Source organism: Paenibacillus sp. FSL k6-2145, from assembly GCF_037976585.1.
Taxonomy (GTDB): Bacteria; Bacillota; Bacilli; order Paenibacillales; family Paenibacillaceae; genus Paenibacillus.
Genome location: NZ_CP150267.1, coordinates 3,979,106 through 4,036,776, shown reverse-complemented (window position 1 = coordinate 4,036,776; position 57,671 = coordinate 3,979,106). Strand labels below are relative to the sequence as shown.

Sequence of the window (57,671 nt, the reverse complement as noted above, 5' to 3'; positions counted from 1 at the left end):
AGAATGGCCAGATATGTCGTTGGATATACGTTCTTGAAAAAGGCTTCTCCAAGCAAAGGAATGTCTTTCAAGAATGGCACATCAAACTTGCTGAAGCCTTGAACCAACGGTGAATCACCAGAACCTTCAAACAACAGTTTAACCAAGTACAACGTACTTCCTGCTGCCAAAAAGTTAATGACGATACCACTGATAATCTGGTCTGCCTTAAATGTGATAGACGCAACGGCATGAATCAGCGATACCAGTACGCCCAATACAATCGCAAGCAAAACCCCCATCCAGGCCGAAGTCGTTCCACCCATGCCCGCTTCTTGAGCATAATGCGCCCCGATTCCAGCTGCAAAGGCACCAAAGACCATAAAACCTTCAAGTCCAAGGTTTGTTACACCTGATTTTTCCGAGAAGATTCCGCCGAGTGATGCAAAAATCAATGCCGTAGCAAAGACAAGCGTCGTATTGATAATTTGCCCAATTGTCAACAAGTCCATCTACAACACCTTCTCTTTCTTACGCTTCGAATAGAACGGTTTGAGTATCCAGCGCACGATGCCTTGTGCCGCAATAAAGAAGATAATCGAACCGATCACAATCCGAATAATCTCAGGCGGAACATCCGCAGCAAAACTCATACCTGCAGATCCGTACGTGAGGGTACCAAACAACACTGCACCCAACAACACACCAAACGGATGATTCAAACCAATTAGCGCAACAGCTATTCCGTCAAAGCCTGTACCTGGTGAACCCGACATTACGGTCTGGTAATGGAACACACCAAGAACCTGGAAGGCACCACCAAGACCGGCAAGCATACCACTGATAAACATCGCTTTTACGATATTCCGGTTAACATGCATACCTGCATATTCAGCCGCATTAGGGTTGTAGCCTACCGCGCGGATTTCAAAACCTTGTTTTGTTTTCCACATATAGATATAAAAGAGCACAGCCATCACAAGGGCAATCAACGTCCCCATGTGTACACGGGAGTTGCCCATCAGTTCAGATAACCATGTGAGACTAATCGAAGCCGATTCGCTGATATCCACGGAGCGATTCTCGCCCTTCAACAGCAAGAATTGGCGTACGATAAGGTTGGCCAGATACAGACCAATCCAGTTCAACATGATACTACTGATAACTTCATTGACCCCACGTGCCGCTTTCAGATAACCAGCAATAGCTGCCCAGAGACCACCAAACAGTGCACCAGCAATCAAAGCCAGTGGCGCATGAAGGTAGATCGGCAAACCTGCAAATTTAACACCAACAAATGTCGCAGCTGTCATTCCGACGAGAAATTGACCTTCTCCCCCGATGTTAAACAGCCCTGCACGTGATGCAAATGCAAATGCAAGTCCAGTCATAATTAATGGTGTCATTTCCCGTACTGCTTCACCAAAGTTGTACATGTCTCCAAATACCTTGGTGAACAATGCACCATAGGCTTCGATTGGATTGTAGCCACCAATCAGCATGACAACTCCACCGAGAATAAGACCCATAATAATAGCTACTACAGGCAAAATAAATGAATCTCGCGTAAACCATTTCAATACGTTATTCATGCGCAGTACCTCTCTTTTGAGTGCTGCCCGCCATCATCAAGCCGAGCTCCCTATCATTGGTTTCTTCCGGCAGCACCTCGCCAACGATCTGGCCTTCATAAATGACAGCAATTCGGTCAGATACATTGATAATCTCATCAAGCTCAAATGAAATCAGCAGAACAGCCTTACCTTGATCACGCTGTGCAATCAGTTGCTTTTGCACGAACTCAATAGCCCCTACGTCCAAACCACGCGTTGGCTGTGCAGCGATAAGCAGTTCAGGGTTTTTATCTACCTCACGGGCGATAATGGCCTTTTGCTGGTTTCCTCCGGACAAGGAACGAGCTTTGGTCTCGATGCTTGGTGTACGCACGTCAAATGCCTCAACAAGCCGCTTAGCCTGCTTTTTGATCGCATCGAAGTTAAGGAACCCTTTACGGGTGTATGGTGCTTTATAATACGATTCCAGAACGATATTTTCACTCACTGAAAAATCAAGTACAAGTCCGTGTTTATGTCGATCTTCCGGAATGTGGGCTACACCCGACTCCGAGATATGGCGCGGAGAATGATTGGACAGCTCCTTGCCCTCCAAAAGAATCGAACCACTCTCGACTTTGCGAAGTCCGGTAAGGGCTTCAATCAGTTCACTTTGACCGTTACCATCCACGCCTGCGATTCCGACAATCTCTCCTGCACGTACGTTCAGGTTAAGTTGGTTCAGAACCGAAATACCTTCTTTATTCTTGGCCGTTAATTTACTGACTTCGAGCACATTAGCTCCAGGTGTAGCCGGTTTTTTGTCCACTTTGAATGTGACATTCCGCCCCACCATTTTCTCTGCCAGCTCATTCGGATTTGTTTCCGAAGTTTTGACCGAATCAATCACTTTACCCCGACGGATAATCGTTACCGTATCGGAGATTTCCATGATTTCTTTCAGTTTGTGCGTGATCAAAATAATGGACTTTCCTTCAGCTACAAGCTTCTTCATGATGATCATCAGTTCTTTGATCTCTTGAGGAGTCAATACAGCTGTAGGCTCGTCAAAAATCAGAATGTCTGCACCGCGATACAACGTTTTAACAATCTCTACACGTTGCTGCATTCCGACAGAAATATCATGAATTTTGGCATGAGGATTCACCTTAAGTCCATACTGTTCGGAAAGACGCTGAACTTCAGCAGCTGCTTTTTTATAGTTAATATTGAGACCCTTCGTTGGTTCAGATCCCAAAATAATGTTCTCTGTTACCGTGAACGGCTGTACAAGTTTAAAATGCTGATGCACCATGCCTATGCCAAGATCGATCGCTCGGTTAGGGCTGTCGATGATGACAGGCTTGCCATTCACTTCAATGGAACCTTCATCTGGCTGATAGAGACCAAATACAATATTCATCAACGTTGACTTACCAGCGCCGTTTTCGCCCAGTAGCGCATGGATCTCGCCTTTACGAAGCTGAAGGCTGATGGCGTCGTTGGCAACAATGCCTGGGAAACGCTTCGTAATTTGTTTTAACTCAACGACGGGGGTTGCTGCACCCATGTAATCACCCTTATAACTGATATAGTGTGGTTCCGCAAACGTAAAAAAAAACGTCTATCGACGTACTTTCAAAGAAGACAGACCGCGCTTAGCTGAAGTTTTTCTTGCGATAATCGAATGGTTCAGCTCATTAAGAACATATCAATTCCATTATCTTAAGAAAAGCTCCTACCGGAGCGTTGGTGCACAGTGACCTTGTACAATTGTTATGATGACTTGATCAAATGTTCCTGTTTTTGCAATCATAAGGCCGGTCAAGACCGGCCCCAATGATTATTCATTTGCGACTAAGATAAAATTCACTCCGTAGGAACTTTGATTTCGCCGCTGATGATTTTTTCTTTGTACTCTTCCACTTTTGCAAGTGTATCAGCAGATACATTGGCAGTAGAGGTATCAGCAATACCTACGCCGTTTTCTTTCAAAGTCAGGTTCTCGGAACCGCCAGCAAATGTACCATCAACTACTTCTTTGTTAACGCGCTTAACTGCTTCGTCAACTTTTTTGATCATGGAAGTCAAAGTGATCTCATCACCAAACTCAAGAGATTGGTCTTTGTCTACACCGATAACCCATACATCTTGACCTTGCTTCTTACGAGCACTTGCTTCGTTAAACACACCGTTACCTGTTGCGCCAGAAGCGTGGAAGATAATATCTACGCCTTCATTGTAAAGTGTTGCTGCTGCTGCTTTACCCAAGTCAGGTTTATCAAATGCACCTGTGTAGTTAGAAATGAATTGAGCATCAGGGTTAACTGCTTTAACACCTTCTCTGAATCCTACTTCAAACTTTTTGATCAGTGGGCTTTCCATACCGCCTACAAAACCAATTTTGTTGGATTTTGTTGTCAGACCAGCTACAACACCAACCAGGTAAGATCCTTCTTCTTCAGCAAATGTTACGGATTTAACGTTAGGAGCATCAACAACACTGTCGATGATCGCGAGTTTAGCATCAGGGTTTTGCTCAGCTACAGTTTTGATTGCATCAGCCAATTGGAAACCGATACCCCAAGTCAGATCATATCCACCTTTAACGAATTCGTTCAGGTTAGGAATGTACTCTTCATCGGATTTACTTTGCAGGTATTTAACAGCAGTACCTGTTTCTGTTTCAGTCGCTTGCAAAGCTTCCCAAGCGGATTGGTTAAAGGATTTGTCATTAACTCCACCTACGTCAGTAACCATACCGATTTTGAGATCGGATTTCGCTTCAGTGGATGTGCCACCTGTATCTCCTCCGGCATTTGTTTCTTCTTTCGGTTTGCTACCGCAACCTGCGAGCATAACCGATACCGCCAGCAACATTACCAAAGACAAGCTGAGCATCTTTTTCATTTCTCTTTTTCCCCCTTAATGATATATCCCTCATTCCAATCCAGCCTAAAATTGAACGGTTAACAGATAGCAGGAATGACTTTTATGCAGAATGTATGGTTTCTTCGACATTAAAAGCGCATTCTCACCCTTGTAGCATCCTATCATCTGTCGAAAAACCGAACATTATGACATGGAGAGAAAAATCTAGGACTAGCCTACTAGAGGTGATTATACAATCAACCAGTGTTAAAATCCAGATGTTTCATCACCAAATATCACATATTTTTGTTCTTTTTTTATTGAAAACGCTTAATAATTTAGCGTTTTAACACACTAACGTTACAACGATGTGATGTTATATAACAAAAACATATCGCGAACTTTAGTGATGAGTGGGATTTACCTGTTTTTATTTGTATTATTTCACCGTTCGTATTTTATGTATTCCCATGGGCCTTTATTCACCAGTTATCTGGTTTCATTGTTCCCTTCCAGACTTCAGCCTATTCGCTCTATTCATTCAGAGATTCAGCTTCGAATTTCTTCCAAGCCGTAAAAAAAGCCGCCATATAGGTACGGCGGCTTGTATCATACAATTTAAGCGTTGATTTTGCCTTTAGCTACAGTAGCCAAAGAGTTGAACGCATTGATGTCGTTAACGGCCAGATCAGCCAACATTTTGCGGTTCATGTCTACTCCAGCAAGTTTCAAACCATGGATCAGTTTGTTGTAAGACAAACCATTCATACGTGCTGCAGCATTGATACGAACGATCCACAGTCTGCGGAAGTTACGTTTCGTGTTGCGACGGTCACGGTATGCGTATACCAGGGATTTCATTACTTGCTCGTTAGCTGTTTTAAAAATACGGTGTTTGGAACCGAAATAACCTCTTGCCAGTTTCAAAACCTTTTTATGACGACGACGTACTACAAAACCGCCTTTTACTCTTGCCATATTAAAGAACCTCCCAAATAAATATAAATGTATCCGTGGTATGTGTACGGCCGTAGCCGATCCCCCATACGGAATCTACTAATTAGAATTAGCCTTTCAAGTTAGCCAAACCTTGTTTCAAACGTCTAACATCCCCGGCAGCCATAACTGGGTTACCGTTCAGAACGCGCTTAGCACGTTTGGATTTGTGGGAAAGCAAGTGGTTTTTGTGAGCTTTGTAACGAAGGACCTTACCGGAACCGGTAATTTTGAAGCGTCCTTTCAAACTGCTGTGTGTTTTCATTTTAGGCATTTTGTGTTTCCTCCTCCAATGTTATCAGGCTTTAGGAGCCAAGATCATGATCATACTGCGGCCTTCTAATTTTGGTTGACGTTCAACAGTACAAAGTTCTGCAACTTCTACCTTAACGCGCTCCAAAATCCGTTGACCAATCGCGGCATGTGCAATTTCACGTCCGCGATAACGAACAGAACATTTCACTTTGTCGCCTTCGTTCAAAAACTTAACTACATTACGAAGCTTCGTTTGATAATCGTGCTCCTCAATATTGGAACGGAACCATACTTCTTTAATATCAACAATTTTCTGGTTCTTACGGGCTTCTTTATCTTTCTTTTGTTGCTCATAGCGGAATTTGCCATAGTCCATAATACGACACACCGGCGGTTTAGCCTGTGGTGCCACATTGACCAGATCCAAATTCAGGTCAATCGCCATTTGCAGTGCTTCGCGAATGGGCGTAATCCCAATTTGTTCTCCTTCAGCTCCGACAAGGCGTACTTCCTTCGCCCGAATCTCATCATTAATCATGTGATCTTTACTAATAATCGTCCACCTCCAGGTCATTTTGAATATCCAGTTAAACAAAAATAAAAGGGATGCCGGTCAAGCTACCGACATCCCTGTAATCAACACAATTCTTCATGAGTATACACTTCATAAATTATTGGGATCGTTGACCAGCCAACATGTTTGTTGATCAGGTGAGAAGTCGGACTTCTGCTTGTGATTCCATTTCTATTCGTTTTAAGGCACTTGAATACTATATCACCCACAAAACACATTGTCAACATTCTTCACAACTTTTTTTGTGAATTATACATTTGTTATATCAGATGTCAACAAAGTATCGCATGCATGTTCCTTACCCTTGTTTGCTCTGCACCTCATCCAACCGTACAACACGTGTATGTTGAGTGTGGCTCCACTGTTTGTTGTTCTGCGTAAAGAAAGCGTAGAACGTAATCGGGTACCAAGACAGCAGGTAGATCGGGAACAAAATCAGATATAGATAAACTTTGGCAAAGGTAACCTTCTCCAGCGCCATGGACAACAGGAACGTCAGGATGTTCAAACCAATAGCCACGAACCCAACCCATAACGGGAAGTATCCATAAATATTAGCAATGTGCGGACCACTGAATATAGCCATATCTACCCACATCACAGCCGTCATCAGGAACGTAAGCAATACCACATAGACATTGGCTCCATAGATAGCAAGGTCAAATTTCACCAGGCTTCTTTCCTTAATGGACTGCCATAGCAACGGGAAGAAGTATCTACGCGCAACTGTAAAGTGACCTTGCATCCAGCGCAGACGTTGTCTCGCTGAAGCTTTGAATGTTAATGGCTTCTCATCAAATACTTTGGCGTCATAGTTGAAAACAGGATACACATTACGTTGCACACTGCGCATCGTAAACTCCAGATCCTCAACCAGACTTGTTGCACCCCAACCAATTTCCTTCAACAGGTTGGTCTCAAAGCACATTCCGGTTCCTCCGAGGAAATTCGCCATATTCAAGTTATGACGAGACAACTGCCACAGACGGTTGATGTACCAGTAAGAAACACCGTAAGCTGCAGTAATCCAGGAATCCTCCGGATTTTTCGTATCAATGTATCCTTGGATAACACGCGAACCATTGTTCAAGTCATCATTCATCTCAAGCAAGAAGTTACGGTCAACCAGGTTATCCGCGTCAAACATAACAACTGCGTCATACTGACGTGGCAATTTCCACAAGTACTTAAGCATCCATTCGATGGCGTACCCTTTCCCTCTTAAATCGGCATTGGTACGTACACAGGCGTTTAATCCATGCTCTCTGACAATTTGAGCCGTTCCATCCGTACAGTTGTCACAGATGACAAACACATCGTACAGATCTTCCGGATAATCAAGTTGTTTCAAGTTCTCCATCAAGGCACCAATGACTTGTTCCTCATTGTGTGCTGCGACGAGTACAGCGAATGATTTTGTCGCCGGATAATGTTTCTTTTTCTTTTTCTTAATCAGACCGAACAGCGAAAACGTGAATTGGTACACGGCTAGCAGTGCCAGAATGACCTGCATCGTGACGAATATAGCGTCCAACATCGTTCTCTGTTACCCCCTTTTTTTCAAAACCCAGTTTACTCAAGCATTTCTCTTCCTGATTCTGCAATTTATTTTTTTTTGATCTGCAGAATATGACCCTGTTCTTTTGTGTACTACGTGAATATATCAGGCAATGTTTCAAAGCTTGGTTGCTATCAGTTGGCTGCTTTATCGATTCTGTATCCTTTTCAGTCATTTGTCAAAACCCCAATTCCACTTTCTGAAGCAGAAATGTGATCTTTAAACGCTGAATAGACACTTCGTGATACCACAACCTCGCATTCATGCCTGTTATATCTTATTTTCAGCCGTTTACTTGATTTTTATTTCTAAAGTCCCTGCTTTTTTCATCAGCATGTTATTCTTCGTCAGAGGCTCTATAACAAATAACGCAAACAGACCTCAAAAAGTTTGAAACAGAACTCACATTTTTTTACCTCATTTCAGCCATGTTGAATCATTGTATCTTTTTTGGCTGACTCAAGTCAAAAAGTTAAGATGGGTATATATCCACTCTTTAACATGAATTTAACGTTCTTTACATGGGTTCTTCTTGAAAAGGACAACATTTAAAAATATGATAAACATATACCTGAAATAACCTCAAGTTCATGAAAAACGGTTATATACTAATCAGGACGAAACCGGATGCAGAAAATCACCGGAAATAATGCCGCCATTACGGGCGGCCTGACTGGCAGGAGGCCAATATGAGCCGTTTATTCTTAAAGTTTCAAGATTATGATCGAAATGTTTTTATGTGGATCAACGGCCGACTTCATAATCGTTTTATGAATTTTTGGCTGTATTATTTCACCCATCTGGGTGGAGCAACTTCTTCTATTGCAATATCACTGTTAATCTGGCTGCTTGCTCCAGCTCCTTGGAGCACAACAGGACTCCAGGCATGTATCGCTCTTGCGGTCAGCCACATCCCTGTAGCCATCGCGAAAAAATTGTATCCCCGCATTCGACCTTATCTGGCATTGCCGGATACAATTACGTTCCGTAATCCCCTGACGGATCACTCGTTTCCTTCAGGGCACACAACTGCCATTTTTTCGGTCACGGTTCCCTTTATGACCACTGATCCGATCTTATTGCTAATATTGTTGCCTGTGGCCCTTATTGTCGGATTCTCTCGAATTTATCTGGGATTACACTATCCTTCCGATGTTCTGGCGGGTGCCACAATAGGTACTTTAGTCGCACTTGCAACAGTTGCATTCTGGTCTTAAAGCCGATATGTTAGACTCAGAAAAACCTAGCAGGAACAGGTGAAGCAAGCGTGGAGAAAAAAAGAGTATTACTATTATCTGAAGGCTTTGGTACGGGTCATACTCAAGCCGCTTATGCACTGTCCAGCAATTTGCGAAAGCTCTCGCCAGACGTGCAGACAAAAGTGCTTGAACTGGGAAGTTTCTTAAATCCCAAGGTTGCACCTCTGATTATAACAGCATACAAAAAAACGGTTACCAACCAACCCAAACTTGTCGGATACGTATACAGACACCAATATAAAAAATCATTGAACAGGCTGACGACACTGGCGCTGCATAAACTGTTCTATACACATACACGCAGCGTTGTGCGCCAGTTACGTCCCGATGCGATCGTCTGTACACATCCGATTCCAAGTGCTGTCATATCCAGACTGAAACGTCTGGGTGTACAGGTTCCCCTATGCACAGTCATCACCGACTATGATGCACATGGGACGTGGATTAACCGTGAAGTAGACCTTTATCTGGTTTCTTCAGATGAGGTTAAGTCCAAACTAATGCTACGCGGCGTACCTACAGACAACATTCGAGTCACGGGCATTCCGGTGCATCCAAATTTCTGGGAGCATCCCGGGCGAGAAGAGATTCGAAGCAGATTCAACCTCAAGAACATGCCTACTGTACTGGTGATGGGTGGCGGCTGGGGAATGCTCAGCGACAAGCTGGTCCATCCGCTGCTGACACGCTGGCATGAAGATATTCAGATCATTTTTTGTCTGGGTCGCAATGATAAAGCACGGATCAGCATGGAACAGAACCCCATGTATCGCAAAGAAAACATTCATATTATGGGGTACACCAACGAAGTAGACAAATTGATGGAAGTATCCGACCTGCTGATCACCAAACCTGGGGGAATGACATGCAGCGAAGGTTTGGCCAAAGGAATTCCAATGTTGTTCCACAACCCTATACCTGGTCAGGAAGAAGAAAACGTCCATTATTTTACGGCAAGAGGGTTGGGAGAACCCATAACTTCGCTCGACGTAGTGGTCAAATGGATGAACAAGCTGTTGCATCACTACCCGGATGTTGTACGTAAACGCAAACGTCATCTGGCGGAAATCGCCAAGGTTCATCCGATGCAGAGCGCTCAAAGTATTATCGATCTGCTGGAGGACGTTCGTCCTTCATCCGCAGAAGAGGCCCGTTTATGAATTTATCCAAATAAGGTGCTGCTTCCCGCATTCTTCGTCAATCATGCCTCTAACCAACGGCTTCAAACAAGCCTGCAACCACATTGAAAAGGTGCCTTCGGATTTGAAGGCACCTTTTCTTTATGAAGGAAAGTACAAACTATTGAATGCCTGTTGACTTCAAGTACTCCTGCCACTGCTTGGTGTATTCTGCCTGAATTTTTTCCAATCCTGCTTGTTTAGCCTTCTCCATAAATGTGTTCAATCCAGCTTCTACGTCTGCCACCAAACCTACATTAAGCGGATACAAATATTGCTTTTCCACTTGCTCCAATGCAGCCTTCTCGGCTTGGTACGGAGTCCAATCTTCAGCAAATCCTGTAAAGATATCCGGCTTTTTGATTTTGTCGAGATCTTCAAACATGCTCAGGACATCATCAAAGGTTTTATCATAGAGCATGAATTCCGGATTACGCCAAGCCCAGCCATTCATGCCCTCACGCGGGAAGCCGTTTGTTTGTGCATCTCCCACCATTTTGTAGTATCCATTATCTACCTCGAAGTTTTTGCCTTCAACGCCGTATTCAGTCAACCAGTTATATCGTTTGTCTGTAACCAGTTTCTCATAAAATGCCAAGGCTTTTTCCGGGTTTTTACTGCTACGCGGAATCGCAAATCCGTTGTGGATCGGGTGAACCGGTTGTGCAAACCCTTTTGCATTTGGGTAAGGGAAATAAGCCAGTTTCCAATCTGGATGCGTAGACTGCACCTTGATTACATCTGCATTAAATTTGTTAGGGTTTTCCCCGGACAGAACAACAGCTGCTTTTCCATTTTGCAACAACGAGTTGGATGTATCTTTTACATTCAGTACGTTTTTCGGGAAAAATCCTTTGTCCATCCAACGTTTGTATGTTTTCAAGTCTTCCAGGTGTTGCGCGGATCCCCAATAGGACGTCACGCTTGATGGTGTGTCATACATAATATCCAGTCCATATGGAAGTTGACCTGCTGTATTAACCAGCTTGGATGTCAATTGACGAATACCATGGGTATGGTTGGCATTGCTATCCGCAATCGGTATCATATTGGGTTCGTTGGCTTTGATGCCCTCCAGATACGCTTCGAGCGTCTCCAAGGATTCCGGTTTCGGAAGATTGTATTTCTCGCGCAAGTCCTCACGGTACGCAATTCCCTCGGTTACATACTCAATCCAAGTTGATGGAACAGTATAGATTTTGTCATTGATTTTGACCGCATTCCACATGTCATCAGGTACATGAGCTTTCAGGGCTGGCGCTGCTGTAGGCAGCATTTCATCCAGTGGCAGGAACGCGCCCTTCTTGGCATAGGACTGGTAGAATGTCCAATCCGCTGTGAAGATCAGATCGATCGGCTGTCCGGAAGACAGCAGCAGTTTATATTTTTGATCCCAGTCGGTCCATGAGGTGTAGTTGAATTTCACATTGACGTTCAGATCAGCCTCAGCCAACTTATTGATCTCGGATTCAATAACAGGCAGATCTTTTGGAGCATCCCCAAGCATGTAAAATTGAAGCGTGACTTTCTCGCCTTTGTTCCCGGATGTTCCTCCCTGCCCGCTTCCTTGCGTCGATCCCCCCGAACCGTTATTACATGCGGCAAGCACCCCGGCGAACAACATCAGGGCAAGTACCAGAGACAGGTGCCGAATTGTTTTGTTACGCATACGCATCCTCCCTTTTTGTGGTGAACCTTTATATGTTAGCGCAGACTCGCCATGTTTCAGACCGGAAATGATGTCAATGGCCTTCACAGCGTGTTCACGTTCTAACCTTTCACTGCACCAATGGTGAGTCCTTTGACAAAATAACGTTGTACAAACGGATACAGGAACAAAATCGGTCCCGTTACAACGATAGCCATCGCCATCTTGGTTGATTCAGTAGGCACATCCTGACTGAGCGTGATCCCTGTGCCAATTGCCATCTGGTCAATGAATGTAATCGTGTTCATCGTGTTGTAGAGATAAAATTGCAGTTGGTACATATCCGGGTTGTTAATGAAGAGGGATGAGGTAAACCAGTCATTCCAGTACCCCAGTGCCAGAAACAGACCTACGGTGGCGATACCAGGCATCGCCAGTTTCAACACAATGCTGAAATAGATGCGGAAGTCATTCGCTCCATCAATTTTGGCGGACTCAATCAATTCATCCGGCACTGCCGAGCGAATGAAGTTTTTCATCAGGATAATCAGGAATGGCGTCATCAACCCCGGGAAAATAAGTACGGTGTACGTATCTGTGAGATTGAAGTAGTTCGCCAGCATAATGTACCAAGGCACAAGTCCCCCACCAAACAGGGTTGTGAAGTAGATAAAAAACGAGAACGTGTTCCGATATTTAAAATCCTTACGCTGGAGCACAAATCCGGCCATCGTGATGAGGAACAGCCCTAGCGTAGTCCCCACCACCGTTGTAAAAACCGTTACCCCATAAGCCTTAAGTACCTGAGTCGGGAATTTGAACACCATTTTGTAACCTTCCAGGGAAAAGTCCGTTGGAAAGAGGTGATAACCATCCCTCACAATGGACTCGTTGCTGCTGAATGAACCGGATAGAATCAGCAGAAAAGGTAGCAAGCACATGATTGATAAAATGATGATGAAGCTGTAGGAAATCAGTTGAAACATAAAAGTGAATTCCGAATCTCTGAGACGAGTATTCGTACGCGTGTGAGTATTCATTGGCGTGTTCATGATCGTTCTCCCTCCTGCCCTGCGGGCGTTCTAGAACAAGGCGTAGTCCTCATTTACTTTGCGAATAATATAGTTGACAGTCATGATCAAAATGAATCCGAATAACGACTGATACAAACCAGCTGCCGTTGCCATCCCGATATCAAACGTTACTTTCAGTGAACGATACACATACGTATCAATAATATCTGTAGCGTTGTACAGCACCCCGTTGTTACCTATCAGTTGATAGAACAGATCAAACTGCCCCTTCATAATGCTGCCGAGCGAGAACAACAACAATATGACAAAGGTTGGCTTCAGCATCGGTACCGTAATGTACCAGATCCGCTGAAATATATTGGCCCCGTCGATTCGGGCAGCTTCATAATACTCGTCACTGATACCCGTTATGGCGGCCAGATAAATGACCATGCTGTATCCAAGATTTTTCCACAGATAAAAGATGATGATCAGGAACACCCAGATCCAGGGTGTGTTATAAATGTCGACCGGGCCTGCCTCAAAACGTTTGAGCACCGTGTTCACAAAACCCGACTCGTAGTTAAACATGTTGTAAGCGATTACACTTAATAGTACAAATGAGATGAAATACGGCAAGAACATGACGGATTGCGTGATTTTTTTGAATAACCTGCCCCGGATTTCGCTAAGCATGATCGCACAGAAGATCGCCAGACCGTTTCCTAATATAATGAAGGCGAGATTGTAACCCACGGTATTGGTTGTGAGCTTCAACAGCATTCCGGATTGCCATAGGAACTTAAAGTTCTCCAGACCGACAAATGGACTACCAAATAATCCGCCTTCAAAATCATACCGGGTGAACGCATAATAGATGCCGACCATCGGAAAATACGAGTTAATCAGAAAAAAGATCAGCGTGGGCAACAGCATCAGAAACATGATTTTGTTTTTGTTCAATTCTTTGAGCATGGCTCGATCCCTCCCGAATTTCTTGCGGTGCTGCGTGGTGGAGCTCTCTTTTTATTGTAGATGCTCTCTTCACTCACGAATACTGAAGCTTCCCATCAGAAAATGAACGATTCTGCGAAATGAACTATGAACAAAATGAACGAACCATGAAATGAACAGACATCCACACACATCCGTTCACAAATGTTGATATCGTGCATAGGCTACACCTAGTGAACAATCCAGCGAAAGTTGAACTTTATGTAGAGAAACAGGCAAAATGGCCTGTCCAACATTGATGTAAACGCATACATAATATATAATTCAAGTTACTCTTGCTCTTCTGCTCATCCATATATGAAGCCTCACTTATGTATATGAAATTCTATGCTGCTCACCCAAAACAGGAGGTTCGAGGGGGAAGAAGAATGCGTAAACGTTCAGAGGACAGTCAGAAGGTCTTCACACGGATTCTGATCGGCATTATTATCAGTACCGTCGCTACCTTACTTGTGGCTTCTACTATTTTGTACGTCAACTATAATCGGATTGCTCTTCGCCAGGTGTATCGTACAGATATGAACAGTCTTACACAAACCAGCCGTGAAGTGGCGAAAATGACCGAGACTGCGAAATCATTGTCATATCAGATCTATCAGGACTACACCATCTCTTCATTACTGCTTTATTCCAAACCAAATATCTATGAGATCACATCGGCGATGGAGCAGCTAGACAACTACCGTATGTCCCTTCCCTTTATCGAATCCATCTATGTATATAACTCCAAAAGTAATGAATTCTTCATCAGTTCCAACGTGCGCAATGGGCAGCAGTCCATCTCGGAGATCGATGATCAGGGGATTACAAGCATCCTCCAACGCTTCCATGACTATAAACCTTTTGTGCCCATCCCGCGTACATATCAGGTCGGGTCTACCGAAGCAACAGAGGTTAACAGCTACACCTATCTCTGTTATGACACGATTAATGATAACGCGAAGCTAAACTATGCTGTCATCGTTAATATCAAGGATGATTGGCTCAGTCCGAATATGAATGCTGTGGATCAACCAGGCAAAACCTTTATCGTGAATGAGAATGGAGACCTTTTATCTGACTTTGGCGACCGTGCATTGATGAAAAATCTCTCCAGTGAAGCTTTTATGAAGCCAATTATGCAGGATACGGAGCAGTCAGCTTACTTTACCGAGAAGGTCGACGGAGAAAAATCTCTCATCACCTATACCGCTCCCGATGACTTGGGTTGGCGTTATGTGAGAATAACACCTTATGATCTGATTACCTCAGATATACGGAGTATGCGCACACATACCGTTCTGTTTTGTGTTGGACTTCTCCTGGCAGGGTTACTGCTCTCTTACCTTGTGTCCCGAAAACTATATCACCCTATTGATAAGGTGCTTGTTCGTTTACGTGTGATGGAAGCAGAGCGACGTGGCAGTCTTCATTTGTTACGGCAGGATTTTCTGCGGGGGGCGCTGCAGGGCCGTGAAACAGTAACTGGAGGTATGCTGGAAGAACGAATGAAGTTCTATGGTTCCTCTATTGACGTTCAGCGTACATCCAGGCTGGTATTGCTACGTATTGACCATTTTACCGAATTCTGCGAAACGTACCGTGATGAGACCCAGCTTGTAAAATACGCCATGATGAACATATGCACTGAGACAGCCGATCTCCACTACAACGCAGAAGCTGTGGACATGGGTGGTGATCTGATCACACTCATCTTCAATGAAAAGGCGGAAAGCCATGAACTTGAGCAACCTGCTCATAACCGGATCGAAGAGCTGCTACGAATAATGCAGGCAGCTGTAATGACCCATTTGAGATGCTCCATCTCCTGTACGATCGGCACGGAAGAAGATTCATTGGAAGACAGTATTGCATCCTACACCAGATCAGCCGAAGCCTCACTGCATCGTTTGTTCATGGGACCAAGCTGTCTGATCTATACCGCTGACATCATGGCTTATCACGCCAAGGAGTACGCATTTCCAGCAGGTAAGGAAAGACAACTTGTCGATCACTTAATGACAGGTAAGACACGAGAAGCAAAACAAGTCTATGCAGATATCGTCGGCGAAACAGCGGCATATCCGTTTACCGTCTTCCAGCTAGCCTTATCCCATCTGACGATGACACTGAACCATGTACGAAATACCCTCAAGAAGAATAATCAACTCACGCTTGATTCAGTCTCGGATGGTCTAATGCTGCCTATCAAAGACGCGGAAGACATCAGTGAAGTACATGAACACTTCTATCGGATGTTTGATGAGCTTGGTTCCAAAGTTGAGGAGAAACGTACACTGAAGCACGAAGAGTTGATTCGTAAAATCAATGGCATTATTGAGCGGGACTATGCGGACCCCAATCTATGTCTAACTTCTATCGCAGATGAGTTGGGCATGTCGCCCATTTATGTGAGCAGGCTCTACAAACAGCTCACCCTGAAAGGGCTCACGGACGTGATTAACGAAACCCGCATAGCCAAGGCCCAGCATCTGCTGGTGGAGACAGAAAACTCCGTTGCCGATATTGCCGAGAGAACCGGATTCACCAACAGTTCATACTTCTATCGCATGTTCAAAAAGTTCAACGGTGTTACACCAAACGATTATCGCCGCAAAGAGTTTCATTCAGAGAACTTTTGAAATCATCCCTGACTTGAGTTTATGGAGTATTGCACATCGATTGTTAATGCAAAAAAAGAGCGACCTATGAGAATGAATCATTCACCTCATGTGTCGCTCTTCTTTAATGAGTTTAAGTTAGATTTCGATTTATTCCTGTTCCTGATCTTCGCCAGACTCATCAGAAGCTTCACGAACTTTATACTTGTCCAGACGTGTCTGCTGATACTCACGCAAGGCCTCTTCACCCACAATCACTTCAACCCGGTGAATGTTCATACCTTTACCCATGAATTTCTGCTCGTACTCCGTCATCACATGTTCTTCATTCAAACCATCACGATGCAGATTCAAAGAAATATTGGTCATTTGCAGGCCGAAGTCGGCAATGGCATTGAGTGAGAAATCAAACAGCGTCTCCGAATCGGTTTTGAAATGAATCTGACCTTTGGGATTAAGCAATTCCGTGTATTTCTTCAGGAAGCGCGGGTGCGTCAACCGACGACGTGCATGCTTTGCTTTTGGCCAAGGGTCACTGAAGTTCAAATAAATGCGCTCCAGTTCTTCCGGTTCAAAAACTTCTTCGATCTGTTCGATATTTGCCAGCGCAAGCTTCAGGTTAGGGGGTGTCTCCACATCAGCCTGACTCCACGCATTACGAGCTTTCTCACTGGCACGACGCACCAGTTCATCATACATATCAATACCGATGAAATTAAATTCCGGATATTTATAACTCATTTGGCTGATAAATTGACCTTTACCCATACCAAATTCCACGAAGATCGGGTGATCATTGCCAAACAGTTCAGACCATTTTCCTTTATGTTGCTTGGGGTCCAGTACAACAAGATCAACTTGTTGCTCCAGATTTTCTCTTATCCCTTTTCTGCCACGTAAACGCATTTTATTCCTCCGTTTGTCCCATACTTGTCTCAGACTTATTTTGCCGAAGAACTGGCAAATTGTAAAGAGCAATGAAAAGGGAATCTTCGGATCTGCCACTTTGGGCAAATCTCAAAGATTCCCTCTTCGATTTATTTGGAATTGGGGTCCAACTACTTTAGTAGTTCATAGTCTACCTTATCTTGGTGTGAAAAATCAAATGTCTTTTCGAAAGCATCGCGAACTTTTTGTCTTGCAGCCGCTTTCACTTTCGGATTTCCATTAAAACGAACACCTGTTAAAGCCAGTGCTTCTTCTGCTGTCAATTCAACAGACACATGATTCAATTCATTGTTTTTAACTTGGGAATTCATTCATATCACCTCACGGTATAGTATGGTCCATGACGTCAATCTTGATTCAAATGCTATGATGAATAATACCCACTAGATGGTGTCTGACGCTGATTTAAATATAACATAAGGTGTAAACTATAGCAAGGAGAAAACCTTGATTTTACGGCCTATTTTTGCGTTTCGATTCCCTTTTTTTTTAGTTTTTTGATACAATGATAAAAGTTCATGAAGACACCTATAATCGCTATCAATCGTCTATGACGGAAATCGCATAGCGCTTCTTCTTTTGTTCACGTATGATTACTGTAATTCGACAGCCAAAGGAGTACCCTGAAGATGAATGCACCTGCATTACAGTCCCCTCTGTTGTGGGGAGATAAACGATTCCATACCTGGAATTATGAGATGCGCGATCAATTTAACAATAAGGTTTTCAAAGTGATGCTGGATGCTGGATTCACCTGTCCCAACCGCGACGGTTCCATTGCCAAAGGTGGTTGCACCTTCTGCAGTGCGCGTGGATCAGGCGATTTTGCTGGCAACAGACGTGAAGATCTGGTCACCCAGTTTAATACAATTCGAGATAAACAGCACCTCAAGTGGCCTACAGCGCAATATATTGGCTACTTCCAAGCCTATACGAACACATATGCTCCGGTTGAGGAGCTGCGCGAATATTTTGAAGAGATTCTGGAGCAACCCGGTGTTGTTGGTTTATCCATCGCCACTCGCCCGGATTGTTTGCCAGATGACGTTGTTGATTATTTGGCTGAACTGAACGAGCGCACCTACCTGTGGGTTGAGATGGGGCTTCAAACCATCCATGATTCCACATCAACATTGATTAATCGCGCGCACGACACGAAGTGTTACGAAGAAGCCGTTGAGAAACTGCGCAAACGGAATATACGAGTGTGTACACATATCATATATGGTCTGCCTCAAGAGACACATGAGATGATGCTGGACACTGGACGGGCAGTTGCCAATATGGATGTACAGGGAATCAAGATTCACCTGCTGCATCTGATGCGCAAAACGCCGATGGTGAAGCAATACGAAGCTGGTCTTTTACGTTTTCTGGATCAGGACGAGTATATCAAGCTGATCGTAGATACACTGGAGATGCTTCCACCGGAAATGATCGTACACCGCCTTACAGGCGACGCACCGCGTGATCTGCTGATTGGACCGATGTGGTCCATGAACAAATGGGAAGTTTTGAACTCCATTGATCGTGAGCTGCGAGAGCGGGATTCATGGCAAGGTAAGTATTGGAGGCGAGCATAGATGGGCTTTCTTTCGGTTCTCAGCTGTGCACATCAGTGGATTGCTTCCCGTCTGCAGCCAGGTGATTTAGCCATAGATGCAACGGTTGGTACAGGAGCAGACACACTATTTTTGGCACAACAAGTAGGCAGGCGTGGTCAAGTCATTGGATTCGATATTCAAAGTGAAGCCCTCACGCTGGCACAGGCCCGGATTCGAAAACAAAACGACGAAGCCAAGCTTGGCTCCATCTCCATGCTTCAACTCAGCCATGATCGAATGGCAGAAGCGGTGCCTGAGTCATGGCTTGGTGCGGTTGGTGCAGTAATGTTCAATCTGGGGTACCTGCCTTCAGAAAGTGCAGATTCCTCCATCATCACCGAGACAGACAGCACGATCGCTGCACTTGAGGCTGCACTCGCTTTATTACGCCCTCGCGGCATCATTACGGTTGTGCTCTACCCCGGTCATGACGGAGGGGAACAGGAAGCAGCAGCCGTATTGGAATGGTCCTCTGCCCTGCCGGTGGAACAGGCACAGGTTGTGATGTATCGCCAATTGCAGCGAGAAACTTCTCCTTTTCTGATCGGAATCGAGAAAAAATAATTTCCTTTGTTCACCAAATACAATAAACTAGACACAATCGCAAAGCGAGCTATTAACGGCTTCTTCTTCCTGCGATCTGTGTTCTAAATCTACATATGCAAACGTATTCACTTGTTTGTTCATGGCGATTACACGCCCATGACTGATTAAAGCGATCCACCATTTCATATACTAGAGGAGAGATTACTGATGTCTACGCCATATCCATTACAATTCCAACCTGAATTCAAAGAACGTGTGTGGGGCGGTCGTGCGCTGGAGCAATTCGGCCTTACGCCCCCTGAAGGACATATCGGAGAAGGATGGATGATTGCGGATCATCCAAACGGTACAACCAAGGTATTAAATGGAGCACTTGCTGGCAAGGGTCTGGATGAAGTTCGTGAACAACTGGGCACCGAATGGCTTGGAACCAAAGGCGTTTCCGAAAAAGGCGGCCGTTTCCCCCTTCTGATTAAGCTGCTTGACTGCAACGATGACCTGTCCGTTCAGGTCCATCCAACAGACGAGTATGAGGCACTTCCTCCTGGCGAGCTTGGCAAAACAGAAATGTGGTATGTACTCGACGCAAAACCGGGCGCACATATCATCTATGGCTTGAATGAAGGCGTTGATCGGGCAACATTAAAAGAAGCATTGGAAAACGGCACGGTGATGGATACCCTTCGTCAGGTACCTGTTGAAGCTGGTGATACGTTCTTTATCCCTGCCGGAACAGTACATGCGCTCTGTGCAGGTGTCGTTGTTGCTGAGATTCAGCAAAACTCGGATACGACGTACCGGATATACGATTACAATCGTCCAGGGCTGGATGGAAAACCACGCGAGTTGCATGTTGAAGACTCCTTAAATGTCACCGCCTATGAGGGCGCAGGTGCCTCAACGATGAAAACAAATAACGCTACTCCTGGTGAATGGCTCAAGCTTGCGGAATGCCCTTATTTTGTGGTGGAAAAAGGGATTGTGACTGAACGGTGGGAACTCTCCACCAATCCTGACAGCTTCACGATTCTCGTTGTCTGTGAAGGAGAAGGAACTTTGGAGTGGGCACATGCTGAATCAGACAGTATTGAATTGAAAGCTGGACAATGTTATCTCTTGCCAGCCAATCTGGGTTCTTATACATTAGATGGAAATACCACTGTTCTTCGCTCTTATCTGCCATAAATCAAGCTTATATGTAACCTGTGAAGGAGGAATTACACGAGATGCAGGAATCTACCTTTGCCTTGGTCGCTAGTGAAGGTACCCGTATTCATGTGTACCGCTGGCTTCCCGATCCGGAATGCAACGTTAAAGGTGTAGTGCAAATTGCACATGGCATGGGCGAGACGGCAGCCCGATACGCAGAATTTGCCGGCATTCTTACCCAAAATGGCTATGCGGTTTATGCCAATGACCATCGGGGTCATGGCAAAACTGTGGAGAATGCCAAGTTGCTTGGTAATGCTGGTATCGATGCCTTCCGCTGGATGGCGAGTGATATGATTAATCTGGGCGAAGTAGCCGCCAAGGAGAATCCTGGGGTGCCTCTGTTTCTAATGGGACATAGCATGGGCTCATTCTTGGTACAACATCTCATGTACGCTGGTCATGAGCAGTACCATGCCTTTATTTTATCCGGGACAAACGGCAGACGTGGTCTGCTCCGGTTTGGAGAGAAGCTCGCCTTTTTGCAATGCGGCATTCAGGGGGCTACTCATCCCAGCATGTTGCTCAACGCGATTGTATTTGGTGGATTCAACCGCTCTTTCCGCCCTGCGGCGACACCGTTTGATTGGTTGTCCCGGGACCCACAAGAGGTTCAGCGATTCATTGATGATCCCCTGTGCGGAGCAGTCTGTACAGCAGGCTTTTTCCGCGACTTCTTCAAATTGCTGCTTGAAGTCCATCTTCCACACAATATGGAGCGCATACCCAAACACAAACCCGTATACCTGTTCTCAGGTGAGAAGGACCCTGTCGGACTTCATGGCAAAGGCGTTCTTAATCTGGTCTCCCAGTATAAGAAGCTTCAACTGGAGAATATTGAGTATCGCCTGTATCCGGATGGACGCCATGAAATGCTGCATGAGATCAACCGAACAGAAGTGGCTCAGCACGTTGTGAACTGGCTAGAGCGGAATACCCCTGGCTCGAATACACACCCTAGTCCGTTGAACCCTACTGAGACGGCTGACTCTATATAATTAAGTCGGAGGCAACATACCAAGAGCAACAGCAAAAGAAACCCCTGAATCGGATGTGCAGCTCACGCTGCGCTCCAGTTCAGGGGTATTCTTGTTAAGCGATATGAATAATAGCTATAAACAAGCTTTATGGATTAACCTTCAATTAACAGGGATTCCGGGTCTTCAAGCAGTTCTTTCACGGTCACAAGGAAACGTACAGCTTCACTACCGTCGATAATCCGGTGATCGTAGGACAACGCGATGTACATCATTGGACGGTTCTCCATCCGCTCTGCATCAATCGCCACTGGACGAAGCTGGATCTTATGCATCCCCAGAATACCCACTTGAGGTGTATTCAGAATTGGCGTAGACAACAAGGAGCCAAATGTTCCACCATTGGTGATGGTGAACGTTCCACCTTGCAGATCAGATAACGCCAGCGTGTTGGAACGAGCTTTGGATGCCAGGTCCGCAATGCTCTTCTCGATCTCGGCAAAGCCCAGACGATCGGCATCACGCACAACCGGTACAACCAGTCCTTCCTTCGCAGATACGGCAATGCCGATATCATAATACTTTTTGAGCACAACATCTTCGCCATCAATCTCTGCGTTAATTGTAGGGAATTTTTTCAAAGCTCCCACAACCGCCTTGGTGAAGAAGGACATGAAGCCCAGGTTGATCTCATGTTTCTCTTTGAACTTGTCCTTACGGCGTTTACGCACATCCATGATCGCAGTCATATCAACTTCATTAAACGTAGTCAACATGGCTGCTGTCTGCTGAGCCTCTACCAGACGTTTGGCAATGGTCGCACGGCGGCGAGACATCCGCTGACGCTCCACTGGTTTGGTATAGGTAGAACTTCCAGCTGCCGGAGCGCTTGGTGCTGCTGGAGCTTTACTCGCAGGTGGAGTAGCAGGAGCAGGCGCCTGATTGTTATGGCTCTTCACATCATCCTGGTATACCCGTCCAATCGGATCTTTGCTCTGAACCTGATCCAACTCTATACCACGTTCACGTGCAAGCTTACGAGCAGACGGTGAAGCCGTCTTGGCACTATCGGATGACTCCGGTGCTGCCGCAACAGGTGCTGGTGGTGGTGTTGGAGCTTCAGGTGCAGGAGTAACGGCCTTTTTCTCTTCAGCTGCTGGTTCGGAAGCGGGTGCACCGCTTCCTCCTCCAGAACCAGCTGAGAGTGTACCGATCGTTTCACCGATCTCGACCGTCTCTCCTTCCTGACGAATGATCTTCTCCAGCACGCCACTTTCTTCTGCGCTGATCTCAATATTTACTTTATCCGTTTCCAGTTCAAGAAGCACATCACCCTGATTAACGGTATCCCCTTCTTTAACCATCCATCTGGATACTGTTCCCTCAGTTATTGACTCACCCATTGCAGGTACTTTAATTTCACTCACAGCTGTTACCTCCCCAGTGGAATATTATTCTTCGTCGTTTGTTTCAACGCAGATGTAATAATCTGTTGCTGTTCCATACTATGCACAAGCTGATAACCGCTGGAAGGACTTGCGTGTTCCGGGCGACCTTCGTATCTAACGGTTGTGCCTTCCGGGGCAACTTCACGAAGACGAGGCTCCATGTATGTCCAGGCACCCATGTTTTTGTTTTCTTCCTGTACCCATACCAGTTCTTTTACATTGCTGAAACGTGCGAGTATACGTTTGATCTCTTCTGCCGGGAACGGATATAGCTGTTCCACTCGAATGATGTGAAGCCATGACCAATCTGCTTTATCTTTTTCAAAAGCATCTTCCAGGTCAATGGCAATCTTGCCACTGCACAAAATAATGCGCTCTACGCGATCCGGCTGTGTACCCAGTCCAGCTTGCTCCAGCACAAGCTCAAACTTGCCTTCGCTGAATTCGACTGCCGGTGAAGCAACACGCGGATTCCGAATGAGACTTTTCGGTGACATCATCACAAGTGGACGAGCATCTTCGGTTTCAGTCAACGAAGCTTGTCGACGCAACAAGTGGAAGTACTGAGATGCACTCGACAAGTTGGCAACCGTCATGTTGTCTTCTGCACAAAGCTGCAGGAAGCGTTCAAGGCGAGCACTTGTATGCTCAGGTCCCTGACCCTCATTCGCATGTGGAAGCAACATGACCAGACTGGATTTTTGAGACCATTTGGCACGCCCCGCTGATACAAACTGGTCAAAGATAACTTGTGCACAGTTGGCAAAGTCACCGAATTGAGCTTCCCAGATGACCAATGTATCGGGTGAATATACGTTATATCCGTATTCGAATCCAACAACGGATTCTTCAGACAACGGACTGTTATAGATTGCAAAGGATGCTCTTGCCTGTGGCAAGTGATGTAATGGGCAGAACTTTGCTCCATTCTCCGAATCATGCAACACCAGATTCCGATGAGCGAATGTTGCACGCTCTGCATCCTGTCCACTAATCCGAATTGGCTTGCCATCTGCCAGAATGGTTGCAAATGCGAGTGTCTCCGCAAGGCTCCAATCCACTTTTTCCCCTTCGTTCAGGGAAGTGCTCCGGCGTTGCAAAATCCGCTGTAACTTCGGATACACGTTGAAGTTCTCAGGCCATTTCAGCAGATCGGCATTAATGCTGCGCAGATTCTCCAGTGGTACCGCAGTCGGAGTAATCGTAACAGCCTCCGGCTCACTGATTTTCCGTTGGTAATATTCATGTACTTCGTTTTTCTTCATCTGGTCATAAGCTTCTTTTAATTTGTTCGTTACTCCATCGCGAATGCTCGTAATGGACGCATCATCGATAACCGATTCCTGTTTCAACTGATCCTGATACAAGTGACTTACCGTTGGATGGTTTTTCACCTTGTCATACACGATAGGTTGAGTTGTTTCGGGATCATCGGTTTCATTATGGCCGTAACGACGGTAACCAATCAAGTCGATCAGGAAATCCTTTTTGAAACGATTGCGATACTCTGCTGCCATACGAATGGCTGCAATACAAGCCTCCGGATTGTCCGCATTCACGTGTACAATCGGAATTTCGTACCCTTTAGCAAGGTCACTTGCGTAGTACGTTGAACGGGAATCACCGCTATCTGTAGTGAAGCCCAGACGATTGTTGACGATAATATGGATGGTTCCGCCATTCTGATATCCTGGCAGAGCTTTGAAGTTAAGTGTCTCTGCAACGATCCCTTCTCCAGGGAATGCTGCATCACCGTGCATCAAAATGGTAGCTGCCTTCGTCACGTCCTGCTTCGGGTATCCAGGGTCACGACGGTCATCCTGAGCCGCACGAGCAAACCCTTGTACAACCGGATTGACGTATTCCAAATGGCTCGGGTTATTCGCCAGAGTAAGGCGTGCCTGTACAGTTTCCCCGTCTTTCACAAAACGGTTGGCACCCATATGATATTTGACATCCCCCGTCCAACCGTAGTTGATTCCAGTCGAACCTTCCGATGGAACCAAATCTTTGTTCGGAGCATGATGAAATTCAGAGAAAATTTTGCTGTACGGTTTGCCCAAAACATGAGCCAGTACATTTAACCGTCCACGGTGGGCCATACCCATCAGAATGTGGCTTGATCCGGCTTCTGCCATGATGCGAACAGCTTCATCCAGCATCGGCACAAGCACATCGTTACCTTCGATGGAGAAACGTTTCTGCCCAACAAATGTTTTGTGAAGATAATCTTCAAATTGCTCAACTTCAACCAAACGTTCTAGCAAAGCCTTACGTTCTTTCGGCGTAAGCGGAGCTGGTGATGTCCGGGATTCCGCACGACGATTCAGCCACTCACGCTCTTGAACTTCGTGCACATGACTGAATTCGTAGGCCATGGGTCCAGTGTATATCTGACGCAAACGTTGGATTGCATCCCATCCGGTTGCTGTCTGCCCATCTGCACCTTCCCAGATCAGGGAAGCAGGCAAAGCTTTCAGATCTTCTTCGTTTAATTCAAAATGCTGAGGTTCCAGCAAAGATGTGTCTGTATCTTCACTGATTCCAAGCGGATCTATATCTGCAGCAAGATGACCATAGGTACGGATGTTCCATACCAGTTTACCCGCTGTAACCGCTTTCTGTAATAGTTGAATGTCTACGCTTCCGGAAGCCGATTGGGCGTTGCCGGAATTCAAGTTTGTGCGTGCATCCGTGCCAGACATTGGCGGTGCACCCCATTGTTCAAATAGTTCACGATAAGCTGGTGTAACCGAACCAGGGTCTTGAGTGAATAATTCATATTGTTCCTGTACGTATCCCATATTGGGGCCATAGTAACTTTCCCAGGGCTTCTTGTTGCCTTCCACGATCGTCATCGACGTTCCCTCCGTCTTGATTTAGTCATAAGTTTTTGACGGAAATCATTGACTAAGCCGTAATTTGCGTTCGTTCAACATTTTAAGCGAAATTTTTCATGAAGTCCAATAATCGTGCTGTTGGTGGTAGTAACGTTAGTCCGACGCTCCCGTCAAGGTTTGTCTGCGTTTTCAAAATCAAAGTAAAACAATGATTGTATATACCGTCGCACAGATGTCGAATACTGTCCTGATCCGTTCGAAGGTTACACTTTCTCCTCTTCTTCAAGTGAAGTCCATGTTCTAATATCTATTCTATAAACTTTTACGCTCAGGAGCATTTCCTATTTTTAGTTCAATTGATGCATAAATTAGATGAATCGAATAAATCGATCAATTTGAGCAGAACAACGAACGCTTAATTACAACAAAATAGGCATACGATCTCCCATTTTACCTCCTTAATTGAATTGTGGTCCATTATGTTCAAAAACAAACCGTCAAGTTAAACATTAACCATTTGACGTCACATTCAACAAATAATTGGGGTTTTCTTCAGGAGACCAACTGAAAAAGCTGGCCCAGACATAAATTATCCGAGCAGCTTCTTTGGATTCAGCAAATTTAAGTTAACAATAAAGTTGAGGATGCGCATCAAGATGTACTTTGGTTAATCATATACTCTGCAAACGGCGTTAAGGAAAGATCTCTAACCTGCTCCAGTGTAAACCAGTCCGCGCCCAGCGAATCTTCACCATCGGGTTCTTTTTTGATATGATCCGGCTGACTTGCTGTGGTCAAAACAACATCATACAACATCCCGATATGGTGCAGCTCTTCCGGCTCACCTTGATACACCCATTCCAGTACCGTAGACTCCGCAGAACGAATCATCACTTGTAGATGGGTCAGGCCCGTCTCTTCTTCAATCTCACGATGAAGAGCAGTCTCTGGCTGCTCGCCAAATTCCAGCCTTCCGCCTGGTAAATCCCATTGCCCCTGATATGCTCCGCGAGCCTTATGAATCAACAGGAATTGGTCCTCCCAAGCGACCAAGCCATATACCCCAATATGTGTATGCCGATTCACTTAAGGGCTCTTCCTTTCGTTTTCATCCTCTGTAACAGCATCCAGATCTATGGCCATACGGATCATATCCACACAGCGGATACCATCCTCTATAATCTCTTCCTCATAATGCCTCACAAAGAAGTCACGATCAACTCCGATAATGCGGAAACCGCAACGTTGGTATAACTTCAATTGATGAAAGCTGGAGTTGCCTGTCCCAATCTCTAGAATTCGACATCCCAGTCTACGTGCAGCTTCCATCGCTTCCTTAATCATGTGTTTGCCTACACCTTGACCCTGCAGTTCTTCCTGTACGGCAATATTAACAATCTCCGCAGTCTCCGGACGAGTCTTCAACAATACGAACTCCCCAACCATCTCTCCTTCATACTCGGCAATAAAACAAACACCCCGACTCAGGTACTCATCTACAATTGCTTTTGAAGGATCAGCCAACAATAAAAGTTCGTAGGGTCTCTCTTCTTCCCAGTCCAAAATCCGGAACGACAATTTCATGCCAATCTCCACCTTTTCATCGTACAATATTCATTTACGTCCTGTTTGCAGAAGCCTATGTATGGCAAATCCACAAATATATCATTCTTCATTTCGCCAAACTAGTTTACTCAATCTATTAATCACACACTATTACCCACAGACTAGTCATCTCCTATAAAAATAGTAAACTTCATTATATCATAATATTTGGATATAAATATATAGATATGGATGATACATTATGAGGCATTATTTTATATCCTAACCCAAGCTTAAATGCTCATGGATTAATTTCCATTCCCCATCAAACCCAGCAACAAATACATTCGTGGCCCGACCCTTTCCATAAGCAGGCTCTCCCTGATAAATTCCCTTCCAGTGGTAGGTATAAATACAAACGGCCTGCTCTTTGCTAGTCGTAATCCACTTAACATCTTCAGCACTGTACACTTCTTCCTTGACTGTCTCCCAAGCGTTCTCAAAATAAGCCCGAATTTCGTTAGGGGTAGTACAGGACGTTCCCGTAAACCAATATACGGCTTGTGGCGATAACCATTTACTGACTTCATCAAACTGATGTGTATTTGTCGCCGCAATGTATCCTTGCAGGGCATGCTGGTATCCCATGATTTTTCCTCCTTCTGACGTTTTAACTTATCGGGTCCCACTCTGTTCAAGTACCGAATCGCTATACACCATAAATGTCTCTTGCAACGTACGTCCGGATGACTTCTCCCAGATCACGCTCCGCTCAAAAGTGCCTTTTTGGAAAAAACGCGGGAAACGTTCAGCAAACCAATCCTGCATAGGTAGCTCAAAAACCCGCTTCATAGGCACCCATAACAGTTCGCCTTCGGGCGGATCTTGCAATAACTGACCCTCGAATGAAGTCGCCAAATAGTTAAATACCATGTACCGCAATCCTTGTTCGGGATCACAGAACTCATCAAGCCCTTTATACGTAATCTCATTGACCGCTAGCCCCGTCTCCTCCAGAACCTCCCGCACGGCACCATCCACGATACTCTCCGGAAAGTCTACCTTCCCCCCAGGAGCGATGTATCCCGGAAATCCTTTGCGATCCGGCCGATTCATTAGCAACACCTGATCATTCATTTTGTCCCATACCATACACATCGTTAATATCTCAATTCTAGTATCCATATTCGTCCTCCTGCTAACATGCTCTTCTCTGCTGTACACTAACATTTCTGGGAATAACCTGTGTTTTCCTTCTTTATTCCCACTCTGTTTCATTGCAATTTTCACCGGTCTCACAGTATAGTCTATGATGATATATATACATACGAAAGGCGGACGCCCTGTACACCTGTACATAGAAGCCCGCCTGTTTTGTGATATTCTATGCTGCTCTGTACTCAAGCTTGGAGTTTCCAGTTCTCAGTTCAATTCCGTAATCAACACCCGGCGTTCCTTCCATTCAGCCCGGCGATAAGCCTGTTGCATACCAAATTTGCGGATACTTGCCTTTGGCACCGATTTATAAGGCAAAACGACCGTAAAGTCCTCATCAAACGGGAAAAAAGACAGGCCTACTTTTTCATTGGATAACCACTCTGCCTGAATTGGTTGTCTGGAACAGGCATCAAACGTACAACTGAGCCCTTCTGCAAAAAAATCATAACGCGCAGCAGGTGTTCCAGGTTCCTCCATACAGAGAAACAGACTGAGCTGATCACAGAAAAGCATGATCTCCACATCACTTTGCAACCTCTGTTTCAGTGCTTCAGCATCACCACCAAGCTGTTTCTCCCAATCCAGCTGACGTTCGTGTTCTTGTTGCAGATAATCTCGGATGTCATCATCATCCTGAGTATTGGCCCCCAGATTTTTCTGAAACAGTTCCGTATACATCAAGCTACACAATAATCCGGCGTAGAGGTTTTTCTGGCGAACTTCTTCAATCCCTTTATGGTAGAATACAAAACGCGGACGCAATGGAAAATCACGAAACGAATACGGCGATTGACTGTAATCATTCCAGAATGGAGATGAATCCAGTTCAATCCAGCCACGGTCATGTTCCTTGGCCGCTAGAATCAATTCATCCCGATGCCCAGCATCGGCTAATAATTCATTTTTCCAGTGGGAAGCCATCTCACCGGCTACTAATCCATGCTCATGCTGTGCGGTCAAAACAAAATCATGCTCTCTCTCATATACGATCATGTGCTGTCACCCTTCCGCATGGTATACGTTGACTTTAACATAAATTGGGTTAAACTTTCCTATAAGTTGGTTTTCGCTCCATTTTGACGAAAGGCATTATGAAATGCACAATGTAAAGGTGTTGTCAGTTTCCTGAAATTTGATACACTAAAGGTTGTGTCCACAATTATATTACATACAGAAAGCGGGATCTCATGAATTTATACTCTCCTTACATCGAGTTTAACCGCAAGGAATGGGCTGAACTTAAAGAACATCAGACCACTCTTCCACTGACGGAAGCCGAATTAGAACAGTTAAAGGGATTGAATGAAGAGGTATCGATTCAAGAAGTCGAAGATATATATTTGCCTCTTACCCACTTTATTGACCTATATGCAAGAGTTTCACGAGAGCTGAATCGACTGACGGCCTCCTTTATGAAAAAAGAAGCTCTCCCCACCCCCTACATCATTGGAATCGGGGGAAGTGTTGCCGTGGGCAAAAGTACAGCGGCCCGCTTGCTACAGGCACTGCTCGCCAGAGGCAAGAACAGCCCGAAGGTTGACCTTGTCACAACCGACGGTTTCTTATATCCCAATGCGGTGCTGCAAGAGAAGGGCATCATGAACCGTAAGGGATTCCCGGAAAGCTATGATATCAAATCCCTGATTCAGTTCATGGGCGATGTAAAATCAGGCAAACCCGAAGTGAAAGCACCCGTATACTCTCACCTCGCCTACGATGTCATTCAAGGGGAAGAGAAGCAGATCTGTCAACCGGATATTCTCATCATTGAAGGCATCAATGTACTTCAGATCAAAAAGGAAACACCTTTGCTGGTTAGTGATTTCTTCGATTTTTCCATCTACATAGATGCAGAAGAAGAGCATATACGACACTGGTACGTTGAGCGTTTCAAGCTGCTCCGCAATACAGCGTTCCAGAACACGGATTCCTTTTTCCATCAACGATTCGCCAATATCGATGAAGAGGAAACCGTGCGTACGGCCAACCAGATCTGGCAGGATATCAATGCCAAAAACCTGCATGAAAACATTTTGCCAACCAAAGGGCGTGCCAGACTGATTCTGAAAAAGGAAGCCGATCACTCCATTGGACAGATTCAATTGCGCAAACTGTAGACAACACTCGTGCAGTACACTCTTATGTTATATCTAATTACCCTTAAAAGGAGAGAAAAACACATTGCAAACCCTGATTATACTCGGCAGTATTATGATGTTCCTGGCTGTTGCTTTGGGTGCTTTTGGCGCACACGCGCTCAAGCGCAAACTATCCGCTGACATGATCAAAATCTATGAAACCGGTGTTCAATATCACCTCATCCATGGACTTGGCATCATCCTGATCGGACTGCTGGCAGACCGTCTTGAATCCTCTTCACTTGTCATGCTTGCCGGGTGGCTGATGTTCGCCGGAATCATCCTGTTCTCTGGGAGCCTGTACGTTTTAAGTGTAACGGGGGTTCGCAAATTGGGAGCCATTACCCCACTTGGCGGAGTCGCATTTTTGGCTGGATGGGTTATGATCATGATTGCCGCATTGTAAATATGCCCCGTGGATAAACGAAAAGAGTGTTCTGGCTGATGTAATATCGCTGGAGCACTCTTTTGCTGTTTAATCTGTCCAGATTCTGCGAATGGTGGATAGCCCTGCATCTGGCCGTTGTCGCTCCAGCACATACACATCCGGGTTAGAAAGTTTCGACCACTCTTCATAGCCAAAGGATGGTTCATACTCACGAATAAGCAGTGATAACAAGTTCCCATGTGTAACCACGGCCCCGTGCTGTTCCGGTCTGCTCCACAACTCTTCCAGAAGTGCCAACCCCCTTGCAGCCGCGTTTCTCGAAGATTCCCCGCCCTCTTCCACCCAATCCACATCATCGTATGTACGTTTCAGTACATCCATCCAGTTTGGCAGATCAAGAGAGCTAAGTATCCTCTCCTGGAGACGTTCATCCGTATGTATATGTTGCAGCATTGCTATGCCCAGTGGCATAGCCGTCTGAACGGCCCTTTTCCATGGACTGGAGACAATATACGTTATGGAATGATGAGCCAGGATATCTGCAAGTTTTTCGGCCTGCCTGATCCCTTCATCTGTAAGCTCTGCATGGGGTTCTTGCCCTGTGGCCTTGGCGTGACGGATAAGATAAATGGACTGCATAGCTATCACCTCCTATGGTGTAACCTACTTGGAGTTCATCTCAAGATATTGAAGTGCACTGTACATCTTCTCCTGCTCTTCCGGTCGGCCTGATGAACTGAGGAAAGTGACCTGTTCCCCTGTTCTGTCTCCATGTTGAGCCACCAGTCCAAGCCGCTGCTTCAGATGGTTCACCGTACCTGTACTGCCATCAATAATCTGTATATGATCGGGCAGAACCGTGCGCAGAATGGACGTATAGTAAGGATAATGCGTGCAACCAAGCACCACTGTGCCATACATATGAAGATCGAGATCTGCCAGCTTGAACCGGAAATAATCAGCGATTTTGCCCGGATCAAAATCCAGCTGTTCACACCACTCCACTAGTTCCGGCAGCGCAATGGAATCCACACTGTGGTGATCATCAACACGCGATACCAGTTCGTTATACTTGGTTTGGCTCAAGGTGAGGGCCGTGGCAAATACAAGCACTCTCTTACCACTATCACGATTCATCTCCACGGCTGGTTTCACCGCAGGCTCCATGCCAATGATCGGGATATCGTACTTGGCGCGCAGATCCTTCACAGCCAGACTTGTTGCTGTATTACAAGCAATCACGATTGCCTGGACATCCTCCTGAACGATGGCTTCCACACAATCAAAAATATGTCCTCTAACCTCATCCGCAGACTTGGTTCCATACGGGACATGTAAAGTATCCGCATAATACAGAAATTTTTCTTCCGGAAACTGTTGTAATGCCTGATGCAAAACGGTCAAACCACCGATGCCTGAATCAAAAAAAGCAATTTTTTTAGTCAAGGATTTCACCTCTATAATGTATTCTTTCGGGTTCCAAGAACCTCTCAATGCTGCTCATGCTGACTGGAGGTGAGGTTTGTACTTCCGGCTCATCACACACTATGGATGATGAACCATTATTCTATGTTCATTTTATACTGCCTGAGCCAGTCCTTGCCACTATGCCACCCCTCTACGGGGTTATGCTCTCCAAGCAGTTCAGTACTGGCCTGAGCCATGATCCATTCCTTGAGACCGTTATCCGGACTGGATTCGAGCTGCTGTAACAGGAGAAACAGTCCCGCCTCACCCGTACTCAGGATGTCCTCGTAAGCCTCCCGGTTACCAGCAATATAATCATTGGGATTACTGCTGGTCAGGAGGACAGGGTCGCTAACCATCTGCTGCAACTTGCTTTCAATGGTTGCTGATAATGCTTGGTCTTCTGTCCGAGTCGAACATGCTACTACCATCAATGCTGTGCATACGGATAACAAACCCAGAATCAGTCTTCTGCGATTCACTGTAACACTCCTTTCAACAACGAGTTAACGCAATATGCAGCTTTCATGCTCAAGCCCTCGGCCAACTACAGAACAAGTTCCCATTGTTCTTCGGTAAGCTCCTGACCAGACAACTTCTGCTTGCGGACTTCCTTCACTTCAAAGCCCACAGATTGATATAATCTACGCGCGCCGATCAAAGACTCATTGGTCCACAGGATCACGGATGTGTAGCCTTTTTCTTTTGCAAAAAGAACTGCCTGTTCGATAAGCTTCCTGCCCCATCCTGCACCACGTGCTTCCGGTTCGATCAGAAACCAGCGCAGTTGAGCCGTATTTTCATTCACCTGAGTAAGACCTATGGAGCCGGAAGCTGACTGATTCAACTCAACGATCCACAACATCTCCCTCAAGTGATTACCCGTCAGTCCAAACGAATTCACCGCATTCGTGATAAATTCAGCAAAGCTATGATCATAATTATACTCGTTTCGATAGATTCGGATATGCGCTTCAATGACATACTGCAGATCCTTTTGTACGAAAGTGCGGATCATCAGACATCACAGCCTTTCCTCAACTCCACAGTTGTGATACTGAAATCCACACCGAACTGAATTAATCCCAGTTTATGGGCAACTTGCTGTGAAGCGAGATTATCCCAAGATGTACTATAGATTGGCATGCGTCCACGCTCCTTGACATAATACTGCCAGCATTTTACCGTCTCTGCTGCATATCCATGTCCTCTATAACCGGGTGCCGTATATAGACTCGCTTCCGCCCCATAATCGGAGAGCCTTGCGGAGCAGCACACTGCCACAGCAGATTGACCAATAACATAAGCGGCAACAGGCCATTTTTCATGCAAGTGATCTGTTAATTCAGGGAAATGCTCTGCCAGCAAATAACGCTGCTCCTCACCAATCAACTGAACCTTCTGATTCCACTCGTGAGATAACTCAGGAAAAGCATAGGCAGGTCCCATCCACACACGGTTAACTGGCTCAAAGGTTTCCACCTTGCGAATCAGTTTTGGAATATCCAACGGAAGCTCGAAATCCTTACCCAACTCATTCATTAGATCCGGCGGTAACTGCTCATGATAATAGATCAGTGAACCGGCAGAAGTCATGCCAATAAAAATGGCTGGAGCCTGCCCACCACCCGGCTCGTTAATGCTTAATAGACGCTGCTGCTCATTGATTGTATACAACGTGCTCACCTGTATTTTCAACATTTCCATAGACGACAGGTTGGATTTTGGAACCATAATTATGAAGTTAACCTTTGCAATAATCGTTTGCCTACACTGCCTTTACCAGCTTCCTGCTGCTCCAGAAATTCGGATAATTCACGTAAATCAGACGGGCGATATCCAGCCCCGCACCCGCAATTATGATAGGTATAACCATGACGATACAACATCATCACTTTGGTCCATTGTTTGGTATCATTTTGCTTGGGTGCCTGGAAATCCTGTCCCATGCTAACCATGGACGTGGCACATTGGGGGCATTTATATTCAAGTTGTGCCACCACCTCAGGGCTTAGGTCATGTCTGGAAACTTGTTTAAATGATTTGCGACAATTAAAACATGCATAGATGTCTTTATATGGTCCTGACATGGCATATCTGCACATCGTCTGCACCCCCTTAATAATTTCCATTATACGGGATTTCACACACACATACGAATGGATTTTGCATATTTGCGAAAATTACACCGATCCACTCATTTACCTTGCATGGCAGCTTGTTTCCAAGCCTCACCAAGTTCCACAATCGTTACGTACCGCTGGGACCGATCAGCACTGACTGCACGTATCACAACCTGATACAATGCTTCTCCGGCATCCCATCTCTCATAGGAACGATCTTTCTCCCCGCCAAGCAAACCAAACCCCATTGCCCCCATGTTGAATACATTGGTAACCACATCTATGGGCGCGCCTAGCTCAAACTCTTCGGGAGACATAAAACGGGAAGATCCCCACATACGCCCCATGGTATTGGTAAAAGAGCCCTTCCGATACAAATCGATATCACAAATTTTCATAAAGTTTCTGTCAAAATCATAGATCAGACTGCCATCATACAGATCAACAGCCACATAACCTCTTCGTTCCACCTCGATATGAAAATCCAGAATCTGTTCCATCGCCCGAATGCGTGTCTCCACTGGAAGCTGTCTGAACCGATAATAGGGCGAACGCGGATCTTCATACTTGGCAGGAGGCGGAAAATACCAGTGGGAGTGCAGACACTCCCCATCCACCCAATCGAATACACAGGCATAACCCTCATCCGTTGCAAAATGATCCGTTAGTCGAATCAACGTGTCATGCGCCAAATCTTCGTAAACGGAAACAGATGATTTCAGATTACGAATGGCTTCCGGGGGACTTCCCGTATGATTCGCATGAATTGTATGTGCTCCCGCATACTTAACAAACAATCTCTTTCCATCCTTTTGCACAATACCGAAGGAGAGATTCCCTGAATCTTGCTGATCGAATACGCGAAAGACCGTACCCAAGGGCTGTAACCAATCGAAAGAATGAGACTCTTTTAAGACAAAGGAAACACCATCGATCTCAAGTTCAACATGATCTGTCATCGGACTCCTCCTGTGGTGATATCATCATCCAATCTTGAGGGCTCTGTATAAAAGTAATTCATATGCGCCTCATCATATCCCTGACCGCAGACTTCCAATGCGTTACGCTCGATTCCATAAACTTCAAATCCATATCGCTCATATAAACGTCGGGCTGATTCATTTGTTGTCACTACACTCAGATTAATCTGCTTGATACCTTCCAGATGTCTTCCCCGATCCAGCACCTCGCAGAGCAAGCGCGAAGCCAGCCCACTTCCCCGATATGGCGGAGCAACATAGACGCCCCAGATCATGCCTTTGTGCCTGAGTTTCAGGCCGTGTTCCCTTTTGAAACCCATCATTCCCGCCAAAGTTCCTTCTTCTGTATATGCGCCCAGAATATAATCATCCGGTTCATTATGTATACGTTCCTGCACTTCATTCATGGGGATCTGAACGGACAACTCGAACGAAGCCCCGAAGGCTTCAGGGTGTGTTTTCAGTGCTTCCAGTCGCAAAGTCCAGTAGATGTCTGCTTCATCCCGCTGAATATTGCGAATGATATATGTCTCTTGCTTTCGATCTTCGTTCATTCTTCGACCACTCCCTGCATTTCATAAGGATAATCGATCTGAAGTTTTACATTCGCTGCCGCTTCCTGTCCTGCAAGCAACCCAACAACATAAATCCCCAGATCAATGGACGTGGCTACTCCACCAGCCGTAATTACATTTCCATCTTTTACAATCCGCTTCTGAATCACCTCATCGACATACGACTGAAGCAAATCATATGCATAGGGATGTGTTGTTGCTTTTTTGCCGGATAAAAAACCAGCCGCACCCAGCAGCAGAGAGCCTGTGCACACGGAAACCTTCAAAGGCACAGACTCAGCCTGTTTCAGCCAACCTACGAAGGCCTCGTCATATCGAAGCTTACGCGTTCCCATACCTCCAGGGATAAACACGAGATCATATTCCGACAGGTCAGGCTTCACTCGATCCACTTTCAACGTTAGACCAGACTCATCCGTGACCTGATCTGTCATTGCACAGGTTTCCCACGTCGTTCCTTTGGTAGGTTCAAAGAAATTCAACCGATTGATCACATCATAAAACCCTGCAAAATCAAGGAAAGTCAGTCCATCAAACAAAACGAATGCAATTTTCATTGGTAACCTCCGCTTTTTAATTTGGAGCATCCTGATTATGTTTCTGATTCCGATCACGTTCCATTGCTTCCTTCACCCGGTCACGCGCTGGCAGCTTGCTATTGATATGAAAGAGCAGACCCACAATCGCAAGAAGTAAAATAATGACGATGAATTCGAATATGGCTAACCCCTCCCATTCGCAAACTGTACAATTTTGGCTCCTGCCTAATCTCTATTTTAAACCACGGGCGATAATCCGCTCCAGCCACTTCCACGGTAGCAGTGCTTTACCTATGATGAGCACACGCGAACCTTTTCCGAGCGCATATCGAAGTCTTGGTGCACGCATCTGCGCAATTCGGCCAATCAGATCTGCCACTTCCTGTGGATCAGGTGCCGTCTCGCTCGCATGTTTGGAATAACGAAGAACCGCATCCAGCTTATGCTTATATGGGGAGTTCTCGCTCCGGTGAATCTCACCCAAACCTTTATTCCAGATCGGCGTGCGATAAGCACCTGGTTCAACCAATACCACCCGAACGCCAAACGAAGACATCTCATGCCGCAGACTTTCCGTGAATCCCTCCACAGCGAATTTGGAGGCAGCATAGGGCGCATACCCTGGAAAACCGGACAACCCACTTACACTGGACAAGTTAATAATCAGCCCCTGCTTCTGTTCACGCATCACAGGCAGGACCGCACGTGTCACGGCGATTAATCCAAACAGATTCGTATCCATCTGGCGCCGCCAATCCTCCATTGACACTTCCTCAATGAACCCGCCAACCGCAAATCCTGCATTGTTCACCAGTATGTCGATTCGGCCACTATTAAGAAGTACGGACCCCACAGCTTTCTGCACGGATTCAGCATCGGTTACGTCCAGTTGCACATATTGCAAACGTTCGGATATCCCTGCCTGTTCAGCCAACCTCACCAATTCTTCTCTTCGACTCAGATCACGCATTGTAGCAACAACAAGATATCCCTGCTTGGCAAGGGTGATTGCCGTAAGCATACCAAAACCACTGGAGGTACCCGTAATTAAGGCCACCGGAGCGTTCGCTCTCTCCTTTGTCTTCTTCACTGCACCAAGACCCATGTTAATTCGTCCCTGCCCGTCCTTTGTTAAGTGTTCCTCTGCTGTCACGGTGTGTCCTTCTTTCCTCGGTAAATTACTTACTTCCGTTTCTACCTATACCGCACGGCCCCTGCTGCTTAATCCGCCACTCCGTTATCTTTTCTCTCCACCCTGCGCAGCTTCGTGATTCCCGGTTCGAACGTATACGGAACAAATCTGATCTCAGGTAAGGTGCATTCCAGACGCTCTCCCAGCTTCATCAGCTCACTCCGTACACCCGTCTCGACCTGCTCCAGCACTGCGCTCCCGCCAAGCCGAAGGGATACTTCCATTGTTCCGTCTCCTTGCTGCACCACACGATAATGTTCAATATCCGGCGAAGCCGCAATGACCGAACGGGTAACGAAATCCGGAAAGATCGGTACAGCCTCACCCGTATGTAGTTGTGTAAAATAAAGCGTGTCATCACAGCGGCCTTCAATCCGCTCAATGGCGGTAAACGGGGAACCACAGGCACATGGCAGCGCCGCCTCGGTCAGAATATCATTCAACCGATACCGGATGATCGGCTGTGATGTTCTGGAGAAGTCCGTAATAATGGGCACGAACCGTCGGGTAGCGGGATCAATGAACTCTTTTTCAATATACACGATGTCTTCATTCAAATGCAGTGTGCCGTAGCGACAGGTCGCACCCAGAAATCCTTCCGTACACTGATAGACTTGATGAACGGTCTGTCCGAAGACCTGCTCCAGCACCTTGCGATCCAGGGGGGCCAGCACCTCGGCAACCGAGATGATTTTATCCGGTACAGCGGTCAGATGGCCCGCCACATAGGCGTCCGCCAACAGACGCAGCATAGATGGAGGAGCTACCCATACGGTAGGTTGGTAGGTTTCCAGCCGATTCACCAAGGTCTCCACACGCTCCAGCAGATCAAAGTACTGAAACTGCAATTTGCCACGTTGCACCGATTCATACAGATTACTGTTGGCCCGCAGGAAAAACGCAATCTTGGCAGGTTTCCACAGTCCACCAGGCAGCAACTTAGCCAGCACCGTGCCCGTCCACGCATCCTGCTCCCGATCACTCACCAGAAATATCCCCCGGTTCCCTGACGTACCCGAGGACAGCCCAACGGTCACGCCTTGAATGGAAGGTTTGAAATCACGTGTTTCTTCACTTTCGCCTGCTAGAGCCAGCGCTTCGTCCTTGGTAATGCCCACCGTGTTCAGTGTATCGAAATGTTCCATCATGATCGATTTGTCAATCAACGGAAATCTTCTCCAGTCGGATGCGTTCACGCCGTCCCACCACTTCCGGTAAAAGGGGGATCGGGCACGGATCTGATGGACATGCCGAATAATCCGGCGCTCTTGCCAGCGCTCCAGTTGTTCTCGCGTTTTCCATGTTCGCAGCCCACGTGCGAGTGCATAATGAACCACAATACGAAAGGTATTACTCATCGTGCTGGCCCTCCTTCACCCCAAGCGTCCAGTGCATCTCGACAATGACTCGGCACAATCCGAATGTGGGGAAACTGCTGATGCAGCTGAACCAGTCGGTCAAAGTTCCGTCCATACTGCTGTCGATCCGACATAATGATTCCAGCAAGAATGTTCGGTCTGCGCTGTTCACGAAAAGCCCGACTCGACCACACCGCGTCCGCGCACAGGAAATAGTCATGTTCTTCCGTACGAAAAAGTAGTCCCATCATGCCTTCTGCATGACCGGATACATCCACCCCCAGCAGACTGCCATCACCAAAGATGTCGTAGACCTCATCAAAAGGGAACTCTTTCCCCGCTCTCGTCCATCGCTCAGGCTGACACATAACAGGCCATGATCTGGCCATAAAATCCTCGGGCAACAACCCGGCAAGAAAACCTGCCTTTACAGCCGCAATTGGACCGAGTGAGCGCACAGCATCATAGGCTCTTGGCAGATAGACGAATTGTGCCTTCGGGAAATCTCGTACACCTGCGATATGATCGCCGTGAAAATGCGAGAGGATAATATACCGAATATCCGAAGCTTTCAGTCCAATTTGAGCCAAAAAATGAACGGCACTATTCTCTTCACGATAGACCACAGGTGTAATATGACGATACAGTGCGTTAGGCAGATGAGCCGTTTCCTCAAAAAAGCGGGAACTATATCCCGTATCCAGCAGGATCGGTCCATGTACGGGATGAATGATGCAGGCAAATCCTGCCGGGAAAGGCACCGGGCTCAACCGACCACCGCGCAACGTCAGAAACTCTGGATGTGTACAGTAACCCGCCGCACCCAAATATAGTTTCACCGGAGTTGTTGTCAGCATGATTCAGCCCTCCACCAGTCTGCAAATTTTTGCAATCCCTCTTCAATGGACACCCGAGGAATGTATCCCAATTGCTCCCGTGCATCCGTAATATCCAACGTCTGTGGGATGGATAAGGATCCGACTGTATACCGTGTCAACGCAGGTTCACCCAACGCAGGAATATAGCCATGAACTTGCTCCAGCAACGCTGCCACACCATATGCCATCCGATAAGGAATGTTTCGACGACGCAAGGGCATATCCAGCATACCAAACAGGCTGCTCACCAACTCACTGAACGCCCTTGGATCACCATTGGAGATATTGTAAGCTCTTCCGAGCGCTTCGTCAGAGGCATCGCGACACAATAATAGGGCATCCACCACATTATCCACACAGGTCAGATCGATTAAAGCCTGTCCACCACCGATCATGGGCACGCCCGATTTTGCGTTTGCTGCGACAATTCTGGGAAATAACGTCTGATCATACGGACCAAAGATCGCTCGCGGTCGAATCATGATCGACGGAAGTCCCTTCGCATGCCCCTCCATTACAACCTGCTCAGCGAGAAGCTTCGTGGCAGCATAATGATTGGCTGGTTTGGATGGCAACGGGTCATTCTCATGTACGTTATATCGCGGTATGTAGTTAAAATATATACTTGGAGTCGAGACATGTATGAATCGCTGCACCTCATTATGTAGGCAGCCATCAATGAGGTTTTGTGTCCCTTCTACATTGCTGCTGTAAAAGTCACGATATCTGCCCCATGGCGATGATAGTGCCGCACAGTGAAAGACCATATCCTGCCCCGTACATGCTTCGTTTACTGAAGCCTCATCCCGTATATCTCCATTCAGGAATCGGATTCCTGCCAACTCAAGTTCCGCCCCAACTTTGGGCTGTCGGCCCATGCCAGTTACTTCCCATCCCTCTTGTGCAAGCCGTATCGCGAGGTGCCTGCCCAGACATCCCGTAGCCCCTGTAACCAATACTCTATTCATTGTTGTTCACCGTTCCATTCTATGTCATGAGTCAAAGCTTCAGTCAGCGAGCAATTCTGCGATCTTGACAGACGCCATGCGGCTAGCACCACTGCAAATTGTTCAAATACAGGCTGGATATCCTGCCCTCCATAGACCACATCCCTGGCTCCACGCCACGCAGCTATCCATGCACGGAGTTTCCCTTTGCCAAAGATCTGCTGTACTCCACTTCCCAACATGGGAAGCATGAGCATGGCTTTGCTGTCCCGTGCGGGCGTGATCATTTTTCTTTCTTTGACCAACGTCTCCGGTTCAGTCAATGCACGCACCAAGTCATCTCCGGGGTGAAACAGATGAATCCCACTCGTTGCCCTCGGATTACACTCAATCGCGTACACTCGCCTGTCCTGACCTTCTATAAAATCAAACCCAATCTGTCCACTAAAACCCGTTGCCTGGGCAAATTGTCTCACCCACGCAAGAGCACCTTCATGTTCCACCTGTTCAAAAAAAACACTGGCTCCCACACTACCTGTACGATAGCGGCTGTCGTAAGTGGCATGCACAACCAGTTTCCCTTCATGCGCTATGCTGTATGTACATAACATCTGACCAGGAATGTAGGCTTGTGCAACCCAAGGTGAAATAGATGATAATTCCCCTTCTTCCGGTGGGTCGTTACGGATATGTCGACGCTTCTTTTCACTTACGTTTCCTTCCTGATCCGTCCCTGCCCTAGCCTCATCGTTCATGAGTGTTGGCATGCGAACTTTGGCTGCGAAGCGGGAATACACCGGTTTCCACACCCAATCTCCTACTTTTTCTAGAACAGACTGGGCTTCCATCCATTCCTGCCGACTGTGGATCAGACGTGTATCCGGAACCGAAAGACCGAGTGACCCTGCAAGCTGGATAAAATCATATTTATGGTGCAGCACATGCAGCTGCTCCAGAGTCGTAACCAGAACACGGCAAAATGCACGCAGTCTGTCTGCCCCTTGAGCAACATAGAATACTTCTTCACACATCGGAATCAACAGGTCGATCTGCCAATCCTGAACCAACCGTTCCAGCTCCGCCAGATACGCACGTGTGTCATGACGTGGCGACGGGACCACAGCGCACTGTTCCACTGCACTGGATAATCTGGTCAGATGCCGTGCAGCACTCTCCGCAACATAAACCCGATGGCCTGCCCGATGAAGCATGCGTGCCAGATCAAGCGTTACGGGAGCCCTTCCGCCTGTAAGCAGCACACGGAGAGAAGCAGCTGTACGATGTCTGGTTTCCCCAGATCTAGTAGTCAAAAATGAGTCCTCCCAATGATAATCCGGCAGCCGTGCCAATCATCAACACCCGATCTCCACGCTGAATACGCTGTTGTCTAATCGCTTCATGCAGACCCATTGGGATCGATGCCGCAATTGTATTGCCGTGATTTCGTGTGATGTCCATAAACCGATCTTCAGGAATGCCAAGCTTCTTGCGAATCAGTCTCATCGCCATGGCACTTCCCTGATGAGGAATAACCAATTGGAAATCCTCCATCCTATTCCCGGTCGCCTGCAACATACCATCAATGAATCCGGGCAAAAGTCTGGAAGCCATGCGGAAGATGGCCTGTCCATCCATATGAAATAGATAGGGTTCCGGCTGATCTGCCTTATAATTCGAAGCATGCAGCCGTGTACCTCCACCTGCAATCTCCGAGAAGCGAGCACCTCGGCTGTAGGTTTGAAGGGAAGCATGTACAATCTGTGAGAATGACCCTTCAGGCGAACGCTCAATAATAACGGCGGCCGCTCCATCTCCGAACAGGGCCGCACTTTCTTTATCAGACCAATTCAATCCGGCGGAGGCAATCTCGGTGGCTACGAGCAGTACTCGCTGGTAACGTCCGGCATCTACCATATAGGAGATCACATCCAGTCCGTTGAGGAAACTTAGGCAGGTTGCATCCATGTCAAAGGCAGGTACGCCCGAATCTTGCTGCCCCATGGCCTGCTGGATAAATACCGCCGTACTTGGCAACGGTTGTTCCTTCGTGCCACTGGTACACACCAGACAGTCGATATCACTGAATTGTAATCCTGCATCCGCCAGTGCAGCTTCGGCAGCTCTCGCGCCCATGAAAGAGGAGGTTTCTTCACCCGAAGCATAATGGCGTACACCTACGCCTGTGGCTTTGCTGACCCAGCCCGCAGGCACGTCCAAGCGGCGATCCAGTTCCTCATCGGTGACTTCCTGCTCAGGCAGGTACTTCCCTGTTCCTGCGATCCTTACTCTTCTAAGTTGCATTTCCCCAACCTCTTTCTGTTCATCTGACTGATTTAAATGAAATTTACACCTCACCTTGAATGGCGAAACGCCATCAAAATAGAAGCTTTGAAATATACAATAAAAGGGCAGATGCCTCTGCCCTCCCTGTTGTGTTTTATAATTTATACTGTGTTGTCATTTCTTCTTATTCAGAATCTCGGCAAGAGCGGTATCTAGTGTACCGTATGTGAAAGTGAATCCTTCCCTCTCCATTCGTTCGGGAATCACCCAACGACTCTTGAGAACAAGTTCCGTCTCGGTCTGAATGAAACGTGCGCCCAGTTCAAGCATCCAGCGAGGAGAAGGTAGTCCGATCCGAACACCCATCTTTTCTCTCAGACGCGCCATTAGCTCCCGATTCGTCACCGGATGCGGAGAGGACGCATTGAACACACCATTCAAGTGTGGATGCTCTTGCATATAAATTACCATGCGGAAGAGATCCTCGATATGAATCCAGCTGAACTGCTGTGTTCCTGCGCCTTGCGATCCTCCCAGTCCAAAACGGACGAGGTTCGTCATGGGCACCATCACACCACCCTCGCCCAGCACAATCGCAATCCGCAGTGCAATCTGACGCGTAGACGGCAGACTGAATTCAAAGAAAGCCTGTTCCCATGCCTTGGCAACGTCGACCGAGAATCCGGAGCCAATCTCGCCCTCTTTTTCCGTCATGGGACGATCTTCAGCATGTCTGTATATGGTTGCTGTACTCGAATTAATCCATAGTTCGGGAGGATGATTACAAGCCAGGACGGCTTCGCCCAGAATGCGCGTTGTACGGGTTCTGGATTCCAGAATGACTTTGCGATTCTCCTCCGTATAACGGCAGTTCACCGATTTACCTGCCAGGTTAATTAACATCTCTGCTTCTTCCAGTGCCTCTACGATTCCTGCACGATCCTCCCAGGCAATATGACCGGGCTGACGCGAGATGATCAACACCTCATAACCCTGCTTCTTGAATCTTTGGGCAAAATCCTGTCCGACAAATCCCGTTCCACCAGCCAATACAACCTTCTTCACGGTATCCCCTCATTTCCCATACTGGGTAAAGAATTCGTAAGATATAGATTGGAATGTTTCTATGCATGCAAAATGCAGATATTAGCTTAAACACCGCCGGTGACCCGTTAGTTTGATTTATTTCGCACCCAGGGAGGCGTACAAGCGATCCCGCTCGTCGATAGCCCATGCGTGTGCAGGGTTTTGTTCCAGCTGATATCGGAGTTCATCATAAAAATCATGGATCATGAATCCGTCTGGCAGATTGCCAAGCATGGCTGTAAAGTTGTACTCGGGCAGTGTTCTCTTCCCTTCACTGATCTGCTTCAGCCAATCCATCCATTTTGCAAGAGTAAGCACTTCCTCCTGCCATAATTCAGCCTGTAACCCAAGCGCATCCTGAAGTTGCTCGTACGCCAATGGATCGACGAAGGCGCGGCAAGCCTGAACAGCCAGTTCATACAACTCGGTCACTGCACGGCGTACCTCATGCTCAAGTTCGACCTCCAAGCCTCCCATGTAATCCTGAACCTGAATGCTCTGTCCATCATCGTATAATAGCGGTGTCTGGGACAACAGGCGTACAATCTCTTCCATCTCGTGCATTGAAACTCGCTTCTGCTCATAGAGAGCAGGTAATTGATATGCTGTAATGATCATTCACTCCTACATCGTTCTTCTATTAATGACCTATATTATAACATGGTTTGGCAATCATCTATCAGGATAACTTGACTATCCACTACAAGTTGTAGTAGTTTATACGTACTACGTAGTGTAGTAATACGATCGTTATGGACGCATAACGATGTTAAGGAGTGTTCACGGTGAATCAGATTCAAAAATTATCCGAAACAGAAATGGAGTTAATGGTCGTTATATGGTCATGCGATCCACCCGTCACTTCAACAGAACTATTAGACATATTCGCTGAGAAGGGAAAAGCGTGGAAAGCGCAGACTATGTCTACTTTTTTGTCACGGTTGGTGGATAAAGGCGCACTTACCGTCACGAGACGTGGACGAACCAATGATTATGTACCTCTTCTACAGCCCGAAGATTACAAACTACAGGAAACGCAGCATGTTCTTGATGGACTCTATCAAGGTTCAGTCAAGAATTTGGTTTCGGCCATGTATGATGGCGACAAGCTTTCAGACGATGACATTTCAGAACTGAAAAAATGGCTTTCGGAAAAGTAGGTGCAGATGATGAACATCTTTTTTGAAATTCTGTGCAGCCTGACCGTGGCGGGAAGTATCGTTTCTGTTTGTATTTTGGCACTACGACTTATACCCGTATCTGTTTTTCCGACCAAGTGGCTCTACAGACTCGGTAAACTGGCTATCTTGTTTTATCTGTTCCCGGTATCTCTTGGCCTTTCATGGCTTTTGGATATGGCATTCCAAACGACATCAACTATACCGGGTACGGAGAATGCAGCATCTTCGGGCGGACTTGCAGGAACGTTTATCCCGGAACAAACCATCTCGGTAACCACAGCCTGGTTCTTGTTATTCGTATGGGGCATTGGAGTCATAGGTTTTTCTGCATGGCAGGTGTACTGTTATCGAAGATTTTTGAATGAACTATCTCGTACACGTACGCCAGTCCTCCGTCATAGTGAGGCAGCTATACAGCTACCATTAATCCAAGAGGCTTTGGGTCTCAAACGCAATATCACGCTTGCTCACAGCACCATAGTACGAAGCCCTATACTGGTTGGCTTGTTTAAACCAACGATATATCTGCCACCCGAAAATACGGTGAAAATGGACATCAGCATGGTAATTCATCATGAGTTGGTACATCTAAAACATAAAGATCTGTGGGTCAAGGCTTTGACATTGGGCGTTAATGCACTGCACTGGTTCAATCCCCTGATTCATATGATTCGCCGGGACATTCATACCTGGAGCGAGTTGGCCTGTGATGAAGATGTGGTGAAAGAGATGTCCCATGAAGAGCGAAGACGATATGGTGAGACAATTTTAAATGTGATGGCGGGAACCAAGAAAATACCTGCTCAATTTTGTTCGTCCCTATCGGGTGAAGGCAAACAATTAAAAAGGAGATTGATGATTATGTTTAATGTAAAGAAACTGAAAAAGAAACATTGGATGATAGGTATGGGAGCCCTCCTGCTTATTACAGGTGTAAGTACGTCCACCGCAGTATGGGCATCAAACCATACGGTTAAAGTAGAGGCTGAAGCTTCTGAAACTGTGCCTGTTCCTTCTACTGATGGATCTTCTGAAATCGTAGCTTCTCCCAACAAGGTCGGAATTTCCGAAGCTGTAACTGCTCCTTCTACTTCCGAAACTCCTGAAATCGTGGCTCTCCCTGAGGATGAAGTTTCCGAAGCTGTGCCAGTTCCGTCTGCTACTGTACCTTCTACTACTAAACCTTCTGAGGCTAAAGTTGTAGAAGCAGCAACTGTTCCTTCTACGGGTGGATCTCCTGAAATCGTATCCGTCCCTTCCGAGGCCCAGGTCACCAAAGCTGTACCTGTTCCTTCAGAAAAATAACCTATCTTTAAGAAGCAATAGCCACCTTATATGCAAACAGGATATGCAAACAAGACGAAGCATAGATCATAGATCTCCGCTTCGTCCTGTTTCCGTTTTTCTGTCATGTGCATTAGATAAATGTTTTGATCGTAGCAAAATATTCACGGATCATGTTGATGGGCTTCAGATATCCCGGTGACGGAGCCGATATGCCGTATTCTGCCGCATAACCGTTCTTGGCGGCGATGTATTTGGAACGGAACATATGATAGTCACTGGTGACAATCATGATCTCAGGGTGCTCTAACCCGGATTCAAGAATGATTTTTTTGGAAAAGGCCAAATTCTCCTGTGTACTTGTGGAGCGATCTTCCATAATGACTTGGGCGGGGGGAATCCCCTGTTCAATTAGATAGTTTTTCATGGCGAGCGCTTCGGGAATCGATTCCCCGGGTCCCTGTCCACCCGATACAATGACCGGTGTCTGAGGGTGACTACGAATGTAGTCCAGACTTGCATCTAACCTTTGTTTTAGGGTCAATGACAATTCCGTTCCACGGATGCCTGAACCCAGAATAATGACATAGTCCGCTTCTTCCGGATCATTCGCACCAAGCTGTGTGAATACAAGTGCTTCAATAATGACAAAAGAGACGGCAACCACGCCAAATCCGGTAAGGATAATCCGTTTCAAAATAACATGCTTCTGATAGTCAATCCGTCTTAGTACGATAAAAGCCACCGTGATCATTCCAAAAAACATGACTGCAAACCTTTGGCCCCAGAAGGCCAGAAATGCCACAAAACATGCCAACAGGACAAGATCAATGATCAGTCCATTTTTTTGTAAGAACTTTTTTATCAAATCCGTAGACACTCCTTCTTGTACCCACTATTCCGCAAATCACTTATTATTCAAGCTGTTATTATCGTTAGTTTCGGCCATTGTTCCTGCCAGCGCTTCTTCTGTACTCTCTGATTATAATAGTCAGCATCCGTGAAGAACGGACTTTTGCGGACTACGAGTTGATACAGATCATGCAAACCATGCGGAGCACAGATGTTCACCTGATCCTCTTCATCCAACTGTACTCCTATGGCAGTCACAACTTCTGGCCAATAGCGAAGCGCATCTTCAGTAGAATGATAAGGAACTGTGCCATTGCGCAGATGCATTCTCGCCTGATTTTTGACCGACCACTTGGCATTACCTGTCAACTCACGAAGCTGACGCTCCAACTGGATGTCTCGTTCCTCACGCAGGTCTGACGCATCATAATAAACAACATCAATATCGCTATGAAGTTCACGAAGAGCATATCCATGCAGAACATCCCAGATGTAATTACGAATATATCCTGCACCTATGTAACATTGTGGCAAATGGAGACTACGAACTCTCCGCAGGTCATGCATTAATTGCTCGTGTTTGATGATCGTCTGAATGAATGGGTCCTCATATAACATATCTGCCTCCTGCGGTTTACCTCATTGTCCTCTTATAGCTGTTAACCTTCATTCCAATATATCATGTTTACCTGGCTGCAATAAAATGAACAACGCTTGAACATCCTCTGTACAACTTCGAATCTCTGATTAATCACAACCAAATAACCCATAAACAGCTTCGGTTATCCGAGTGTTTACGGGCTACAATGATCGAGTTTGAAACGGTTAAAATTTATTTAATCGGTATCCAGATTTGCGGTGGTTGGTTCGGCCCAGGGTATACTTCCAGCTCTGGCATATACGCGTGCTCATAAGGATTGGATGGAAACCATTCCGAAATAATCTGTTTCCACAGAAGCTGCATGCTCTCCGGCATCGGGCCTTCTACTTCAAATATACTCCATTTGGAAGCAGGCATGGTGAAGCTTGATAATCCTTCCGGCACTTCACCGTCGTAAGCCGTAGCAATCCAGTATTCCATCTGCTTTTCCTTGATTTCGCTCTGATCCACAACGACGCCAAGTAACCCTGGAATATCCCCGTTGTTCAGTTCAAATAAACGCTCCTCTGTACCGCTCTTCCACGCTTCCTGCCACATTTTCCCGATCCCTTGCAAATGTTCTCCATCTACATATGAGAAAGCCTGCTTCACCCCCACTAATGTAAATTCGGGATGTTCAACAATTTTATATTTCATCGGTTCTGCTCCTTTTAGACTTACTTGAATAACCAGACGATTATACGATTGGACAGAGCTACTATTTTTGCGTGCCTCGCTTGGTGCGATGCCGTGTTGTCTCCGGAATGCTTTGGAGAAAGATTCGGGTGTGTCGTAACCATACTTGTGCGCCAGATCAATGATTTTGTGATCACTTTGCAGAAGTTCATGTGCCGCCAGTGTCAATCGTCTGCGTTTTATGTACTCAGCTACAGTAACATCTGTTAACAGGGCAAAGGTACGTTGAAAATGAAAAGGAGAGATATGGGCCTGCGCTGCAATCTGCTCCATCGTCATATTTTCGAGCAAGTGGTCTTCCATATATTGAATAGCGACCTGTAATGCGTTGATCCAGTTCATGTAATAATCACTCCTTGATGTCTAATATAACGGATAAACCACCCAAAAACCTGTCATGTTGTGCTCTCATATGTCCGGTTAATGTGCAAAGACGTTGTTCATATAACGCCCTGCCCAGGCTTTGAACTAACCAAAGACAAGGGAAGTCACAAAATTTGACAATGTAAACGATTTATTATAGCCTACGAGTATAATGATCGTTCTATCTTATTTTGAAGGGAGAGTATCATTGAATATGAGCAGCAAAAAAGAAATGCTTTTGAACGTGGCTGAAGAATTATTCTACCTTCACGGCTTCCATTCCATCGGCTTGAAGCGGATTATATCAGATGCCGGGATCGCCATCATGACGTTATATAACCATTTTGAGTCCAAGGATGATCTCATCGTCCAGGTGCTTCTGCGGCGCGAACAGCGTTATTTAGAACAGCTCAGGCAATATGCAAACAATACAACTCAACCCATGTTCCTCAATCTGGCTGAAGGACATGCAACCTGGCTGAAAGAACACGAATCAAGAGGGTGCTTATTTTTGCGCGCCAAAGAAGAATTCGGTGGTCATGCAGACCATATCATCGTGCAGACAGTGAATGCGCATAAAAGACATATGAGAACGTTAATCCAAACATTGGCGCCTGCTGCAAGTGATCGAGATCTATTGCAATTCTCCCTACTGCTGGAGGGTTCCACTGCACTCGCCGAGACAGAAAATGTAAATAACGTCTGCCGCGAACTGATCCATATGACGAAGAATAGTTTCAAGTAATGCCATTAAGGGTGAGTTAGTAGTTCAACTCACTTTTTTATTTAATGAGAAATATAATGATCGTTCTATCTAAAAGGCGGTGGATTTAATGAAAAAAATTATCTTTCCAGGCATTGCACTAATCGCTGTCTGTTATGCATTCGGGCGATTCAGTTATGGATTGTTTATGCCGGAAATTTCAGAAGCTTTACAACTGAACGATGCAGCGTCAGGTGCGATTAACTCCGGAACCTACATTGCTTATTGCTTGTCCCTTCTAAGTGCACCGCTGTTAATTAATCGCAAAGGGCATCATTATGTCATCCAATTGGCCGGGATCAGCGCTGTGCTCGGATTAATCGGGATTGCTCTTGCTCAGAATGCATGGGTCCTTGCATTCAGCGTATTTCTCGCCGGTTTGAGTACAGGATGGGCCTCTCCAGCACTCGGTAACACGGTTAACGCCGAGCTTGCACCCGATCTGCAAGCAAGAGGCAACAGCTGGATTAACACTGGAACCAGTTTCGGAATCGTTATATCCGGTCCACTCTACTGGCTGTTCACGGATTACTGGCGTCTAACCTACATCCTGTTTGCTGTAATCGGTGTTGTGGTTCTGGTGTGGAACAGACGTGTTATTCCACCTACAAAGACACTGCCTTGTACCAAATCCATCTGGACATGTATGAAACCAACCAGAGCGGGTTCTGCTTTGCTGATGGCTTGTCTGTTAACTGGTGTTAGTTCAGCGATCTACTGGACCTTTGCCCGAAACTTCCTCACAGACGAGAAAGGGGCCTCCGATTCGGAAGCCGTGTTGTTCTGGATTGTGATGGGGGTTATGGGGATACTCGGTGGATGTGCTGGTCGCATTATTGAACGTATTGAGATTGGGTGGTCCTACCGAATAGGCATACTGTTATTGGCGATCTCGCTGGGGGTAATCCTTCTTCCATCCATGACTGCCAGTCTCATCTCTGCGATCATATTTGGCAGCACATATATTTTCCTGACCAGTGTATTTATCGTTTGGGCAACGAGACTATTCAGGCCAAATGTGTCCATCGGAATTAGTCTTGCCTTTCTTGCTCTGGGTGTTGGACAATTCCTTGGCTCATCCATGGCAGGTTACACGATTGAAATGTTCTCCAATACAACAGCATTTCTGGCCTTTGCTGTACTCGGCCTGTTCGGATTGCTAATTCGGTTGAAATAAATGACAGAACAACCTTACGGTCACTGTTATTCTACCCGGCGAACACTTCCGGTCACCCCATGTTGAAGCTGTACATCTGTAAAAATAACCGTGGTCCCTTGCCCAATGGGGGATTGGGCCACAATGCCAACTTTGATCTCTTCCGGGCAGTCGAGGCCGAAATAACGAACCAGCTTCCACTTCTCTCCATCCTGAGAATAATGGAAAGCAAAGCTGTTGCCTGCCCGGGCTACACGTAAATAAGGCTTGTTAACGTCTACAGGTGCTGATACACAATCATCCGAGTTACCTCGAGTAACAACACTAAGAATAGACGGCTGTTCTTCAAAATACTCAAAGCAAACTTTAGCCCAATTCGTATCGTCCACCCTCACCATCAGGCAGCCCGAATCATACTGTTCTTTCATGTCCACCTGTACTCGAGTGACGATGCTGAAATCTCCCTTGACTATCGTATGTAAAAATGGAGCTGAGGCTTTCACCGGGTCACCTCCCGGATCAATGAAAAAGTCACTGATTGGCGAAACGGTTATCGTTACTTTGCCGTCTTCAATGTACCAATCTGCTGGCTCGTTCAGCCATCCCAGGTTGGCAGATAATGTTTGACCTGAACAATGTTCGAATAGATTCGTCATATGGCACACCCTTTGTCTGTGATTTTGAATTCGCTGAGTTCTCTGTTGTATTCGTGAAATAACGGAATTATCCTTTCGGATCAGTAAAAGGAAAAAAGCGACTCACATGAGTCGCTTGTAATCCTTTCACATATACATAATCGTATTCGGTATGTCATATCAATAGCACGCTATACCGGCAATACATCAAATGCACATCTGAAACCGATATGTCCGGTGGATGTGTCCGGCGTATTTGGAATCCTTGCTGCCACTCTGTACCGATTGCAATAAGAACGGTGGCACAGGTATGAACCGCCTTTTAACACCTTGCGAACTTCATTGGAAGTAATAACAGTCTTAGCAAGTATAGACTTCTCATGATCCGTAACATAGTTGTCAGCGCACCATTCCCATACATTACCTGACATGTTGTACAATCCATATCCGTTGGCAGGAAAGGATCGGGATGGAGCTGTACCCGCATAACCATCTGCGGCATTATTTTGAGTCGGAAAGGTCCCTTGCCAGATGTTGCACTGGTGTTGTCCATCCGGCCGAAGAACGTCGCCCCAGGGATATTTCTTCTGGATTAATCCACCTCGTGCCGCATATTCCCACTCTGCTTCTGTGGGCAGGCGCGTACCTGCCCAGCCACAATACGCGTTGGCATCGTTCCAGGAGATATGAATAGCGGGATGGTCAGCCCTCTCGTTCACATCGGAGTCAGGCCCTTCAGGATGAGCCCAGTCCGCACCTTCGACAACCCACCACCATGGCGTTGACTGCACCACGGTACGAACATGTGCAGACGTTTGCGGAGAAACGAACAGATGAAAAACGAAGGACCAGCCGAATCGCTCGGCCTCTGTTCGGTATCCTGTCTCCCTTACAAACTGTCCAAACTGTGCATTGGTCACCGTGCATTCATCCAGATAAAAGGAGTCTACCTGTGTTTCCCTGACAGGACCTTCCCCATCTCCTGCAAAAGCTTCAGGATCATTGGTACCCATAAGGAACCTTCCACCGTCAATTAATATGCTGTTCCTGTCGTTTCGCCCGGAGATGTATCTATCGTCCCCCGCCAGCGCACTAGGTGGTAGACGTTCAACGGAAAGTGAAAGTGCATGGTCGGACGCTGCACTCCTCTCACGGGAAGCCGTCGATTCAGGCGTATCCTCTGATTGAATTTTCACTTCCATCGTGCCGCTCCGACTTGCAGAACAACAGCAGGAAGTTTCCTTTTCAGGTATCTGACCATGCATCTGAAGCATCCCCTTCCCTTGGTTTAAGATTCCTGATCCCCATTGTACACGACAGGAAGAATGTCCGGAACGGTTGGTGTTGTCATTCCTTCACCCAGATAATAATCCGTCAACAAGGATTGCATATATCCTTTTACCGCTAGCCCATTGCGGTAGGCCGGGTTATGCGGCAACGTGTAGATGCGAACATCGGATGGTATCGTTGTTGTATACAGACGCAATGCTGTGAAATCACTCGTTTCATAGAGAATTTCCTCTCTCCAATCCCCCAGCAGATCGCCATAGAGCACAGGAGCATTTCTGGAATTCACGCGAACATCATCGGCTGTAAACAGACGTGCCGTCGTGTTCTGCTGCCAGTCCCACTTTTCCACAAAGTTCTTATCCAGCAGCTCGCCGAGCACATCACCATCCCACCAAATTCTGAAATTGGTTGAGGGCTGAACTGAACTAATCACTTCGCCATCCACATTGTAGATATTGCCTGAACTGGACCACATCTCAAGCCCATTGTGCGTTGGATCAATATCCGCCAGCGTTCCCCGTGCGACGTCCTGCGGAATTTCCCCTGTACGAATAATCTCGCCTGTCGCCGCATCGGCATAAAACCAAGGGAATTGATTGACGTTTCCGTTTTCCGCCTGCTGAATCCCGAATTGCTCCAACCCCGGTCGATCCGGATCAATGTCTGTAATGTGGAAACGATCCCCATGGACTACACCCGGCAGACTGTATAAGGTCTCTCCGTTATCATCCAGTGCCCAACCTCCGAATGACACCTCATCCTTCCCATCCCTGTCAAGATCAAGTATACGAATCTGGTGGAAAAACTCGCCATCCGCTCCAGCATGTCTCCAACGCTCGGTCAGGGCACCGTCTGCATAATCATAGGCTGATGTCACATATTGAAAGTTGCGGCTAAGCGCACGATTCTTGAGCGCCGTAATCAGGCTTGGATGTTCACCATCCAGATAAGCAATGCCAAAGTGCCCACTGAGGGGACCATCGACTGCATAATCATTGATTATCGTTGTGCGTGCCGCTTCTGTTCCGGTCCATCCATCCACGACGGAAACATATTGAGCACGCTCCGTTGTCGCAGGAACGACCTGACCATCTGCAAACGTTACCCCTTCAAAGGTACGTAGCAGTACTTCAGCCTTCCCGTCACTATCCAGATCAAATACCGTTATATTGTCGTTGTCCCGCCAGCCCCCAAGTCCAGCCACTCCAAATTCACTGACAGAAGCAGGCGGCGCATTATATGTATCTATCGTTGTGACACTGTATGGTCCCAGATCAATCCGCCACAGGAAACCTTCGGTCAGACTGTAGGCTTCCACATATTTATTGCCACCGGTCACCGGAATGCGAGTGACCACGTATTCATATTCCCCATCACCGTCCAGATCCCCAGGCCAGCCATGCTGCACAAAATAATCCGACGGATTGGATGTTATATTTTGCAATGGAATACTGAAGTAATAGCGGATCTCGGGATTGGCTGCCAATACAACCTCGGCACTCTCATCCTGTAATCTACCGTCTACATAAGACTTCACGATATACGTATGGCTCTGGGTTACATCTACATTCGTGTCCGTATAATTGGTTCCCTGCGTCAAAGGCTGGTCATTCAGCTTCACCTCTTCTGTACCCGTCCTACGATAGATATCAAATGTAACCTGCTGCGATTCGGTCCCAAGCAGACGCCAGCTCAAATATACCTTGTTTTCTCCCAGATATACGGCAGTAAGACCTCGTCCCAGATTTTCAACCAGACGTGGTGCAGACCCTTCTGTGGCATCTGCCTGAAGTACTCCCCCTCCCGGTGAAACAATGCCTGTCCATCCAATAACTCCACTTAACAGCAATGTGAATAGTACTTTTGTTCCTCTGGCAACAGTCGTTTTGGTTTTCATTTACAATTCCCCTCCATCGATTGGTTAGTATATGCGTACAAAAAAAGCAAAGCCTGTTATCTCTGTCCCTACGAGCCAGTCTAATGAGATCGACTGATCTGGTTCAGCAATAACTGCTTTGCCTCCGGTTGCCCGGTCAACATGGTCTATCTACCGCTCTAACGGCTTGGTTCCTCCACGATCATAGAAAAAGGGGCCTTTCGCCCAACTGACAGCCAGATGCATTAGCAGTTCGGTCTTTAATTGCTCCCGAATTACAGCATGCTGCTCCTCATCATACAGGTTCGTCCACTCATGAGGGTCAACCGTCAGGTGATACAATTCCCCCTTCGTTTCATGCACTCTGGATGCGGATTCCGCGACAGAGCCTTCCATGTACAGAATGAGCTTCCACTCCGCAGTCCGCCACATATAGGCTGGAGCCGAATGAGGTGCGGTTACCCCCTTCCCATGGAATTCACAGAACGTTCCGCGATGCCGGAGATCGCCCAGCAGATCGACACCAGGAAGCATCGGATTCGCTTCGAGTCCGGCTGCACGCGTCAATGTGGGCACCAGATCCACCAATTCCGCAGGCTCCTGATCAATCGTTCCGCGCTTCTGCTCCTGAATGTGGGTACCGGACAATATGAGCGGCACCCTTACACTGCTGTCATACAGATTATATTTGGTGAAGCGAAACTGTCGTTCCCCCAGCATCTCTCCATGATCCGAGACAAATACAATCAGCGCGTTCTCCAGCCTCCCATGGTTCTCCAACTTCTCCAAAGCGAGTCCAAAGTAATGATCGAGCCAGGAGCAATTCGCCCAGTATCTTAACGTGGTCCTCCTCCGCTCCTCCGAACTGCGCTGGTCCCATACCTTCTTCTTATCGAGGTACGACTGGCGACTACTCGAATTCAGTTCATCGGAAGCTGCCAGGTGAGTCTGCACTTCATCCTCCCACGGCGGTTGCGGGATATCCGGAATATCTTCCAGCCTGTACAGGTCTTCGAATGCTTTGGGCACATTGAACCCGGCATGTGGCTTCAGGAAAGACAGATAAAAAAATAACGGCCGCTCCGGGTCTATCCCTTCATCTAAAAATTGCAGCGCCTGTTCGGCTACCCAGCCATCCCGATGAAGATTCATCGGAATCTGACTCGTAAGCCCTGTATAACCATTGACATTTTCCTCACCGCTACCAAAATCCTTGGTCTCCTGATGGTAGGCTTCCAGTGCTTCGGGATGGGAGTCACCCATCATTGTCGCTCCCTGTTCATAATGACCACTTTGACGAGAAAGCCCGATGGATCTTACTTCGAACCCTCGCGTGGAAGGCTCATCTACGCCCTCGCTATGGTTCCAATGCGTTTTTCCGAATCCGGCTGTCTGATACCCTGCCCGATGCATCAACTCCGGCAAAGGTTCAGAGGGCAGCTTGTCTTCCTCGAACAATCCGCCATAATTTGTTCTAACCCCAAGCTGTGACGGATAATATCCCATCATCATGGAGCTTCGGCTCGGCGCACACATTGGCGATTGGCAGACCGCTTCTCGGAAAGTGATTCCCTCGGCTGCAAGTTTATCGAGATTCGGTGTATGAATATGTTCATTGAACGTTCCAATACAGTCCCATCGCTGCTGATCCGTCATGAGAAAAATAATATTTGGCTTGTCCTGTGACACGTCACATCCCACTCTCCTTTGGGCTGAAAACTAAGGCGTGATTTAAACGGAGCGGTTACCCCGATTGTGCCCGGTATGCTTGTGAATGTCTTCCCGGTAACGACTTGGCGTCGTTCCCTCACTTTTTTTGAACAAACGATTGAAGTAACTGGGCTGATAGCCCACCTGCTCCGCAATTTCACTGATCTTGACGTCTGTCGATTCAAGCAGCTCTTTGGCCCGGTGGAGCCTTACCTCAGTCAGATAGTCCACAAAGTTCTGCCCAAATGCCTGCTTGAATGCCCGGCTTAATGTGTAGGAATGAATTCCGTGAAGATCTGCCAATTCATCCAGCGATAACGCTTCTGCATACTGCTGCTCCGCATGCTCCTTCATCTGATGAACAGCCATCTGTATCTGCTTCTCTTCCTTGCCTGTGAATTCCTCTACGCATACGTGCACAATACGTTCTCTGAACCA

At 46.5% G+C, this 57,671-nt stretch carries 58 protein-coding genes (2 of these 58 running past the window's edge); 13 read left to right on the top strand and 45 right to left on the bottom strand.

Annotated elements, in window-relative coordinates; genetic code table 11:
- From NZ043_RS18030 to NZ043_RS17995, 8 genes are all read right to left on the bottom strand, one after another.
- Positions 1 to 491, bottom strand: partial view of an ABC transporter permease gene (locus NZ043_RS18030; RefSeq protein ID WP_062833426.1) — the 5' portion only. The gene continues 472 nt to the left of window position 1, outside the view; only the first 491 of its 963 coding nucleotides appear in the window; it begins with the start codon at positions 489 to 491; its stop codon lies beyond the left edge, outside the window.
- Positions 492 to 1,571 (bottom strand): ABC transporter permease, encoded by a 1,080-nt coding sequence (locus NZ043_RS18025; protein ID WP_091032853.1) that lies wholly within the window; start codon positions 1,569 to 1,571, stop codon positions 492 to 494.
- Positions 1,564 to 3,102, bottom strand: coding sequence for an ABC transporter ATP-binding protein (locus NZ043_RS18020; RefSeq protein ID WP_215076982.1), 1,539 nt, complete (start codon positions 3,100 to 3,102; stop codon positions 1,564 to 1,566). Before NZ043_RS18020 ends, NZ043_RS18025 begins: the two co-directional genes overlap by 8 nt.
- Positions 3,103 to 3,401: 299 nt before the next feature.
- Entirely contained in the window at positions 3,402 to 4,442 is a 1,041-nt protein-coding gene (locus NZ043_RS18015) for a BMP family ABC transporter substrate-binding protein (RefSeq protein WP_076252456.1), read from the bottom strand.
- Positions 4,443 to 5,021: 579 nt separating this feature from the next.
- Positions 5,022 to 5,381, bottom strand: a complete 360-nt coding sequence (gene rplT / locus NZ043_RS18010; RefSeq protein WP_017689664.1) for a 50S ribosomal protein L20 — start codon at positions 5,379 to 5,381, stop codon at positions 5,022 to 5,024.
- Between the two features lie 88 nt (positions 5,382 to 5,469).
- The gene (gene rpmI, locus NZ043_RS18005; protein ID WP_017689665.1) at positions 5,470 to 5,673 is read right to left on the bottom strand and encodes a 50S ribosomal protein L35; all 204 of its coding nucleotides are present in this window, start codon (positions 5,671 to 5,673) and stop codon (positions 5,470 to 5,472) included.
- Between the two features lie 24 nt (positions 5,674 to 5,697).
- Positions 5,698 to 6,192, bottom strand: coding sequence for a translation initiation factor IF-3 (gene infC / locus NZ043_RS18000; RefSeq protein ID WP_017689666.1), 495 nt, complete (start codon positions 6,190 to 6,192; stop codon positions 5,698 to 5,700).
- A 334-nt stretch (positions 6,193 to 6,526) separates the two neighbouring features.
- Entirely contained in the window at positions 6,527 to 7,765 is a 1,239-nt protein-coding gene (locus tag NZ043_RS17995; protein WP_036610177.1) for a glycosyltransferase family 2 protein, read from the bottom strand.
- A gap of 710 nt (positions 7,766 to 8,475) precedes the next feature.
- Here NZ043_RS17995 and NZ043_RS17990 point away from each other — a divergent pair.
- Together NZ043_RS17990 and NZ043_RS17985 are read left to right on the top strand one after the other, a co-directional pair.
- Positions 8,476 to 9,003, top strand: coding sequence for a phosphatase PAP2 family protein (locus NZ043_RS17990; protein WP_017689668.1), 528 nt, complete (start codon positions 8,476 to 8,478; stop codon positions 9,001 to 9,003).
- 50 nt (positions 9,004 to 9,053) lie between these two features.
- Positions 9,054 to 10,205 carry a glycosyltransferase gene (locus NZ043_RS17985; RefSeq protein WP_091032863.1) on the top strand — a complete coding sequence of 384 codons (1,152 nt, stop codon included), beginning with the start codon at positions 9,054 to 9,056 and terminating at the stop codon, positions 10,203 to 10,205.
- 139 nt (positions 10,206 to 10,344) lie between these two features.
- On the opposite strand, the gene NZ043_RS17980 is transcribed toward NZ043_RS17985, so the two are convergent.
- The 3 genes from NZ043_RS17980 to NZ043_RS17970 all read right to left on the bottom strand — a co-directional run bounded on the left by NZ043_RS17980 (position 10,345) and on the right by NZ043_RS17970 (position 13,859).
- The gene (locus tag NZ043_RS17980; RefSeq protein ID WP_339309028.1) at positions 10,345 to 11,892 is read right to left on the bottom strand and encodes an extracellular solute-binding protein; all 1,548 of its coding nucleotides are present in this window, start codon (positions 11,890 to 11,892) and stop codon (positions 10,345 to 10,347) included.
- Positions 11,893 to 11,993: 101 nt separating this feature from the next.
- Entirely contained in the window at positions 11,994 to 12,923 is a 930-nt protein-coding gene (locus NZ043_RS17975) for a carbohydrate ABC transporter permease (RefSeq protein ID WP_081745926.1), read from the bottom strand.
- Positions 12,924 to 12,953: 30 nt separating this feature from the next.
- Positions 12,954 to 13,859, bottom strand: a complete 906-nt coding sequence (locus NZ043_RS17970) for an ABC transporter permease subunit (RefSeq protein WP_017689672.1) — start codon at positions 13,857 to 13,859, stop codon at positions 12,954 to 12,956.
- Between the two features lie 407 nt (positions 13,860 to 14,266).
- Here NZ043_RS17970 and NZ043_RS17965 point away from each other — a divergent pair, with 407 nt between their 5' ends.
- Positions 14,267 to 16,519 carry a helix-turn-helix domain-containing protein gene (locus NZ043_RS17965; protein WP_339309027.1) on the top strand — a complete coding sequence of 751 codons (2,253 nt, stop codon included), beginning with the start codon at positions 14,267 to 14,269 and terminating at the stop codon, positions 16,517 to 16,519.
- Between the two features lie 129 nt (positions 16,520 to 16,648).
- On the opposite strand, the gene trmB is transcribed toward NZ043_RS17965, so the two are convergent.
- On the bottom strand, positions 16,649 to 17,404 hold the full coding sequence (gene trmB, locus NZ043_RS17960; RefSeq protein WP_076252463.1) for a tRNA (guanosine(46)-N7)-methyltransferase TrmB: 756 nt from the start codon (positions 17,402 to 17,404) through the stop codon (positions 16,649 to 16,651).
- A gap of 152 nt (positions 17,405 to 17,556) precedes the next feature.
- The gene (locus NZ043_RS17955; protein WP_036610190.1) at positions 17,557 to 17,757 is read right to left on the bottom strand and encodes a hypothetical protein; all 201 of its coding nucleotides are present in this window, start codon (positions 17,755 to 17,757) and stop codon (positions 17,557 to 17,559) included.
- A gap of 318 nt (positions 17,758 to 18,075) precedes the next feature.
- On the opposite strand from NZ043_RS17955, the gene NZ043_RS17950 reads away from it, so the two are divergent.
- The 4 genes from NZ043_RS17950 to NZ043_RS17935 all read left to right on the top strand — a co-directional run bounded on the left by NZ043_RS17950 (position 18,076) and on the right by NZ043_RS17935 (position 21,803).
- Positions 18,076 to 19,029 (top strand): TIGR01212 family radical SAM protein, encoded by a 954-nt coding sequence (locus NZ043_RS17950; RefSeq protein WP_339309026.1) that lies wholly within the window; start codon positions 18,076 to 18,078, stop codon positions 19,027 to 19,029.
- Positions 19,030 to 19,614 carry a class I SAM-dependent methyltransferase gene (locus tag NZ043_RS17945; RefSeq protein ID WP_091032874.1) on the top strand — a complete coding sequence of 195 codons (585 nt, stop codon included), beginning with the start codon at positions 19,030 to 19,032 and terminating at the stop codon, positions 19,612 to 19,614.
- 189 nt (positions 19,615 to 19,803) lie between these two features.
- A complete protein-coding gene (locus tag NZ043_RS17940; protein ID WP_289391826.1) occupies positions 19,804 to 20,781 on the top strand; it encodes a type I phosphomannose isomerase catalytic subunit in 978 nt (325 codons plus the stop codon).
- 41 nt (positions 20,782 to 20,822) lie between these two features.
- Positions 20,823 to 21,803 carry an alpha/beta hydrolase gene (locus tag NZ043_RS17935; RefSeq protein ID WP_339309025.1) on the top strand — a complete coding sequence of 327 codons (981 nt, stop codon included), beginning with the start codon at positions 20,823 to 20,825 and terminating at the stop codon, positions 21,801 to 21,803.
- Positions 21,804 to 21,937: 134 nt separating this feature from the next.
- Here NZ043_RS17935 and odhB read toward each other — a convergent pair whose 3' ends face one another.
- From odhB to NZ043_RS17900, 7 genes are all read right to left on the bottom strand, one after another.
- Positions 21,938 to 23,209, bottom strand: a complete 1,272-nt coding sequence (gene odhB, locus NZ043_RS17930) for a 2-oxoglutarate dehydrogenase complex dihydrolipoyllysine-residue succinyltransferase (RefSeq protein ID WP_339309024.1) — start codon at positions 23,207 to 23,209, stop codon at positions 21,938 to 21,940.
- A gap of 5 nt (positions 23,210 to 23,214) precedes the next feature.
- Positions 23,215 to 26,088: a 2-oxoglutarate dehydrogenase E1 component gene (locus NZ043_RS17925; protein WP_339309023.1), complete on the bottom strand. Its 2,874-nt coding sequence runs from the start codon at positions 26,086 to 26,088 to the stop codon at positions 23,215 to 23,217.
- A 633-nt stretch (positions 26,089 to 26,721) separates the two neighbouring features.
- Positions 26,722 to 27,156, bottom strand: a complete 435-nt coding sequence (locus NZ043_RS17920; protein ID WP_133384113.1) for an NUDIX domain-containing protein — start codon at positions 27,154 to 27,156, stop codon at positions 26,722 to 26,724.
- Positions 27,157 to 27,654: a GNAT family N-acetyltransferase gene (locus NZ043_RS17915; protein ID WP_133384112.1), complete on the bottom strand. Its 498-nt coding sequence runs from the start codon at positions 27,652 to 27,654 to the stop codon at positions 27,157 to 27,159. It lies immediately after the preceding gene.
- A 243-nt stretch (positions 27,655 to 27,897) separates the two neighbouring features.
- Positions 27,898 to 28,263 (bottom strand): nuclear transport factor 2 family protein, encoded by a 366-nt coding sequence (locus tag NZ043_RS17910; protein WP_091032887.1) that lies wholly within the window; start codon positions 28,261 to 28,263, stop codon positions 27,898 to 27,900.
- Positions 28,264 to 28,290: 27 nt separating this feature from the next.
- Positions 28,291 to 28,800 (bottom strand): 8-oxo-dGTP diphosphatase, encoded by a 510-nt coding sequence (locus NZ043_RS17905; protein WP_339309022.1) that lies wholly within the window; start codon positions 28,798 to 28,800, stop codon positions 28,291 to 28,293.
- A gap of 237 nt (positions 28,801 to 29,037) precedes the next feature.
- On the bottom strand, positions 29,038 to 29,826 hold the full coding sequence (locus tag NZ043_RS17900; protein ID WP_339309021.1) for a DUF3891 family protein: 789 nt from the start codon (positions 29,824 to 29,826) through the stop codon (positions 29,038 to 29,040).
- 194 nt (positions 29,827 to 30,020) lie between these two features.
- On the opposite strand from NZ043_RS17900, the gene coaA reads away from it, so the two are divergent.
- On the top strand, positions 30,021 to 30,950 hold the full coding sequence (coaA, locus tag NZ043_RS17895; protein ID WP_062833405.1) for a type I pantothenate kinase: 930 nt from the start codon (positions 30,021 to 30,023) through the stop codon (positions 30,948 to 30,950).
- Between the two features lie 64 nt (positions 30,951 to 31,014).
- Entirely contained in the window at positions 31,015 to 31,377 is a 363-nt protein-coding gene (locus NZ043_RS17890) for a DUF423 domain-containing protein (RefSeq protein WP_076252477.1), read from the top strand.
- A 69-nt stretch (positions 31,378 to 31,446) separates the two neighbouring features.
- On the opposite strand, the gene NZ043_RS17885 is transcribed toward NZ043_RS17890, so the two are convergent.
- The 17 genes from NZ043_RS17885 to NZ043_RS17805 all read right to left on the bottom strand — a co-directional run bounded on the left by NZ043_RS17885 (position 31,447) and on the right by NZ043_RS17805 (position 45,405).
- A complete protein-coding gene (locus NZ043_RS17885; RefSeq protein WP_339309020.1) occupies positions 31,447 to 31,998 on the bottom strand; it encodes a histidine phosphatase family protein in 552 nt (183 codons plus the stop codon).
- 24 nt (positions 31,999 to 32,022) lie between these two features.
- Entirely contained in the window at positions 32,023 to 32,805 is a 783-nt protein-coding gene (gene murI, locus NZ043_RS17880) for a glutamate racemase (protein ID WP_133384108.1), read from the bottom strand.
- 116 nt (positions 32,806 to 32,921) lie between these two features.
- Complete coding sequence (locus NZ043_RS17875) at positions 32,922 to 33,308, bottom strand: hypothetical protein (protein WP_133384107.1); 387 nt, start codon at positions 33,306 to 33,308, stop codon at positions 32,922 to 32,924.
- A gap of 65 nt (positions 33,309 to 33,373) precedes the next feature.
- Positions 33,374 to 33,844: a GNAT family N-acetyltransferase gene (locus NZ043_RS17870; RefSeq protein ID WP_249911292.1), complete on the bottom strand. Its 471-nt coding sequence runs from the start codon at positions 33,842 to 33,844 to the stop codon at positions 33,374 to 33,376.
- On the bottom strand, positions 33,844 to 34,503 hold the full coding sequence (locus tag NZ043_RS17865; protein ID WP_339309019.1) for a GNAT family N-acetyltransferase: 660 nt from the start codon (positions 34,501 to 34,503) through the stop codon (positions 33,844 to 33,846). The genes NZ043_RS17870 and NZ043_RS17865 overlap by 1 nt, the downstream gene beginning before the upstream one ends.
- A 59-nt stretch (positions 34,504 to 34,562) precedes the next feature.
- The gene (locus tag NZ043_RS17860) at positions 34,563 to 34,931 is read right to left on the bottom strand and encodes a hypothetical protein (protein ID WP_339309018.1); all 369 of its coding nucleotides are present in this window, start codon (positions 34,929 to 34,931) and stop codon (positions 34,563 to 34,565) included.
- 92 nt (positions 34,932 to 35,023) lie between these two features.
- Positions 35,024 to 35,908: a serine/threonine-protein kinase gene (locus tag NZ043_RS17855; RefSeq protein WP_339309017.1), complete on the bottom strand. Its 885-nt coding sequence runs from the start codon at positions 35,906 to 35,908 to the stop codon at positions 35,024 to 35,026.
- Positions 35,905 to 36,483, bottom strand: coding sequence for a GNAT family N-acetyltransferase (locus NZ043_RS17850; protein ID WP_339309016.1), 579 nt, complete (start codon positions 36,481 to 36,483; stop codon positions 35,905 to 35,907). Before NZ043_RS17850 ends, NZ043_RS17855 begins: the two co-directional genes overlap by 4 nt.
- The gene (locus tag NZ043_RS17845; RefSeq protein WP_339309015.1) at positions 36,480 to 37,061 is read right to left on the bottom strand and encodes a DJ-1/PfpI family protein; all 582 of its coding nucleotides are present in this window, start codon (positions 37,059 to 37,061) and stop codon (positions 36,480 to 36,482) included. Before NZ043_RS17845 ends, NZ043_RS17850 begins: the two co-directional genes overlap by 4 nt.
- A gap of 214 nt (positions 37,062 to 37,275) precedes the next feature.
- A complete protein-coding gene (locus NZ043_RS17840; RefSeq protein WP_339312795.1) occupies positions 37,276 to 38,148 on the bottom strand; it encodes an SDR family oxidoreductase in 873 nt (290 codons plus the stop codon).
- 116 nt (positions 38,149 to 38,264) lie between these two features.
- Entirely contained in the window at positions 38,265 to 39,593 is a 1,329-nt protein-coding gene (locus NZ043_RS17835) for a F390 synthetase-related protein (protein ID WP_339309014.1), read from the bottom strand.
- Complete coding sequence (locus tag NZ043_RS17830; RefSeq protein WP_339309013.1) at positions 39,590 to 40,450, bottom strand: MBL fold metallo-hydrolase; 861 nt, start codon at positions 40,448 to 40,450, stop codon at positions 39,590 to 39,592. The genes NZ043_RS17835 and NZ043_RS17830 overlap by 4 nt, the downstream gene beginning before the upstream one ends.
- Complete coding sequence (locus tag NZ043_RS17825) at positions 40,444 to 41,439, bottom strand: NAD-dependent epimerase/dehydratase family protein (RefSeq protein WP_339309012.1); 996 nt, start codon at positions 41,437 to 41,439, stop codon at positions 40,444 to 40,446. The genes NZ043_RS17830 and NZ043_RS17825 overlap by 7 nt, the downstream gene beginning before the upstream one ends.
- Positions 41,436 to 42,728 carry an ATP-grasp domain-containing protein gene (locus NZ043_RS17820; protein ID WP_339309011.1) on the bottom strand — a complete coding sequence of 431 codons (1,293 nt, stop codon included), beginning with the start codon at positions 42,726 to 42,728 and terminating at the stop codon, positions 41,436 to 41,438. The genes NZ043_RS17825 and NZ043_RS17820 overlap by 4 nt, the downstream gene beginning before the upstream one ends.
- Positions 42,718 to 43,719, bottom strand: coding sequence for a beta-ketoacyl-ACP synthase III (locus NZ043_RS17815; protein WP_339309010.1), 1,002 nt, complete (start codon positions 43,717 to 43,719; stop codon positions 42,718 to 42,720). Before NZ043_RS17815 ends, NZ043_RS17820 begins: the two co-directional genes overlap by 11 nt.
- Positions 43,720 to 43,875: 156 nt before the next feature.
- Positions 43,876 to 44,766 (bottom strand): TIGR01777 family oxidoreductase, encoded by an 891-nt coding sequence (locus NZ043_RS17810; RefSeq protein WP_249911303.1) that lies wholly within the window; start codon positions 44,764 to 44,766, stop codon positions 43,876 to 43,878.
- A 117-nt stretch (positions 44,767 to 44,883) separates the two neighbouring features.
- Positions 44,884 to 45,405, bottom strand: coding sequence for a hypothetical protein (locus tag NZ043_RS17805; protein ID WP_091032932.1), 522 nt, complete (start codon positions 45,403 to 45,405; stop codon positions 44,884 to 44,886).
- A gap of 167 nt (positions 45,406 to 45,572) precedes the next feature.
- On the opposite strand from NZ043_RS17805, the gene NZ043_RS17800 reads away from it, so the two are divergent.
- Positions 45,573 to 45,947, top strand: coding sequence for a BlaI/MecI/CopY family transcriptional regulator (locus NZ043_RS17800; RefSeq protein WP_076209251.1), 375 nt, complete (start codon positions 45,573 to 45,575; stop codon positions 45,945 to 45,947).
- A 6-nt stretch (positions 45,948 to 45,953) separates the two neighbouring features.
- Complete coding sequence (locus tag NZ043_RS17795; protein ID WP_339309009.1) at positions 45,954 to 47,273, top strand: M56 family metallopeptidase; 1,320 nt, start codon at positions 45,954 to 45,956, stop codon at positions 47,271 to 47,273.
- A 112-nt stretch (positions 47,274 to 47,385) separates the two neighbouring features.
- Here the strand turns inward: NZ043_RS17795 and NZ043_RS17790 are convergent, their stop codons facing one another.
- The 3 genes from NZ043_RS17790 to NZ043_RS17780 all read right to left on the bottom strand — a co-directional run bounded on the left by NZ043_RS17790 (position 47,386) and on the right by NZ043_RS17780 (position 49,782).
- Positions 47,386 to 48,120 (bottom strand): YdcF family protein, encoded by a 735-nt coding sequence (locus NZ043_RS17790; RefSeq protein WP_133384092.1) that lies wholly within the window; start codon positions 48,118 to 48,120, stop codon positions 47,386 to 47,388.
- A gap of 50 nt (positions 48,121 to 48,170) precedes the next feature.
- Positions 48,171 to 48,722: a nucleotidyltransferase family protein gene (locus tag NZ043_RS17785; RefSeq protein WP_289391802.1), complete on the bottom strand. Its 552-nt coding sequence runs from the start codon at positions 48,720 to 48,722 to the stop codon at positions 48,171 to 48,173.
- Between the two features lie 214 nt (positions 48,723 to 48,936).
- Positions 48,937 to 49,782 (bottom strand): AraC family transcriptional regulator, encoded by an 846-nt coding sequence (locus NZ043_RS17780; protein ID WP_091032940.1) that lies wholly within the window; start codon positions 49,780 to 49,782, stop codon positions 48,937 to 48,939.
- Positions 49,783 to 50,017: 235 nt separating this feature from the next.
- On the opposite strand from NZ043_RS17780, the gene NZ043_RS17775 reads away from it, so the two are divergent.
- Positions 50,018 to 50,548: a TetR/AcrR family transcriptional regulator gene (locus NZ043_RS17775; RefSeq protein WP_091032943.1), complete on the top strand. Its 531-nt coding sequence runs from the start codon at positions 50,018 to 50,020 to the stop codon at positions 50,546 to 50,548.
- Between the two features lie 88 nt (positions 50,549 to 50,636).
- Entirely contained in the window at positions 50,637 to 51,743 is a 1,107-nt protein-coding gene (locus tag NZ043_RS17770; RefSeq protein WP_339309008.1) for an MFS transporter, read from the top strand.
- A gap of 26 nt (positions 51,744 to 51,769) precedes the next feature.
- Here NZ043_RS17770 and NZ043_RS17765 read toward each other — a convergent pair whose 3' ends face one another.
- The 5 genes from NZ043_RS17765 to NZ043_RS17745 form a co-directional block, all read right to left on the bottom strand.
- Positions 51,770 to 52,378 (bottom strand): DUF1349 domain-containing protein, encoded by a 609-nt coding sequence (locus tag NZ043_RS17765; RefSeq protein ID WP_339309007.1) that lies wholly within the window; start codon positions 52,376 to 52,378, stop codon positions 51,770 to 51,772.
- A gap of 170 nt (positions 52,379 to 52,548) precedes the next feature.
- Positions 52,549 to 53,559, bottom strand: coding sequence for a formylglycine-generating enzyme family protein (locus NZ043_RS17760; protein ID WP_339309006.1), 1,011 nt, complete (start codon positions 53,557 to 53,559; stop codon positions 52,549 to 52,551).
- An 86-nt stretch (positions 53,560 to 53,645) separates the two neighbouring features.
- Positions 53,646 to 55,544 (bottom strand): hypothetical protein, encoded by a 1,899-nt coding sequence (locus tag NZ043_RS17755; RefSeq protein WP_339309005.1) that lies wholly within the window; start codon positions 55,542 to 55,544, stop codon positions 53,646 to 53,648.
- Between the two features lie 150 nt (positions 55,545 to 55,694).
- Positions 55,695 to 57,212, bottom strand: coding sequence for a sulfatase-like hydrolase/transferase (locus NZ043_RS17750; protein WP_339309004.1), 1,518 nt, complete (start codon positions 57,210 to 57,212; stop codon positions 55,695 to 55,697).
- Positions 57,213 to 57,254: 42 nt separating this feature from the next.
- Positions 57,255 to 57,671, bottom strand: the end of a protein-coding gene (locus tag NZ043_RS17745; RefSeq protein WP_339309003.1) for an AraC family transcriptional regulator. It continues 2,001 nt past the right edge of the window; only the last 417 of its 2,418 coding nucleotides appear in the window; its start codon lies beyond the right edge, outside the window; its stop codon occupies positions 57,255 to 57,257.

Coding starts and splice junctions, on each gene's coding strand:
- NZ043_RS17980 (WP_339309028.1), bottom strand. CDS start 11,892: ATGCGTAACAAAACAATTCGGCACCTGTCTCTGGTACTTGCCCTGATG.
- NZ043_RS17765 (WP_339309007.1), bottom strand. CDS start 52,378: ATGACGAATCTATTCGAACATTGTTCAGGTCAAACATTATCTGCCAAC.
- NZ043_RS17955 (WP_036610190.1), bottom strand. CDS start 17,757: ATGAATTCCCAAGTTAAAAACAATGAATTGAATCATGTGTCTGTTGAA.
- NZ043_RS17805 (WP_091032932.1), bottom strand. CDS start 45,405: ATGATCATTACAGCATATCAATTACCTGCTCTCTATGAGCAGAAGCGA.
- NZ043_RS17945 (WP_091032874.1), top strand. CDS start 19,030: ATGGGCTTTCTTTCGGTTCTCAGCTGTGCACATCAGTGGATTGCTTCC.
- NZ043_RS17825 (WP_339309012.1), bottom strand. CDS start 41,439: ATGAATAGAGTATTGGTTACAGGGGCTACGGGATGTCTGGGCAGGCAC.
- NZ043_RS17855 (WP_339309017.1), bottom strand. CDS start 35,908: ATGACAGATCATGTTGAACTTGAGATCGATGGTGTTTCCTTTGTCTTA.
- NZ043_RS17760 (WP_339309006.1), bottom strand. CDS start 53,559: ATGGAAGTGAAAATTCAATCAGAGGATACGCCTGAATCGACGGCTTCC.
- NZ043_RS17860 (WP_339309018.1), bottom strand. CDS start 34,931: ATGTGCAGATATGCCATGTCAGGACCATATAAAGACATCTATGCATGT.
- NZ043_RS17830 (WP_339309013.1), bottom strand. CDS start 40,450: ATGCTGACAACAACTCCGGTGAAACTATATTTGGGTGCGGCGGGTTAC.
- NZ043_RS17905 (WP_339309022.1), bottom strand. CDS start 28,800: ATGGATACTAGAATTGAGATATTAACGATGTGTATGGTATGGGACAAA.
- NZ043_RS17940 (WP_289391826.1), top strand. CDS start 19,804: ATGTCTACGCCATATCCATTACAATTCCAACCTGAATTCAAAGAACGT.
- rpmI (WP_017689665.1), bottom strand. CDS start 5,673: ATGCCTAAAATGAAAACACACAGCAGTTTGAAAGGACGCTTCAAAATT.
- NZ043_RS17755 (WP_339309005.1), bottom strand. CDS start 55,544: ATGAAAACCAAAACGACTGTTGCCAGAGGAACAAAAGTACTATTCACA.
- infC (WP_017689666.1), bottom strand. CDS start 6,192: ATGATTAATGATGAGATTCGGGCGAAGGAAGTACGCCTTGTCGGAGCT.
- NZ043_RS17915 (WP_133384112.1), bottom strand. CDS start 27,654: ATGAAATTGTCGTTCCGGATTTTGGACTGGGAAGAAGAGAGACCCTAC.
- NZ043_RS17910 (WP_091032887.1), bottom strand. CDS start 28,263: ATGGGATACCAGCATGCCCTGCAAGGATACATTGCGGCGACAAATACA.
- NZ043_RS17990 (WP_017689668.1), top strand. CDS start 8,476: ATGAGCCGTTTATTCTTAAAGTTTCAAGATTATGATCGAAATGTTTTT.
- NZ043_RS17870 (WP_249911292.1), bottom strand. CDS start 33,844: ATGATCCGCACTTTCGTACAAAAGGATCTGCAGTATGTCATTGAAGCG.
- NZ043_RS17925 (WP_339309023.1), bottom strand. CDS start 26,088: ATGACGATCGTGGAAGGCAACAAGAAGCCCTGGGAAAGTTACTATGGC.
- NZ043_RS17970 (WP_017689672.1), bottom strand. CDS start 13,859: ATGCTCAAAGAATTGAACAAAAACAAAATCATGTTTCTGATGCTGTTG.
- NZ043_RS17935 (WP_339309025.1), top strand. CDS start 20,823: ATGCAGGAATCTACCTTTGCCTTGGTCGCTAGTGAAGGTACCCGTATT.
- NZ043_RS17965 (WP_339309027.1), top strand. CDS start 14,267: ATGCGTAAACGTTCAGAGGACAGTCAGAAGGTCTTCACACGGATTCTG.
- NZ043_RS18025 (WP_091032853.1), bottom strand. CDS start 1,571: ATGAATAACGTATTGAAATGGTTTACGCGAGATTCATTTATTTTGCCT.
- NZ043_RS17780 (WP_091032940.1), bottom strand. CDS start 49,782: ATGAACTGGATCAACGCATTACAGGTCGCTATTCAATATATGGAAGAC.
- coaA (WP_062833405.1), top strand. CDS start 30,021: ATGAATTTATACTCTCCTTACATCGAGTTTAACCGCAAGGAATGGGCT.
- NZ043_RS18015 (WP_076252456.1), bottom strand. CDS start 4,442: ATGAAAAAGATGCTCAGCTTGTCTTTGGTAATGTTGCTGGCGGTATCG.
- NZ043_RS17770 (WP_339309008.1), top strand. CDS start 50,637: ATGAAAAAAATTATCTTTCCAGGCATTGCACTAATCGCTGTCTGTTAT.
- NZ043_RS17995 (WP_036610177.1), bottom strand. CDS start 7,765: ATGTTGGACGCTATATTCGTCACGATGCAGGTCATTCTGGCACTGCTA.
- NZ043_RS17815 (WP_339309010.1), bottom strand. CDS start 43,719: ATGCAACTTAGAAGAGTAAGGATCGCAGGAACAGGGAAGTACCTGCCT.
- NZ043_RS17850 (WP_339309016.1), bottom strand. CDS start 36,483: ATGAACGAAGATCGAAAGCAAGAGACATATATCATTCGCAATATTCAG.
- NZ043_RS17885 (WP_339309020.1), bottom strand. CDS start 31,998: ATGCAGTCCATTTATCTTATCCGTCACGCCAAGGCCACAGGGCAAGAA.
- rplT (WP_017689664.1), bottom strand. CDS start 5,381: ATGGCAAGAGTAAAAGGCGGTTTTGTAGTACGTCGTCGTCATAAAAAG.
- NZ043_RS17835 (WP_339309014.1), bottom strand. CDS start 39,593: ATGAGTAATACCTTTCGTATTGTGGTTCATTATGCACTCGCACGTGGG.
- NZ043_RS17900 (WP_339309021.1), bottom strand. CDS start 29,826: ATGATCGTATATGAGAGAGAGCATGATTTTGTTTTGACCGCACAGCAT.
- NZ043_RS17785 (WP_289391802.1), bottom strand. CDS start 48,722: ATGTTATATGAGGACCCATTCATTCAGACGATCATCAAACACGAGCAA.
- NZ043_RS17845 (WP_339309015.1), bottom strand. CDS start 37,061: ATGAAAATTGCATTCGTTTTGTTTGATGGACTGACTTTCCTTGATTTT.
- trmB (WP_076252463.1), bottom strand. CDS start 17,404: ATGCGTTTACGTGGCAGAAAAGGGATAAGAGAAAATCTGGAGCAACAA.
- NZ043_RS17950 (WP_339309026.1), top strand. CDS start 18,076: ATGAATGCACCTGCATTACAGTCCCCTCTGTTGTGGGGAGATAAACGA.
- NZ043_RS17775 (WP_091032943.1), top strand. CDS start 50,018: ATGAGCAGCAAAAAAGAAATGCTTTTGAACGTGGCTGAAGAATTATTC.
- NZ043_RS17795 (WP_339309009.1), top strand. CDS start 45,954: ATGATGAACATCTTTTTTGAAATTCTGTGCAGCCTGACCGTGGCGGGA.
- NZ043_RS17975 (WP_081745926.1), bottom strand. CDS start 12,923: ATGAACACGCCAATGAATACTCACACGCGTACGAATACTCGTCTCAGA.
- NZ043_RS17840 (WP_339312795.1), bottom strand. CDS start 38,148: ATGGGTCTTGGTGCAGTGAAGAAGACAAAGGAGAGAGCGAACGCTCCG.
- NZ043_RS18020 (WP_215076982.1), bottom strand. CDS start 3,102: ATGGGTGCAGCAACCCCCGTCGTTGAGTTAAAACAAATTACGAAGCGT.